At 50.0% G+C, this 57,671-nt stretch carries 44 protein-coding genes and 1 other RNA gene (1 of these 45 running past the window's edge); 28 read left to right on the top strand and 17 right to left on the bottom strand.

The genetic code is table 11. From position 1 onward, the window contains the following. The first annotated feature begins 20 nt into the window (after nt 1-20). From BGL48_RS11420 to BGL48_RS11445, 6 genes are all read left to right on the top strand, one after another. Complete coding sequence (locus BGL48_RS11420) at nt 21-5,186, top strand: Ig-like domain-containing protein (protein ID WP_255377408.1); 5,166 nt, start codon at nt 21-23, stop codon at nt 5,184-5,186. A gap of 63 nt (nt 5,187-5,249) precedes the next feature. Continuing rightward, nucleotides 5,250-7,412 (top strand): type I secretion system permease/ATPase, encoded by a 2,163-nt coding sequence (locus BGL48_RS11425; RefSeq protein WP_069362757.1) that lies wholly within the window; start codon nt 5,250-5,252, stop codon nt 7,410-7,412. Then, nucleotides 7,412-8,806: an HlyD family type I secretion periplasmic adaptor subunit gene (locus BGL48_RS11430; RefSeq protein WP_069362758.1), complete on the top strand. Its 1,395-nt coding sequence runs from the start codon at nt 7,412-7,414 to the stop codon at nt 8,804-8,806. The genes BGL48_RS11425 and BGL48_RS11430 overlap by 1 nt, the downstream gene beginning before the upstream one ends. A gap of 25 nt (nt 8,807-8,831) precedes the next feature. Next, nucleotides 8,832-10,223 (top strand): TolC family outer membrane protein, encoded by a 1,392-nt coding sequence (locus BGL48_RS11435; RefSeq protein WP_241824138.1) that lies wholly within the window; start codon nt 8,832-8,834, stop codon nt 10,221-10,223. Beyond that, a complete protein-coding gene (locus BGL48_RS11440; RefSeq protein ID WP_069362759.1) occupies nt 10,220-10,822 on the top strand; it encodes an OmpA family protein in 603 nt (200 codons plus the stop codon). Before BGL48_RS11435 ends, BGL48_RS11440 begins: the two co-directional genes overlap by 4 nt. Before the next feature lie 37 nt (nt 10,823-10,859). Beyond that, a complete protein-coding gene (locus BGL48_RS11445; RefSeq protein WP_069362760.1) occupies nt 10,860-12,809 on the top strand; it encodes a bifunctional diguanylate cyclase/phosphodiesterase in 1,950 nt (649 codons plus the stop codon). On the opposite strand, the gene rimI is transcribed toward BGL48_RS11445, so the two are convergent. The 3 genes from rimI to BGL48_RS11460 are packed head-to-tail and all read right to left on the bottom strand — an operon-like array spanning nt 12,806 to nt 14,070. After that, nucleotides 12,806-13,267 (bottom strand): ribosomal protein S18-alanine N-acetyltransferase, encoded by a 462-nt coding sequence (gene rimI / locus BGL48_RS11450; RefSeq protein WP_069362761.1) that lies wholly within the window; start codon nt 13,265-13,267, stop codon nt 12,806-12,808. The two genes, BGL48_RS11445 and rimI, sit on opposite strands and share 4 nt — an antisense overlap. Continuing rightward, entirely contained in the window at nt 13,260-13,652 is a 393-nt protein-coding gene (locus BGL48_RS11455) for a DNA polymerase III subunit psi (RefSeq protein WP_069362762.1), read from the bottom strand. The genes rimI and BGL48_RS11455 overlap by 8 nt, the downstream gene beginning before the upstream one ends. 13 nt (nt 13,653-13,665) lie before the next feature. Further along, complete coding sequence (locus BGL48_RS11460) at nt 13,666-14,070, bottom strand: GNAT family N-acetyltransferase (protein WP_069362763.1); 405 nt, start codon at nt 14,068-14,070, stop codon at nt 13,666-13,668. 334 nt (nt 14,071-14,404) lie between these two features. Between BGL48_RS11460 and BGL48_RS11465 the strand changes: the two genes are divergently transcribed. Then, a complete protein-coding gene (locus BGL48_RS11465; protein ID WP_069362764.1) occupies nt 14,405-16,513 on the top strand; it encodes a sensor domain-containing protein in 2,109 nt (702 codons plus the stop codon). Nucleotides 16,514-16,600: 87 nt separating this feature from the next. Here the strand turns inward: BGL48_RS11465 and nlpI are convergent, their stop codons facing one another. Beyond that, a complete protein-coding gene (gene nlpI, locus BGL48_RS11470; RefSeq protein ID WP_069362765.1) occupies nt 16,601-17,479 on the bottom strand; it encodes a lipoprotein NlpI in 879 nt (292 codons plus the stop codon). A gap of 68 nt (nt 17,480-17,547) precedes the next feature. Further along, nucleotides 17,548-19,686: a polyribonucleotide nucleotidyltransferase gene (pnp, locus tag BGL48_RS11475; RefSeq protein ID WP_069362766.1), complete on the bottom strand. Its 2,139-nt coding sequence runs from the start codon at nt 19,684-19,686 to the stop codon at nt 17,548-17,550. A 415-nt stretch (nt 19,687-20,101) separates the two neighbouring features. Between pnp and prfC the strand changes: the two genes are divergently transcribed. The 8 genes from prfC to BGL48_RS11510 all read left to right on the top strand — a co-directional run bounded on the left by prfC (nt 20,102) and on the right by BGL48_RS11510 (nt 28,350). Continuing rightward, nucleotides 20,102-21,691 (top strand): peptide chain release factor 3, encoded by a 1,590-nt coding sequence (gene prfC, locus BGL48_RS11480; protein ID WP_069362767.1) that lies wholly within the window; start codon nt 20,102-20,104, stop codon nt 21,689-21,691. Between the two features lie 147 nt (nt 21,692-21,838). Continuing rightward, the gene (locus tag BGL48_RS16275; RefSeq protein WP_158012883.1) at nt 21,839-21,985 is read left to right on the top strand and encodes a hypothetical protein; all 147 of its coding nucleotides are present in this window, start codon (nt 21,839-21,841) and stop codon (nt 21,983-21,985) included. Continuing rightward, complete coding sequence (locus tag BGL48_RS11485; RefSeq protein WP_069362768.1) at nt 21,978-22,748, top strand: TatD family hydrolase; 771 nt, start codon at nt 21,978-21,980, stop codon at nt 22,746-22,748. The genes BGL48_RS16275 and BGL48_RS11485 overlap by 8 nt, the downstream gene beginning before the upstream one ends. A gap of 210 nt (nt 22,749-22,958) precedes the next feature. Next, on the top strand, nt 22,959-24,245 hold the full coding sequence (locus BGL48_RS11490) for a NupC/NupG family nucleoside CNT transporter (RefSeq protein ID WP_069362769.1): 1,287 nt from the start codon (nt 22,959-22,961) through the stop codon (nt 24,243-24,245). 162 nt (nt 24,246-24,407) lie between these two features. Then, nucleotides 24,408-24,578 carry a XapX domain-containing protein gene (locus BGL48_RS11495; protein ID WP_069362770.1) on the top strand — a complete coding sequence of 57 codons (171 nt, stop codon included), beginning with the start codon at nt 24,408-24,410 and terminating at the stop codon, nt 24,576-24,578. A gap of 366 nt (nt 24,579-24,944) precedes the next feature. Then, on the top strand, nt 24,945-25,721 hold the full coding sequence (gene deoC / locus BGL48_RS11500) for a deoxyribose-phosphate aldolase (protein ID WP_069362771.1): 777 nt from the start codon (nt 24,945-24,947) through the stop codon (nt 25,719-25,721). Between the two features lie 65 nt (nt 25,722-25,786). Continuing rightward, nucleotides 25,787-27,118 carry a thymidine phosphorylase gene (gene deoA / locus BGL48_RS11505; protein WP_069362772.1) on the top strand — a complete coding sequence of 444 codons (1,332 nt, stop codon included), beginning with the start codon at nt 25,787-25,789 and terminating at the stop codon, nt 27,116-27,118. An 11-nt stretch (nt 27,119-27,129) separates the two neighbouring features. Then, nucleotides 27,130-28,350 carry a phosphopentomutase gene (locus BGL48_RS11510; protein ID WP_069362773.1) on the top strand — a complete coding sequence of 407 codons (1,221 nt, stop codon included), beginning with the start codon at nt 27,130-27,132 and terminating at the stop codon, nt 28,348-28,350. A 90-nt stretch (nt 28,351-28,440) separates the two neighbouring features. On the opposite strand, the gene BGL48_RS11515 is transcribed toward BGL48_RS11510, so the two are convergent. Then, nucleotides 28,441-29,025, bottom strand: coding sequence for an AhpA/YtjB family protein (locus BGL48_RS11515; RefSeq protein ID WP_069362774.1), 585 nt, complete (start codon nt 29,023-29,025; stop codon nt 28,441-28,443). A gap of 129 nt (nt 29,026-29,154) precedes the next feature. Here BGL48_RS11515 and serB point away from each other — a divergent pair, with 129 nt between their 5' ends. Then, the gene (gene serB, locus BGL48_RS11520; RefSeq protein ID WP_069362775.1) at nt 29,155-30,126 is read left to right on the top strand and encodes a phosphoserine phosphatase; all 972 of its coding nucleotides are present in this window, start codon (nt 29,155-29,157) and stop codon (nt 30,124-30,126) included. Between the two features lie 105 nt (nt 30,127-30,231). On the opposite strand, the gene BGL48_RS11525 is transcribed toward serB, so the two are convergent. Next, complete coding sequence (locus BGL48_RS11525; protein WP_069362776.1) at nt 30,232-32,589, bottom strand: PilZ domain-containing protein; 2,358 nt, start codon at nt 32,587-32,589, stop codon at nt 30,232-30,234. A 124-nt stretch (nt 32,590-32,713) separates the two neighbouring features. Between BGL48_RS11525 and radA the strand changes: the two genes are divergently transcribed. After that, nucleotides 32,714-34,090 (top strand): DNA repair protein RadA, encoded by a 1,377-nt coding sequence (radA, locus tag BGL48_RS11530; RefSeq protein ID WP_069362777.1) that lies wholly within the window; start codon nt 32,714-32,716, stop codon nt 34,088-34,090. Nucleotides 34,091-34,201: 111 nt separating this feature from the next. Here the strand turns inward: radA and BGL48_RS11535 are convergent, their stop codons facing one another. From BGL48_RS11535 to ettA, 3 genes are all read right to left on the bottom strand, one after another. Next, nucleotides 34,202-35,206: a M23 family metallopeptidase gene (locus tag BGL48_RS11535; RefSeq protein WP_069362778.1), complete on the bottom strand. Its 1,005-nt coding sequence runs from the start codon at nt 35,204-35,206 to the stop codon at nt 34,202-34,204. Between the two features lie 49 nt (nt 35,207-35,255). Further along, complete coding sequence (locus BGL48_RS11540; protein ID WP_069362779.1) at nt 35,256-35,636, bottom strand: PilZ domain-containing protein; 381 nt, start codon at nt 35,634-35,636, stop codon at nt 35,256-35,258. Nucleotides 35,637-35,837: 201 nt separating this feature from the next. Further along, nucleotides 35,838-37,505 carry an energy-dependent translational throttle protein EttA gene (gene ettA / locus BGL48_RS11545; RefSeq protein WP_069362780.1) on the bottom strand — a complete coding sequence of 556 codons (1,668 nt, stop codon included), beginning with the start codon at nt 37,503-37,505 and terminating at the stop codon, nt 35,838-35,840. 225 nt (nt 37,506-37,730) lie between these two features. On the opposite strand from ettA, the gene sltY reads away from it, so the two are divergent. Both sltY and trpR read left to right on the top strand, forming a co-directional pair. Continuing rightward, on the top strand, nt 37,731-39,746 hold the full coding sequence (gene sltY, locus BGL48_RS11550; RefSeq protein WP_069362781.1) for a murein transglycosylase: 2,016 nt from the start codon (nt 37,731-37,733) through the stop codon (nt 39,744-39,746). A 41-nt stretch (nt 39,747-39,787) separates the two neighbouring features. Continuing rightward, entirely contained in the window at nt 39,788-40,108 is a 321-nt protein-coding gene (trpR, locus tag BGL48_RS11555) for a trp operon repressor (RefSeq protein WP_046075150.1), read from the top strand. A gap of 57 nt (nt 40,109-40,165) precedes the next feature. Here the strand turns inward: trpR and yjjX are convergent, their stop codons facing one another. Together yjjX and BGL48_RS11565 are read right to left on the bottom strand one after the other, a co-directional pair. After that, a complete protein-coding gene (gene yjjX / locus BGL48_RS11560) occupies nt 40,166-40,681 on the bottom strand; it encodes an inosine/xanthosine triphosphatase (protein WP_069362782.1) in 516 nt (171 codons plus the stop codon). After that, on the bottom strand, nt 40,644-41,525 hold the full coding sequence (locus BGL48_RS11565; RefSeq protein WP_069362783.1) for a sterol desaturase family protein: 882 nt from the start codon (nt 41,523-41,525) through the stop codon (nt 40,644-40,646). Before BGL48_RS11565 ends, yjjX begins: the two co-directional genes overlap by 38 nt. A gap of 166 nt (nt 41,526-41,691) precedes the next feature. On the opposite strand from BGL48_RS11565, the gene eutB reads away from it, so the two are divergent. From eutB to BGL48_RS11605, 7 genes are all read left to right on the top strand, one after another. Beyond that, nucleotides 41,692-42,672, top strand: a complete 981-nt coding sequence (gene eutB / locus BGL48_RS11570; RefSeq protein ID WP_069362784.1) for a hydroxyectoine utilization dehydratase EutB — start codon at nt 41,692-41,694, stop codon at nt 42,670-42,672. A 37-nt stretch (nt 42,673-42,709) separates the two neighbouring features. Next, on the top strand, nt 42,710-43,678 hold the full coding sequence (locus tag BGL48_RS11575) for a cyclodeaminase (RefSeq protein WP_069362785.1): 969 nt from the start codon (nt 42,710-42,712) through the stop codon (nt 43,676-43,678). A 245-nt stretch (nt 43,679-43,923) separates the two neighbouring features. Next, complete coding sequence (locus BGL48_RS11580; protein ID WP_201264093.1) at nt 43,924-45,831, top strand: S8 family serine peptidase; 1,908 nt, start codon at nt 43,924-43,926, stop codon at nt 45,829-45,831. Nucleotides 45,832-45,844: 13 nt separating this feature from the next. Beyond that, on the top strand, nt 45,845-46,249 hold the full coding sequence (locus tag BGL48_RS11585; RefSeq protein WP_069362786.1) for a hypothetical protein: 405 nt from the start codon (nt 45,845-45,847) through the stop codon (nt 46,247-46,249). 314 nt (nt 46,250-46,563) lie between these two features. After that, nucleotides 46,564-47,808, top strand: coding sequence for a dicarboxylate/amino acid:cation symporter (locus tag BGL48_RS11595; RefSeq protein WP_069362788.1), 1,245 nt, complete (start codon nt 46,564-46,566; stop codon nt 47,806-47,808). Nucleotides 47,809-48,390: 582 nt separating this feature from the next. After that, nucleotides 48,391-49,473 (top strand): type I restriction endonuclease, encoded by a 1,083-nt coding sequence (locus tag BGL48_RS11600; RefSeq protein WP_069362789.1) that lies wholly within the window; start codon nt 48,391-48,393, stop codon nt 49,471-49,473. Nucleotides 49,474-49,874: 401 nt separating this feature from the next. Continuing rightward, entirely contained in the window at nt 49,875-50,426 is a 552-nt protein-coding gene (locus BGL48_RS11605; protein WP_069362790.1) for a recombinase family protein, read from the top strand. Between the two features lie 970 nt (nt 50,427-51,396). Here the strand turns inward: BGL48_RS11605 and BGL48_RS11610 are convergent. The 5 genes from BGL48_RS11610 to smpB form a co-directional block, all read right to left on the bottom strand. Then, on the bottom strand, nt 51,397-52,419 hold the full coding sequence (locus tag BGL48_RS11610; protein ID WP_069362791.1) for a DNA helicase UvrD: 1,023 nt from the start codon (nt 52,417-52,419) through the stop codon (nt 51,397-51,399). Next, nucleotides 52,404-53,969, bottom strand: a complete 1,566-nt coding sequence (locus tag BGL48_RS11615; protein ID WP_069362792.1) for an ATP-dependent nuclease — start codon at nt 53,967-53,969, stop codon at nt 52,404-52,406. Before BGL48_RS11615 ends, BGL48_RS11610 begins: the two co-directional genes overlap by 16 nt. A 408-nt stretch (nt 53,970-54,377) precedes the next feature. Next, on the bottom strand, nt 54,378-56,066 hold the full coding sequence (locus BGL48_RS16040; RefSeq protein ID WP_083238581.1) for a site-specific integrase: 1,689 nt from the start codon (nt 56,064-56,066) through the stop codon (nt 54,378-54,380). A gap of 60 nt (nt 56,067-56,126) precedes the next feature. Beyond that, nucleotides 56,127-56,493: a transfer-messenger RNA gene (gene ssrA / locus BGL48_RS11620) on the bottom strand. Between the two features lie 47 nt (nt 56,494-56,540). Next, a complete protein-coding gene (gene smpB, locus BGL48_RS11625) occupies nt 56,541-57,026 on the bottom strand; it encodes an SsrA-binding protein SmpB (RefSeq protein WP_069362793.1) in 486 nt (161 codons plus the stop codon). A gap of 155 nt (nt 57,027-57,181) precedes the next feature. Between smpB and BGL48_RS11630 the strand changes: the two genes are divergently transcribed. Together BGL48_RS11630 and BGL48_RS11635 are read left to right on the top strand one after the other, a co-directional pair. Continuing rightward, nucleotides 57,182-57,613, top strand: a complete 432-nt coding sequence (locus BGL48_RS11630; protein ID WP_069362794.1) for an SRPBCC family protein — start codon at nt 57,182-57,184, stop codon at nt 57,611-57,613. After that, nucleotides 57,606-57,671: the beginning of an RnfH family protein gene (locus BGL48_RS11635; protein WP_069362795.1), read on the top strand. It continues 285 nt past the right edge of the window; 66 of the gene's 351 nt are visible here — the first part of the coding sequence; the start codon lies at nt 57,606-57,608; the stop codon falls past the right edge of the window. The genes BGL48_RS11630 and BGL48_RS11635 overlap by 8 nt, the downstream gene beginning before the upstream one ends.

Raw genomic sequence — 57,671 nt, forward strand, 5'->3', positions numbered from 1 at the left:
CGGATGCAGGCACGGTCAGCGTGAACGACATCACCAACGATGACGTGATCAACGCGCAAGAAGCGGGCGAGACCATCCCGGTCACCGGCAGCGCGAGCGGCGGCGACATCGCCGCAAACGATCAGGTCACCATGACCATCAACGGCACCGAGTACACCACCACCGTGGATGAAAACGGCGAGTGGAGCGTGGACGTGGCCGGCAGCGACCTGGCGGCGGACACCGAGTTCGAGGTGGTCGTGAGCTCGTCGGATGACGCGGGCAATACGGTTGAAACCACCGCGACCTCGACGCACACGGTTGAAACCAAGATCCAGGCACGCTCAGTCATCACCAACATCACCGATGACTCAGCGGATAGTGATTACAGCGATGTCACTATGCACGGCACGGGTGAGGCTGGTGAGACGATCTCGATTTATTTCGAAGGTGAGACTGGGACACCACTTGCTCAGGCAACTGTGGAGGCAGACGGTTCGTGGACTGTTGCTCTACAAGATATTGCCAGTATTGGCATTAACGAAAATGTTCGTCTAGAGGCGGTGCAAAGTGATGATGCCGGTAATCAGAGCGAACCCTCAGAGTCGGTGCATTACTGGCACGGTAACGGGGCGAATGTTAATACCGAAACTGGGGATGATTATGTCTTAACTGGTGCCGGTAACGATACGGTTAATATCATTACTGATGATGCTAACGATCAACTCGTCATTGACGGCGGTGCAGGAAATGACAAGGCTGTATTTAATACGAGTGTCGATAGCCTATCGTTCAGCAAAGATGACAATGGTTACATCATTGTTGAAAACAGTGACACCGGAGATCGTGTTGAGCTGCGTGATTTTGAATCGATCAATATAGATGGCGATGACAAGAATATCGATGAACTCTTCACGCCAACTGTCGATATTGTCGAAGACGCCAACGATGATGGCGTGATCAGCAGTGACGAGCTTGAAGGCCAGGTCGACGTTGAAGTCGGCTTGCCAGCCGGAGCGGTGGCCGGTGACACCATCCGCGTCAGCGATGGCCCCACCACCAACGAGATCGTGTTGGAGCAGAGCGACATCGACAACGGCAGCGTCGCGAGCTCGTTCGATGCGCCAGCGGAAGGTGAAACCCTCGAGGTGACAGCGGTGCTGGAAGACCAGTTCGGCAACACCTCGGCAGAAGGCAGCGACAGCGCGAGAATAAACTCAGTGCCTGATTCAGACGACGTACCGGCATCGACAGATGAAGATGTCGAATTAACGGGTAATGTGCTAAACGACGGTAATGCAACCGATACCGATGGTGACTCGCTTACCGTCACTTCCTTCACCATTACTGGTCAAACTGAAACTCACCCCGCTGGCGAGTCAGTCGCGATCGCTGATGTCGGTGAAATTACCATTGGCGGGGATGGTGATTATACCTTTACGCCGGTAGAGCATTGGAGTGGTGACGTACCGGTTATCACCTACACCGTTAAAGATGAATATGGCGATACCGCGGAAGCGACACTCGATATTAGTGTGACGCCTGTGGCTGATGCGCCTGAGTTATCACTAGGCGAGCTTGATCTGGACCTTGTGTCCACGAATCTTAATGTCTCAACCTGGAATTCAGTTGACGTTGGCGAGCCAAATGGGGAAGGAAACGGTGTCGATGCTGAAACCCTGTTGAATGCGATGAACAGTGCCGGGGACGCAGATACTACATCGACAACCGAAGACGTTGCCGTTGATACCGACTCAGGTTTAGACGGTGATCAGGCGATGCTGACCTCAGGGCTGATTTACCTAGAGGCAGGTAAAAGCTACAGCTTTGGCGGCTATGCGGATGACAGTGCTGCCATCGTCATTGGTGGCGAAGTGATTGCCGAGGGTCGCTGGGGTAGTCAAGGTACATCCCCAGGCCCAGGAGGCGAAAGCGGATCGAGCTATTTCAATGGCGAATTTACGCCATCAGAAAGTGGCTATTATTCGTTAGATGTTTATACCCACAACCAGAATGGCAAGGGCGGGTTTGACATTAAAGTCGCCGTAGGCGGTGGCGATGCCGTTGACTTAAATACCAGCAACTTTAATCTTGCGCCCAATGTCGATGCGCTAGAAGACGGTGGCTTAAGCGTTAAGAACTACGACGGAGATGACAAAGGCGGCTACTACACCCTCAATAAACCAGGAGAAGAAGGGCATGCTGGCCAGCCGATTAAGTTACCACCAATTAATGCAAGCTTGGTAGATCAAGATAGCTCTGAGACGCTGAGCCTCACGTTAGGTAATATTCCTGAAGGTTCTATACTGTCCGACGGTAATCAGGAAGTGATTGTCGAAAATGGCTCTGTCTCTATCAAAGATTGGGATTTGTCGAACCTTTCGATCTCGGTGCCTGAGCAATTTGCGGGCGAGGTTAATCTTCAAGTCACGGCAACCAGCACGGAGACTGGCAATGATGACACAGCGAGTGTTACGGAAGAGATTCCAATTTCGGTGCTGCCGATCTCGAACGGTTTGTCGGTGTCGGCTTCATTGTCTGAATTACCTGACGGCGCGCATCCAGCGGATGGATTAATTGATTATGCTGAGGAGCATAACGGTGGATCATCTGAGGACTATGCCCAAATCGTTATTGACACTGGCATCGGAGGTGGCTCTGTAACACTCACCGGTGGCGAAGGTAACGACCTGATTGTCGCAGGAACGGCAAATGGCGCTTATTTCTTATATGGATACGCAGGGATCCCTTCATCTAGCGGTGATAACGTCTTTGTGTCGCGCAACCCTAATGCGACAACAGCATATTATGGTGGAGATGGGAATGATGTCGCCTATCTACAAGGTAGGTATGACGATTATCAACTGCTACTGCCGCAAAATGATGCTGTCTTGAGCTTGAAATACCAGGATAATTTAGGCTCGAGTCATAACTTTTATTCCGTGGAAACCATCTACTTTGCCGATGGTAAATATCAAGTAGATAACGGCGAGCTGACCAAAGTCGCGGATATTGTCCAGCTGGATGTTGATGTGACGTTGAACGACAACGATGACTCTGAAGAAATCACATCAGTGATTATATCGGGCATCTCTGAAGGGGGCAGCGTACCAGATGGCGAGCAGCTTGATTCAGGTGACTGGCAAGTGCCGATTGATGCACTGCAGCCTAACCCAGGCTCAGATGCTGGCTTCTCGGTCACGCTTGAGTTGCCAGAGGGAGGTGCCCCTGATTTATCGGTGACCGTTGGTGCCGCTGAGGTCGATAATGGTGCGCCTGTCGATTTGCCTGAGTATGCCACTACCCAGCCGGGTATGACGAGCTTGCCGGCATCCTCTCCGAACGCTGATAACCAAGTGAGTGGTGGCTCTGGCGATGATGTCGTGATGGGAGATACCGGTGGCTTCACCATTGAAACGGTGCCGGGACAAGCTTATAACATTGCGTTGATTATCGACCGCTCAGGGAGTATGGATGAATCGATCACAGGCAGTGGTTACAGCGAGCCGAGCCGCCTTGATGTAGTAAAAGAGTCACTGACGAAATTAGTCGATTTATTAGCGAACCATGATGGTCCGGTCAACGTGAACCTTGTTGCGTTTAACAGTGAGGCGACGGGTAACAGTTTTAATTTAGAACTCGACAGTGTTGATGGATTAAAGGCGCAAATTGCGCAAATGTCGGCTGAGGGTAATACCTATTATGATGAGGGCTTTAAAGAAGCGTCTGGATGGTTTGAAAGTGTCAGCCAGGCTAACACTGAAAACCTCGCCTTCTTCCTGACTGATGGTGAACCCAATAGCAATCCGTCAAACAACGCAGCGGCATTCGAGACACTCGCCAACTTGGCTAGCGTGAATGCTATTGGTATTGGCGATGGGATCTCGACGACAACTTTAGAGCAGTTTGATAATACATTGGCTGAGCCGGAAAAAGTGATATTTGACTTTAGCGATGGTTTAAATGGAACCGCGGCAGGTGATAACCGAGACGAAGTTAAAATATCGGGCGATCGCTTAAATCTGGTCGATGATGATAACTGGGGAGCTAAAGGTAACCCTTACTGGGATAGCAACGATTTTTCGGCAACGCAAAATAGCACTATTACGTTTGATGTTGATATTGATTCATCGCTTTTGGGTGAAGCGAAAGGGTCACTCAGATGGCATATCCTCAATCGTGACACAGGAGAATGGGAACAGTCTGGGGTAGTTAATAGCACCCAAGAGACGGTTAGGATCGATGTAGAACCAGGTGACTACCAACTACGGGTCGAGTATATCGACGGAGATGGGCTGTTCGAGTCCTACGCGACGATTAGCAATGTTGTATTCTCTGGCGTTGATATCGTTCACTCTGGCGACGAATTAGATGTTGCGTTACAAGGTGGAGAAACTATTCGTAATATTGCCGGTATGGGGAGTGACCAAGTCACTGGAAATGAGGGCGATGATGTGCTCTTTGGTGATTCGGTGAATACCGACAACTTACCGTGGGGTATCGACGGAAATCCAGAAAGACCTGCTGACCTACCCGATGGCGCGGGACTTGAGGGGCTGAAAGTCTTCCTTGAAGCGTCCCAGGGTCATGAGCCATCCGATATCGAGCTGTATCAGTACATTAAGGACAACCACGCGTTGTTTAATGTCGAAGGGGATACCCGCGGTGGCGACGATACCCTAGAGGGTGGAGAAGGTAATGACATCCTCTACGGTCAAGGCGGTGATGACACCCTCATTGGTGGGCGAGGTGAAGACACCTTAATCGGAGGCACCGGTAGCGATAAATTCCAGTGGTCGTTGGATGATATGCCATCGTCTGCCGATGGCGATGGGACGGAAACCGATGTCATTGTCGATTTTGACAATCAAGGTGACACGCAAGACACCCTCGCGTTTGTCGAGGATTTAACCCAGCTCATTAAAGATGGGCAGGTATCTATTTCATGGCAAACCACTGACAATGATGAGGCTGAGGGTACCTTGACGATTGGCCTTGATGCCGATGGTGATAGCCAAATGGATCAGCAGATTGACATTGAAAGCTTGAGCGTCGTTACCAACGGTGGTCAGCAAGAAGTGGTGATCAACACCTTGATTGGTGGCCAAGAAGGGGAGCTAAGATTGACTGAAAATGATGATAATGCTGAACTTTCAGTAGGAGATAGCCAAGACCTAGAGATCAAAGTGGATACGGCGGACTGGTAATCGCCATCAGGCAGCGGCTATGATGTCGCTGCCTGCTATTTTTCGGTCAAAAGAGAGACGTAAGTGACTGACCAATCAAATAACAATCAATCCGTGCAATGGAAGATAGCCGCGGGTGAGCAGCCTACCGACGATCCCTTGCTGGATTGTTTGGTATTGCTTACCGAACACTATGGTACACCTTGTTCGGGTGATGCGTTGGTCGCGGGTCTGCCGATGACCAATGCACTACTTACCCCGGATATGTTTCCGCAAGCGGCGGGTCGAGCGGGCCTTGCTGCACGCTTGTCACGCCGTAATTTGGATAATTTAGGGCCGCTATTGCTCCCTTGCGTGATACTGTTAGCGGATCAAAAAGCCTGTGTATTACGTGAGATCGATAATGAAGCCGGTACTGCATTAATTCAGCTTCCAGAAAATGGTGGTGAACAAACCATGCAGCTCGAAGCGCTCGAGTCGATGTATGTGGGCTACTGCTTTTTGATCAAGCGCCAGTACCGCGGCGATCAATCAGTCGACTTACATCTGCATGACAATAAGATCCATTGGTTCTGGCAAACGGTTAAAGACGCGGCACCTATCTATCGTGATGCGTTATTAGCCTCTGTGCTGGTAAATTTATTCGCGCTGGTCTCGCCGCTTTTCGTGATGAACGTCTACGACAAAATCGTCCCTAATTTGGCGTTTGAGTCCTTGTGGGTGTTAGCCAGTGGCGCGACGCTTGCTTATTGCTTTGATTTTTTAATGCGCAAGCTTCGTTCGTATATGATTGATATGGCGGGAAAAAAGGTTGACATTATCGTCTCCTCCCGTCTGTTCGCGCGGCTGATGGGGACACCGCTCGTTAACCGAGGAAACAGTGTCGGTGCAACCGCAAAGCAACTGGGTGAGTTTGACTCGGTACGCGATATGCTGACCTCAGCCACCATCACTACCTTAGTGGACCTACCCTTTGCCGTTTTCTTTGTCGCTATTATCTATTTGGTGGCTGGGGATCTCGCGATCGTCCCGGTTGTGGCTGGTTTATTGATTTTGGGTTATACCATTTCCGTTCAGCCCAAACTGCGTGCCGCTATTGAAGAGAGTAACAAGTACGCCTCCGAACGCCATGGCCACTTGATAGAAAGCCTCTCGGCGTTAGAGGGCGTTAAAGCCAGTGGGGCGGAAGGGATTGTACAGCGTAGCTGGCAACAAATGACCGCGCATACGGCGAATTGGAACTTTAAAGTCAAACAAATCACCAACAATGTTTCTTACATTGCCACCTTCATCACCCAGATGATGGCGATTGCCGTGGTGATCCTGGGGGTATACCGGGTGGCGGATGGCGACATTTCCATGGGTGGGATCATCGCGGCAGTGATGCTCTCTAGTCGCGCGGTGTCACCGATGGCGCAAATGGCCAGCTTACTCAACCGTTGGAATCAAACTAGCACCTCGCTCCGGCAGCTGAATGCGATGATGGAGCAAGAAGACGAATTTGCCGATAAAGGGCACCTTGTCAGTCGCAAGCGCCTTAAAGGTGAACTCAGTGCCGATAACCTAGCCTTTAATTATCCAGAGACGGAAAAGCCTGCGCTGTACCCACTTAACTTTCGGATTCAACCGGGCGAAGTGATTGCTATCTTGGGGAAGAATGGCTCGGGAAAAACCACCTTATTGAAGCTGTTGGCGGGGCTTTTTCAGCCCCACCAAGGTAGCCTGCGGTTTGATGGCGTTGATAGTCGCCAGATACACCCTTCAGACCTGCGTCGCAACGTGGGCTATTTGGCGCAGGATGTGACGCTGTTCCACGGCACTATTCGCGAAAACATCATGTTTGGGACGCGCCAGGTGACTGAGCACCAACTGATGCGTGCGGTTCAGCTGTCAGGCGTGAGCTTGTTTACTGCGCAAGATCATGAAGGCTTAGATAAACAAGTCGGGGAGCGCGGTGAAAGACTGTCTCGTGGCCAACGGCAAGCGGTTTCCTTGGCGCGAGCATTACTTAACGAACCCCCCATGCTGGTGATGGATGAGCCGACGGCTAGCCTAGATGCACACGCCGAAAACCAGTTTATTAAAGCGATGGAGGTCGCAGCCAAATCACGAACACTGGTGATGGTGACACACAATATGGCCCTCCTTAACATGGCGCAGCGTGTGATTGTGATGGATAAAGGTCGCATTGTGATGGATGGCCCGCGCGATAAGGTGTTGAGCAAGCTCAACAAGGGAAGTGTGTAATGGGCAAGCCGGTTAAAAAAACGAGTCAACCCACTGATCTCGACATGGTCGATGATGTTTATGGCGCCATGATGACAGACACGCCACTTAAATACCGAGCGGTGGTTTGGGTGGCCTTGCTCCTTATCGTCAGTTTTATTGTCTGGGCCGCTTTTGCCGAGCTTGATCGTGTCACCCGTGGTAATGGCAAAGTTATTCCTCCCTCCCATGTTCAACTTATCCAGAGCCTGGATGGCGGTATTTTACAGGCGATGTATGTCGATGAGGGTCAGCTGGTTGAAAAAGGCATGCCCTTGGCGCGTATTGATGATACGCGGTTTCGCTCCGATCTGGCTCAGCAAGAGCAAGAGGTCGATAGCCTGCGCGCGTCGGTGACGCGGATGTACCATGAGCTTGACAGTGTCACGCTACAGCCGGCCAGTAAGCCGTGGCAACAACAGATCGATGTCACCATGCGCTCGATGACATTTCCTAACGAATTAACCAGCAGAAAACCGAATTTGGTCGCGCGACAAAAATCGGAATACCGCAGTCGACTAGAGAGTCTCAGCAACCAATTAGAGATCCAAGCGCGTCAAATCGTACAAAAAAGGCAAGCGCTGGAAGAGGTCGCCTCTAAGATAAAAACCTTGACCAACTCGATGTCAATTATGCAGCGTGAGATCAATATCACACGTCCTTTGGTGGAAAAGAAGATTGTCTCAGAAGTGGAACTTCTCAAACTAGAGAGACAGATCAATGATATGGACGGTGAGCTAACCAACTTAAAGCTTTCACGGCCAAAGATAAAAGCCTCATTGGATGAAGCGATATTGAAACGCCGCGAAGCTGCTTTGCAATTTATCAGCGAAACACGCGCTAAACTGAGTGAAACGGAAGCGCGGCTATCTCGATTAACAGAAGCGAAAGTGGGTGCTCAAGACAAGGTGAATAAAGCGGTTATCACCTCTCCGGTTAATGGCACGGTGAAAACAATACATATCAATACCCTCGGTGGGGTTGTTGACCCGGGCGAAGATGTGATTGAAATTGTGCCGACAGAAGATCAGCTGCTCGTCGAAGTAAAAATTTTGCCAAAGGATATTGCGTTCCTGCATCCGGGGTTACCCGCCGTTGTGAAGGTGACCGCCTATGACTTTACCCGTTATGGCGGCCTGGACGGCACCGTCGAGCATATCAGTGCCGATACGACGCAGGATGAAGAAGGCAATAGCTTTTATTTAGTACGGATAAGAACGGAATCATCACACTTAACCAGGGAGGATGGCACACCGATGCCGATTATCCCTGGCATGTTGACGTCGGTGGATATTATAACCGGCAAGCGGACAGTACTGGAATACATACTTAATCCTATCTTACGAGCAAAAGAAAACGCATTACGTGAGCGCTGAGAAATAGACTAATAGGAGCAATAACGTGCTGAATTTCTCGCATGTGGTCAAAAAAAAGCGTGTTGCGACGCTTATCCTGGCAATGAGCTTAAGCTCGCCGGCAGCCATGTCGCAAACCTTAGAGCAAGCGGTAGCGCGCTCTTTGGAATCTCATCCGCAGATCCGTCAAGCGTTTGCAAGGTATAAAGCCAGAGAACAGGCTATCGAGCAAGCCGAAGCCGGCTATTATCCCACACTGGATGCAACGGCAGGCGTGGGCTGGGAGCGCACCGATACCCCCGCGACACGTCGTGACACGACCACTGACGATGAGGTTGACTTGACGCGCCGTGAGCTGGGCGTGTCGTTGCGTCAGGTACTTTTCGATGGTTTCCGTACGCAAAACGAGGTCTCTCGCACCGAGAATGAGGCGACGGCTGAACAGTGGGCACTGATCGCGACGGCTGAAGACAAGGCGTTGGAGGTGGCAAAAGTATACCTAGATGTGCTTGTCGCCGATGAGGTGGTCACACTGGCGGAGAAAAACTTGGAGAACCACCAAGAGATTTATGATGCCATCAAAGAAAGTAACGAAGGTGGGTTTGCCAAAGCCAGTGACTTATCACAGGTCACAGGGCGCTTAGCGCGTGCGAACGCTAATTTAATGTCTGCACGTAATAATTTAGCGGACGCGCGTAGTACGTTTACCAAAATGGTGGGGGCGACGCCGGAGAATCTTCACCTACCAAGGCCTGATGAGGCGATGCTACCATCATCATTGGATACATTGATGGCGCGAGCCCTAGAAAAACATCCAAGGTTGCGCTCTGCACAAGCGGATATTGCGGCGGCGAATGCGGCCCGTGATGGCTCGCGTGCGGCTTACTTACCTGAGTTCAACTTAGAAGTAGACGCCAACTGGAACGACAATGTCGGGGGAGAAGACGGTGCCGGCCCGCCAGATGTTGGCGGTGAGAATAACAATATCCAAGCGATGGTGCGCATGCGCTATAACTTATTTAATGGTGGCGCTGACCGAGCACGTGAACGACAAACGGCTTACCAGACTATCGAAGCGCGTGAAATTAATGAAATGGCGCATCGTGATGTGATTGAAGGCGCGAAACTGGCTTGGAATGCCCGCACCTATCTTGAGCAGCAACGCGATTTTATGCGTCAACATGTCGAGGCGGCGACCGATACGCGTGATGCCTATCGCGAAGAATTTCGCTTGAATGCCCGTACTTTGTTGGATGTGCTTGACTCGCAAAATGAGCTGTTTGAAACACGCCGCGAGTACTTGAGTAAAGAAGCGGACGAACGTTATGCGCAGTATCGTATTTTGAACGCAACAGGAGATCTTTTAGCCTCCTTACGGGTCGATATGCCTGCAAGTTGGGATACAGAGTCTTTGACGGGCCAGGAGCGTGAACAATGAAACAGCTAGCCAGCGTTTTAATCACTGGGCTATTGCTTGGTGGCTGTGCCCCACAAGCTGTTCAACCCATGGAAGACACTGTGACGCAAGGTCGTGATTTAACGGATAGCGATAAAGACGGCGTGATTGCCGCTCGCGATCAATGTGGTGATAGCGTTGAACAAGCCAAGGTGAACAATGAGGGATGCCCAAATGAGCGTATCGAACAAGAGGCGTTTGAACTCAACGTTCAGTTTGCCACTGCGTCTGCCCAGGTTCGTGAAGAGCAGTATGCGGATATTCGCCGCCTTGCGGACTTTATGCGCCGTTACCCCAAAGCCAGGGTGACGATAGAGGGTCATGCGAGTAAAGTGGGCAATGCAGAATACAACATGGCGCTGTCTCAGCGACGGGCGGAAGCCATTGCCAATGTGCTAGTCACACAGTTTTATATTGACAAAAATCGTGTGGATGCCCAAGGGTTTGGGGAAACCCAACCGTTGATTGATGACGAGAGTGACCGAGCGAATGAACAGAATCGCCGTGTGATAGCATTTGTGTCAGGCGAACATGGGGTAACGGAGAAACGATGGACGATATACTCGTCAGAAGAGCAATAGTTCAGCGCGATAACCTAGACATGAAAAGAGGCGTGGAATGACGCTCCATCAACGTGTGCTCTCGTTTGTCATAACCGCTGCCGTGGTCATCCTTTTGGTGACCACGGCAGTGGTCTTTCATTTTGGCGTACAACAGATAGACCGAGAGCAGCAGCAACACTCACGCTTATTAAGCCAGTCACTCGCAGAGGCGTTACCTGTGGTACTTGAACAGGGCGACACGCAAAGGCTCAATAAACTGGTTTCTCACTTTATCACCATGCCTCAGGTGGAGAGGATTGTTGTCAAGCCTATGCTCTCGGGAGATCGTCAAGTGTGGGAGTCCGACTCTCCGGTTCTGGATGCACCGGGGTGGTTTATACAACTGACGGGGCTCACAACCCGTACCCGATCTGTCTCGGTAACCAATGGCTGGACTCAGTTAGCACAATTGACCATCGCCATCGCGCCGCAGCGTCACATTGAAGCCCTATGGAATCGACTTTTACAGCTCGTCTTGGGGTTAATGGCAGTGAGTGTACTGATAAGCTTGGGGGCGTCGGTCATGTTCCTTCGCGTGACGGCTCCACTGGGTGAGCTACGAAAACGGTTGAAAGCATTAGGTCATGGTGATTTCCACCCTGCGCGAGCCAAGACGCGTGTCAATGATTTGGTGGCTTTACAAAGTGCGTTTAACCTTGCCGGTCAGCAAGTTGCCAAAGTGCAGCAATCACAACAAGACGAGTTGGCACGCTTGCGCGATAAATTGATGGTTGATCCTGTCTCAAGATTACCTAACCGAGGCTACTTCCAGCATCAGTTGCAAAGTTACATAAAAGACGGCGTGGGTTGTACGCTCGTGCTCATCGAAGTCTCTTGGTTATCGCGACTGCGCGCACGTTATGGTTACCAATATCGTGATCAGTGTTGGCGCTTGTTAGGAGAAGCGTTAACACAAGGGGAGCTGGCGCAAAGCCATCAATTAGTGGCGCGTCTAAGTCATAACGAGATCGCGATACTGCTGACAATTGACGAAGAGCACTTAGTGCGTCGCTACTTGAGGCAACTGTTGCGCGCGATAAACCAAGAGCTGGAGCATATTGCCTTGCCCGTCAACCAAGGGTTTCATCTTGGTTTAGCGAAAACATGTACAGATGATACGGCCAGCCTGATGGCCAAAGCGGATAATGCCTTACAACAGGCTAAGCGCCAAGGTGACGTCTATTTCTGGCCTTCTGACGAGCAAGCTGACAGTCGTACTCGAGAGCAATGGCGGCAGATATTACTGGATGCGCTGAATAAAAATCCGCTCGCGCTTTATGCCCAGCCGGTTCGCCATCGCGATAATCAACATAATTGGCACCAAGAAGTGTATGCCCACCTTTGGGTGGATGAGAGTTGGCTGGCTGCGGGTCAATTGTTGAACCGTATTTCAATGTACGCATTGGGTGAAGAGTTTGATAAGTATGTGCTGACTAGGATTGATGAATACGCAAAAGCTAACCCTATTACGGATAAGTTAGCGGTCAACCTGACGTTAGAAAGTGTTAAAAGCCAAGCCTTCCATGATTGGTTACAAAACTTTTTGTTAAAAACCTACTTGGCCAATAAGTTGACGTTTGAAGTGAGCGAAATGGCAGTGCACCAAGAGCCTCAGGCATGCCGAGCGTTGTTTGAGATTATTCGAGAGCAAGACTTTGAGGTCGGCGTCGATCACTTTGGGCGTGATATGGATAATGTCGATTATATTAAAAATATAGACCCAGACTACGTGAAGCTCGATATTGGCTTTGGCCAGCCCTCGAGCGATGTTGACGATGTGTTCATTCGCATGTTGGTGAATATTGCCGCGTCTCGAGAGATTAAGGTGATTGCTACGGGCATTGAGCAATCAGAGCAGCATCAGTATTTTCATCAGTTGGGCTGCCACGGGTACCAGGGATATATTCTCCCTCCCATTCGGCTTGATAGTGACCACGCGCACGGTGGTCACGAGCGTCGCGACTAGGGTAGCCGTTTTTCCATTATCCACGCATCTTCATGACAGCCGTCGGCACAACGGTAATACTGTTGCCGGCGGTGAACTACTTGGAAACCATGCTTTTGATAAAGTGCTTTGGCAGGCATGTTACTCTCTCTTACCTCTAGCCAAATACTGTCCGCCCCAGCATGACGTAGTGTCGTTATCATCCCGTTTAAAAGTATCCATCCCCACCCTTGTCCCTGATAATCCGGATCGATAGCAATATTTAACAGCTCGGCTTCACCCGCGATACAGCGTGCATAAAAATAACCGATGATACATGAGGGAGCGGTGGTCAAGCGCAGTACGTAGTGATGGTCAAACTGATGAGACGAAACCGCCAGTTGTGAGGCTGACCATGGAAAGAGGTGGGCGCGCTGCTCAATGGCGGCGATCGCCACAACATCGTCGTGATCAAGTGGGGTAATCTGATAATCACTCATACTGACAAATTTGACGCCAAAGATCGCGCTTAGCCGCAGGGTTATCGTGCATCTGCGCTAAAGGCTGTGAATACAAGCTTTTCACGCCATCGACAATCACCTCAACAGAGCCAATATACCAACACCAGCTAAGGTGATGTTCGCCAAGGGCTGGCAACGCAGCATGGGGAAGTTGGCGAGCCTGTTCGGCATTTAATTTCATGCTTTTTAGGATGTTGCCAAATAGCCAAGCATCTTGATCGCTGAGAGTGTGATCACAGACCAGCAAGAGTTGGCAGTGGTCAGGCAATTGGATCACTTCTTGTTCACGGCCGTAGATTTCTGGGTGTCGCAATTGCCACACATCGAGATCCATGGCTTGTAAACGCTGGATATCCGTTAACATAGTTGGCTGACTCTCACGTTGACGTCGCGGCGGTGAGCTGTTTATACCACCAAATATCGTCCGGGTATAAGGGGGCAAACTCGGCCTGTTCGGCGGCGTCACTGGGGGCAATTTTTAACAGACTATAGCCCAGTTCAAACAAGGTAGACTCAGCCTCGTCTAACAGCGGCATCACCAAGTTTGCATCTGGGCTATGCCATAACGTAATTTCTTGGGTGTTATTGGCGGTTTGAGCGTCGGTGACGGCAATGTGCCCTAATATCTCTCCCATATCATCGGTCGCCAGGAGAGAAAGCGAGATCTGCCCCGTTTCGCGCAGCTGTTGAAGCTGATCGGCTTGCACGGGACGCATGAGCGTCTCTCGCCACCAACCGTCTAACCGAACCAGGTCGGCGGGCGCTTCTGTACGAATCATCATCACAGAGGTCGTGGTTATTAAATGGTGTAGCCAGAATAACGGATTCCCGATCCCGTGCAAGAGGTGACTGCGGTTTGTGTTTGATGATTACGCAGCTAAATGCATAAATAGTCAGCAAATTGTGCAATATGGCGACACAGTCTCCCCTGTTTGCTGATTTTGAGTCCTTTATCTATTTTTACAGTAAAATATGCGGTATATAGTGAGAAAAGCTTGAACCCATGACGCGTGCCTCATAAAGTGCTACTGACAACAAAGTTAAAAGTGTCTAATATATGAGACGTTTGTCTCGCCAATGAGATGGTCGAGAGTGATTTCCAGATGTGAGCTTTTCATGCCAATATCGTCGTTAAATGATTGGTTCTACTGCTTAACCGATAATAGTCCGTTCCTTTTTGCCATTCTCGACAGCAATGATTGCTACCTTTACGCCAACCAACGCTATAGCGAGCTGTCTGGCTTGGCCTTGCCGTCGTTAAAGGGGTTATCCGATATCGATACCCTAGGCGAGGCGTTTTATCAGTCGGTCAAACCACATTATGACAAAGCCCGACGGGGTGAATGCGCCGAGGGAGAGGTGCTTCTTACTGATAACTACCATAGCACTAGCTTTCACTTCAGTGTTGCCCCCTTGCCGAATGTCGCTGATGAAAGTGGCAAGCCCTGCGTGATTTTTCATGCCGCAGATACATCCGAACGCCAAGTATTAGCCAGTGCGCTCGAAGAGGCGGAGGAAAAATACCACCGTCTTAGTCAACTTATCGATGATGGCTGCTGTGTGGTTGAAGATGGCTGTATATTATCAGCGAACCCTGCGGCAGCTGGGTTATTGGGCGTCGGAAGTCTCGATGCGTTGGTGGGTGAGCCTTTATCAGACTATCTCGTGTCGACAGAGAAAGCGTCTAGCACCATTGACAGCCTATCGCGTACGCCGCTTGAGCAAGGTGTGTCGGTAGTGAGTGCAAAAAACAGCGCGCCGCTGACGGTGAGCCAATCACCTATCCATCTTTTGGGCAAAAAAGCGCATATGCTGCGTCTACAACCGACAATGACTGACTCGTCGGTTAAGCGCTTAAAACCCACCGAAAAAGAGGATGCCAGCAAAATCGGTGAGCAACAATCCGCTTATACGGATGCCTTAACCGGCCTGTATAACCGCTATGGCTTCAGCCGAGAGTTGGATAGATTGATCAAAGCTCAAACGCCGTTGGCGATGCTGTATCTTGATGTCGATAATTTTAAAAATATCAATGACTCTCTCGGACACCATGTTGGCGATCGTGTGCTTCAGGATATTGCTCAGCGTTTACGCGCCTTGCTCTCGGCGGATACCATTGTTGGTCACTTAGGCGGTGACGAATTTGCGGTGCTGCTGCCTAAGCCCGCAACGGACGACGCGCCTGATCAACTGGCCGACAAAGTCGTCGGTGCGATTAGCCAGCCTTTTGAGCTGCATTATTTTAGCAAGTATCTGGCGTGTTCAGTGGGAATGGTGCGTTATCCCGATGATGGTAAAGACGCGCGTCAGCTGCTGCAAAATGCCGATACCGCAATGTATGAGGCCAAAGAGCAAGGCCGAAACCGAGTGGTCGCCTATCATGACAGCATGAGTAAAGAAGCACGGATGCGGCTTTGGTTGGAAATCGAGCTACAAAAGGCCTTACAAAACAACGGCCTGGAAGTCTGGTATCAACCTAAGGTCAGTGCCAGTGATTATCGTATCAACGGTGCTGAAGCCTTGGTGCGTTGGAAACATCCGGTTGAGGGTTATATCAGTCCTGGGCGTTTTATTCCGGTCGCAGAGCGCTGCGGACTGATTGAAGCGCTTGGACGCCATGTGATGCGCGAGGTCTTTCAAAACGTGCGTCGCTGGCGTCAACAAGGCATGCTGCCGGGGCGAGTGGCGATTAACTTATCGCCAGAGCAATTTAGCAGCCCCAAGCTGACCGAGCACATGGAAAAGCTGATTAAAGCCACGGGAGCGAAACCAGAAGATATTACTTTTGAGTTAACGGAAAGCGCGGTGATGAAAAACGATGAGCATGCGCTGAATATGCTCAATGCGATTAAGTCACTGGGCTTTGCCCTCTCGATTGATGACTTTGGCACGGGCTACTCATCCTTGTCTTACCTTGCTCGTTTTCCGCTTGATGAGCTTAAAATTGACCGCGCGTTTATTCACGATATGGATGCTTTGAGTAAACAGGTGACGCTGGTGGAAAGCATTATTCATCTCGGCCGAGCCATGGAAATGACCGTGGTGGCAGAGGGGGTCGAAACCCGTCAGCAGGCGTCAGTGCTCACTAACCTGCACTGTGACACCATTCAAGGTTATTATTTCCACTCGCCCATGCCCAAGCATGAGTTTGAAAAGCTATTGCTGAAAAGTAAGCCCAACAAGCAACCTCCACAGGCACTGGCACCCAGTGCGCAGACAAGCTAACCGGATACCTGTTGGTATTACTCAGGATCAAAAATAGAGCAGTGAGCCTGCTCTATTTTTATTTTTGAGGCGCTCAGGAATGAAATACTAGGGCCGACGATAGGCGAGCCGATTGAGCTCAAGTAACGCATAGCGATGTTCGACAAACTCATACACGTTGCCTGACATGGCAAGCTTATACAATGCCACGGCGCGATCCTTGTCGCCTTGGAATTGATAGCGTTTAGCAAGGTAAAAGTAAGCTTCACATAAACGTTCTGCGAGCCGTTCATTGTCTTCACCTTGCGAGGCAAGTTGCTCTAGCAGCTCACGTTCGCTGAGCTCACCGAGGTACATATCGACAAGCTGCCAGCCCCAACCCGCGGTCTCCGCATTCGCTTTCCGCGTTGCTAGCGCTTGTTGCGCTTTGGTTTCCCCTTTCCAATCGCGCTCCACTAAATAAAGCCAAATGAGGCGATAAGGATCGTCGCTATCTTCTTGGTAGTGATGGAGTAAGTCTTGATGGGCCAGGCGATAGCGCCCCCCGTAATAAAGGGCAATGCCTCTGTTACGCGCGGCATAGCTGTGACTGTTATCCAGCTCTAACGTCGAGTCAAAGGCCTCGTAGGCAGCATCATAGTGGCCGTTTTGAGTAAAATAGACCCCAAGAATATTAAACACATCAGGTTGATCAGGCTTGAGTGACAGCGATTGATTAAAATCCAATCGCGCCAAGTCGCGCATCCCTAAGCTATCATGCATGAGTCCACGCTCATAATGCAGCTGGGCGCGTGCATCGTCACTCAAATCATCGCGGGCAAGCAGCTGGTCTATACGTGCCAGATGCACTTCCTGTTGCAGCGTGGGCTGTAAGGGGACGGCCATAGGAGGAAAGGTCCACTGGCTGGTACAGCCGGTCAATAATAACAGCGCCAGAATAGCCAGAGGCTTATAAAATCCCGCCCGTGGCTGAGTAAAAATGGTCATGAAGGCGCATCTCCGTGTAAAAAAAAGGGGGCCTCAGCCCCCTTTATACCATGAATGACGATATGACTTTAAGCGTCAGTGCTTGGTGCTTCTTCTGCTGGTGCAGCATCAGCGGCGGGGGCTTGTTCTGCCGACGCTTCTTTCATGCTCAAGCGGATACGACCTTGACGGTCAACTTCCAGCACTTTCACGTCTACCTCTTGGCCGATTTCGAGATAATCAGACACCTTCTCAACGCGTTGATCAGCGATTTGAGAAATGTGAACCAGACCATCTTTGCCGCCAATCACTGAGACGAAGGCACCGAAGTCAACGATACGCTGAACCTTACCGGTATAGATACGGCCCACTTCGACTTCTGCCGTGAGCGCTTCGATGCGTGAAATGGCATCTTTGGCAGCTTCACCGTCGGTGGCCGCAATTTTCACGGTACCGTTGTCGTCGATTTCGATTGTGGTGCCCGTTTCTTCGGTCAGCTGACGGATCACGGCGCCACCTTTACCAATCACATCACGGATCTTGTCAGGGTTGATGCTCATGGTATGAATACGCGGGGCGAACTCAGAGATGTCGTCGCGTGCTGAGCCGATGGCTTGGTCCATCACATCAAGGATGTGTAAACGTGCGCCTTTGGCTTGGTTCAATGCGATTTGCATGATCTCTTTAGTGATCCCTTCGATTTTGATGTCCATCTGCAAAGCAGTGACACCGTCATCCGTACCGGCCACTTTAAAGTCCATATCACCGAGGTGATCTTCATCACCTAAGATGTCGGAAAGCACAACGAAATCGTCGCCTTCTTTCACCAGACCCATGGCGATACCGGCCACGGATTTTTTCACCGGTACACCGGCATCCATCAGCGCAAGCGATGTGCCGCAGACAGATGCCATTGAGGAAGAGCCGTTGGATTCGGTGATCTCAGAGACTACACGCAGTGTGTACGGGAAGTCGTCCTGGCTTGGCATCACAGCAGCAATACCGCGCTTCGCTAGGCGACCATGGCCGATTTCGCGGCGCTTTGGTGAGCCAACAAAACCGGTTTCACCCACACAATAAGGCGGGAAGTTGTAGTGCAGCATGAAGCCTTCTTGGCGCTCACCCATGATTGAGTCAATGGTTTGCGCGTCACGCTGAGTACCCAATGTCGCGGTGACTAGCGCTTGCGTTTCACCACGGGTAAACAAGGCGCTGCCGTGTGTACGTGGTAATACGCCTGTACGCACGTCGAGGGCGCGAACCATGTCTTTCTCACGGCCATCAATACGTGGTTCACCGGCAATGATGCGGCTGCGTACGACTTTCTTTTCCAAGTCGCCGAGCATGCCTAGGATTTCACGCTCATCCAAGGTCTCGTCTTCGCCGAGTAGTGCAGCCACTACTTCCTGTTTCACCTGACCAATCTGCTCGTAACGAGCCATTTTTTCAGTGATTTGGTATGCCTGAGCCAATGGGCCTTGTGCCATTTCAGCCACACGGGTTTGTAGCGCGGCGTTCACTTCTGGCGCTTGCCAATCCCAAGTAGGCGTTCCCACTTCGGCGGCAAATTCTTTGATTGCGTTGATCGCGGTTTGCTGTTGCTCATGACCAAACATTACCGCTTGTAGCATTTGCTCTTCGCTTAGGCGATCCGCTTCAGACTCTACCATCAGCACCGCACCTTCAGTACCGGCGACCACAAGGTCAAGCTTGCTGTCGTCTAGCTCTGCTGGGCTTGGGTTAAGCACGAGTTCATCATTGATGTAACCGACGCGCGCCGAGCCGATAGGGCCGTTGAATGGGATGCCTGAGATAGCGAGTGCTGCCGAGGTACCCAGCATGGCAACAATGTCAGGGCTCACCGCTGGGTTAACAGATACGACAGTTGCAATCACTTGGACTTCGTTTTTGAACGAATCCGGGAATAGCGGACGGATAGGGCGGTCAATCAGACGTGCGGTCAGAGTTTCTGACTCAGAAGGGCGACCTTCGCGCTTGAAAAAACCACCTGGGATTTTACCTGCCGCGTAGGTACGCTCTTGGTAGTTAACCGTCAATGGGAAGAAGCTTTGGCCTTCAGCCGCTTCTTTTTTACCGACCACAGAAACGAATACCGAGGTATCGTCCATGCTAACCATAACAGCACCATTGGCTTGACGTGCCATCACGCCCGTTTCCAATGTCACTGTATGATTGCCGTACTGGAATGTTTTTACGATTGGATTCACAGATTATTTCCTTGTTGCTGAGGGATAAACCCGTTGGTTTATCTCACTAAGTGTCGGCTTTCAGCTGCTCACCATCGCGACTAATGACAGCAGGCTGCGCGGGTGTTTGGCCTGCTTGGGCAGTGTGCTGTCAATAGTCGCGACCTTATGGTCGACGTTGTTGACTGTGTGACAGCTGAAAGTGGCGCTAATTATACACGTGCTTGGCCGATAACGACACCACGAGGCGGTCAAATGGCAACATTTGTGATGGGTTTGGCAAGCAATATTGACCCTAACGGATGCAGATAACACGGCGAAGTCAGATTTGTGAATTGAAGCTGACTACAAGATCAGCGAAAATACGCCACCTTTGTGAATGACCCTCTCAGCTGGCGCCTGATTGCCGCCTGAAGCCAACAAGAAGATAACCTCTATGTCAAATACACTGCTGCAACAGGAAGTTGATAAACGCCGCACGTTTGCGATTATCTCGCACCCAGATGCGGGTAAAACCACCATCACCGAGAAGGTGCTGTTATTCGGACGTGCCATTCAAACGGCGGGAACCGTGAAAGGGCGTGGCTCTAACCAACATGCCAAGTCTGATTGGATGGACATGGAAAAAGAGCGTGGTATCTCTGTCACCACCTCGGTGATGCAATTTCCTTACAACGACTGCTTAGTGAACCTGCTTGATACGCCAGGGCACGAGGATTTCTCGGAAGATACGTACCGGACACTGACCGCGGTCGATTCGTGCTTAATGGTGATTGATGCGGCGAAAGGTGTCGAGGATCGTACCCGTAAGCTGATGGAAGTCACCCGTTTACGTGATACTCCGATCATTACCTTTATGAACAAACTGGACCGTGATATTCGCGACCCAATGGAGCTGCTTGATGAAGTAGAAAGTGAGCTCAATATTGCGTGTGCGCCGGTATCGTGGCCGATTGGTTGCGGGAAAGGCTTCCAAGGTGTGTACCATATTCATCGTGACGAAAGCATTCTGTATCAATCAGGCCAAGGCCATACCATCCAGGATGCGCGTATCATTAAAGGCTTGAATAATCCTGAGTTGGATGAGGCGATTGGTGCAGACATTGCGCAAGATTTGCGTGACGAGTTGGAACTGGTGATGGGCGCGTCTCATGCGTTTGACCATGAACTGTTTTTAAGCGGTGAACTCACGCCTGTTTTCTTCGGTACCGCACTGGGTAACTTTGGTGTGGACCACATGTTGGATGGTCTGACCGAGTGGGCACCCAAGCCTATGGCGCGTCCAACCCATGATCGTGAAGTCAAGGCTGACGAAGAGAAGTTCTCCGGCTTTGTATTTAAAATTCAAGCCAATATGGATCCACGCCACCGTGACCGGATTGCCTTTATGCGTATTGTCTCTGGGAAATACCAGCAAGGGATGAAACTGCGTCATGTGCGCCTCGGTAAACAAATCAATATTTCCGATGCGGTGACCTTTATGGCAGGAGATCGGTCACGGGCTGAAGATGCGTTTGCGGGTGATATTATTGGCTTGCACAACCATGGCACCATTCAAATTGGCGATACCTTTACTCAAGGAGAAGATCTGAAATTTGCGGGGATCCCGAATTTTGCCCCAGAGCTTTTCCGTCGGATCCGTCTCAAAGATCCATTGCGCCAAAAGCAGCTGCTTAAAGGTTTGATTCAGCTGTCTGAGGAAGGAGCCGTACAGGTGTTCCGTCCGTTGCAATCAAACGACTTAATCGTCGGTGCGGTCGGTGTCCTCCAGTTCGATATGGTAGTGGCACGCTTGAAAGCCGAATACAACGTGGATGCCTTGTATGAGCCGATTAATGTCGCCACCGCGCGTTGGGTAGAGTGTGATGACGAGAAGAAGTTGGACGAATTTCAGCGTAAAAACCAAGCGAACTTGGCTTTGGATGGCGGTGACAACTTGACGTACATTGCGCCGACCATGGTGAATCTAAACCTCACGCAAGAGCGCTTCCCGGATATTGATCTCAGAGCGACCCGCGAACACTAAGCGGGGGAGAGGGTGGGATCGCCCGGTGTGGTTACAAACGTGCACCGGATAGCGATGACGCTCTCCTCTTTCACGCCATGCTATACTGCCGTCTGTAACTAGACGGCTTTTTAATGGCATAAAGTTGACAAAGCAAGGATGCCAACAATGATGATTGCGCGTATTAAACGTTGGGTGGCAGGTTACGATGCCTGGTGTCAGCGAATGGGGCTTGGCGAGGATAACCGCCGAAGCTGTGTGCCTATCAAGCGTTCAGAAAAAACATCATCGACACCAACGTCTCAGCATGATTGATACCCATTGCCATTTTGATTTTTCTCCGTTTCGTGAGGCACCAGAGTCGTACTGGCAGGCGGCACGCGAAAAAGGCGTGACGCGGATGGTGGTCCCTAGTGTTAGCGAGGATAACTGGTCGGCGGTGCTGTCGCTGACTGAACGCCTGCATGGTTTATATGCAGGATTGGGGCTACACCCATGTTTTCTCGATGCTCACACGGACACCAGCCTGGATAAACTGGAACGGGCATTGAACGCGCGCCCTACGCGTTGTGTCGCCGTCGGGGAAGCCGGGCTCGACTTTGTTGTCGCGAACCAAAATACCGCTCCGCAGAGCCAGCACGCGCTATTGGAGGGGCAGCTCTGGCTCGCACGCCACTATGATCTCCCCATCATTCTGCACAGCCGCAAAGCGCATAACCCATTATTACGCGCGGTTAAAGCCTATCCAGGGATACGCGGGGTGTTACATGCGTTCAGTGGCAGTGAACAGCAGGGTAAACAGTTTATTGATGCGGGCTTGATGCTCGGGGTGGGCGGCACGGTGACCTATTCTCGCGCGCAAAAGACCCGCCGCGCCATTGCTCAGCTACCTTTGGATCACCTCGTCCTTGAAACCGATGCCCCCGACATGCCTTTGGCCGGATTTCAAGGAAAACCGAACACACCCTCTCAGATATCAAGGGTTGCTGATGTGGTTGCTGAGTTAAAAGGCTGTGATAAAGATCATCTCATGACCGAAACATCAGACAACGCTGAAAGATTGTTTGGCTTTGATTGAGCGGGAACGGGCAAAAGACAAACGTTTGCGGTTGCATAAGCTCACAAAACTAGATCAAAGTCATACTTATTGATGCATTACAAAATAGTTTTACAGCGAACTGTGATTGGAATATTACTTTAATGTGACTGCGATGCGTATAATCCCTCCCCGGAAGCCAAATTCCACTTTGTCGAGACGCCAACTTTTTACTTTGAGGATGCCAATATTATGAGCCTGCTGATGAGCGTGATTGGGATGGTTGTGCTGCTAGGGATAGCAGTTCTTCTTTCCGATAACCGCAAAGCCATTAACCTCCGTACCGTGGGTGGCGCATTTGCTATCCAACTCTTTTTCGGTGCTTTCGTACTCTATGTCGATGTCGGACGCGACATTCTGTACGGCGCATCACAATACGTTGCTAACGTCATCGCATACGGTGACGAAGGGATCAGCTTCATCTTTGGTGGGCTGGTTTCTGACAAAATGTTTGAACTGTTCGGCGGTGGCGGTTTCGTCTTCGCACTGAAAGTTCTTCCTGTCATTGTCTTCTTCTCCTCACTGATCAGCGTGCTTTACTACCTGGGTATTATGCAGGTTGTGATCAACGTGCTCGGTGGTGGTCTGCAAAAAGCACTGGGTACCTCACGTGCCGAGTCTATGTCAGCAACCGCTAACATCTTTGTCGGACAAACTGAAGCGCCCTTGGTGATCCGTCCATTCGTCCCTCGCATGACGCAGTCAGAGCTGTTCGCGGTCATGTGTGGTGGTTTGGCCTCGGTTGCCGGTGGCGTACTGGCCGGTTATGCCTCTATGGGTGTTCCGCTTGAGTACTTGATTGCGGCATCATTCATGGCCGCACCAGGTGGTCTACTGTTTGCGAAAATCATCAAACCTGAAACCGACGAGCCGGTCGAGCAGATGGCTGACGCGACCGCTGAAGGCGCAGAGAAGCCAGCGAACGTGATTGATGCAGCCGCAGGCGGCGCTTCATCAGGTATGCAACTGGCGCTTAACGTTGGTGCGATGCTACTTGCGTTCATTGGTTTGATTGCCCTGATTAACGGCATGCTAGGCGGTATCGGCGGCTGGTTCGGTTACCCAGACATCACGCTGGAGCTGATCTTGGGTTACCTGTTCGCCCCGTTTGCATTCCTTATCGGTGTGCCATGGGAAGAAGCGGTGGTCGCAGGCTCTTTCATCGGTCAGAAGATCGTGGTTAACGAATTCGTGGCTTACCTGAACTTCACGCAATACCTTGGTGACGGTGCGCAAGTTGTTGCAGCAACAGGTATGGAAATGACAGAGAAAACCAAAGCGATTATCTCCTTTGCTCTGTGTGGTTTCGCTAACTTGTCGTCTGTGGCTATCTTGCTGGGTGGCTTGGGTGGCCTCGCGCCAAACCGTCGCCCAGAAATTGCACGCTTCGGTGTAAAAGCGGTGATCGCCGGTACCTTGTCTAACTTGATGGCAGCGACCATTGCGGGTCTATTTGTCACCTTGACGCTGGCTGGCTAATCGTCTTATCGCGATAGCACACCGTGTTAAGCAAAACGCCACACAGACTGCCTGTGTGGCGTTTTTTTATTGGGCTTACGTTATGAGTATGCTTCAACCACCCGTCCTTGCTGAGGGGTGTATACTCATCAATAGAGGCTTGTGACAACATAAGGTAAAACCATGCAGGAAATTCTTCTCGCCCTCGTGGCCGGCTTTTTAGTGGGCGTATTGTTTAGTGCGATCAAACTCCCCATCCCCGCACCGCCTGTCTTATCCGGGGTAATGGGCATTGTCGGGGTGTATTTGGGCGGCGTCGGCTATCAGTGGATTGTGGCGCGTTTTTTCAGTTAGAAAGATTGGTTCCACCGCGCAACAGTGTATTTTTCAACATAAACGGTAAAATCTAGTTTTGCTGAAACGGCGTTGGTAAAATAAGTGAACGCCGTCAAAGTTTGCTGGCGCCACAATCCTTATTTTCCTCTCATGGTTAGCAACAAGGTGTGGCTAGCCCAATCAGAAACGTCCAACGGCGAAACCGCAAATACCCAGGTATTTGCACGCGGCAACAAGGATGGTTGGTTGAAGGCGGCGCGATGTCCAGCCTCAAACTTCATGGAGCCAAGTCCGCTGAGCAATGACCGGAAAACAAAACCGGTTGTTAATACAGTGGCCAACCCGATACCTGTTTGGCAAAAGAATGAGGACTGGAGATAACTAATGAACGAATTACAAACCGCGGCCCTACGCGCACTAAAACTGATGGATCTGACCACACTGAACGATGATGATACCGATGAAAAGGTGATCAGCCTGTGTCAGAACGCGAAAACCGCCGTTGGCAACACAGCAGCCATTTGCATCTATCCGCGCTTTATTCCTATCGCCAAGAAAACACTGCGCGAACAAGGTACGCCAGAGGTGCGCATCGCTACCGTGACCAATTTCCCACACGGCAATGATGATATTGATATTGCGGTGGCAGAAACCAAAGCCGCGGTGGCATATGGCGCCGATGAAGTCGATGTGGTGTTCCCGTATCGCGCGCTGATTGCGGGTGACGAACAAGTGGTTGCTGAGCTGGTCAAACAGTGTAAAGCCGCATGTGGCAGCGACGTATTACTTAAAGTGATCATTGAAACCGGTGAGCTGAAAAGCGAGGCACTGATCAAGCGCGCGTCTGAGATTGCTATTGATGCAGGCGCTGACTTTATTAAAACCTCTACGGGGAAAGTGGTGGTGAATGCCACCCCTGAAGCGGCGGAGATCATGCTCAACGTGATCAACGATAAAGGCGTGGCTGATACGGTTGGCTTTAAACCTGCGGGTGGCGTGCGCACGGCGGAAGACGCGCAACAATACCTCGCGATGGCAGATCGCATTCTCGGCGAGCAATGGGCTGACAGCCGTCATTACCGCTTTGGTGCATCGAGCCTTTTGGCAAATCTGTTGCACACCTTAGGCGAAGGTGAAAAAGCAGCAGAAGGCGGTTATTAACCGCTGATTGTCACTCGACACCATGGGCAAGGTGAGCCTTGCCCATTGGCCGGTAAGGAGGATGTATGATCTTACCTCAAGAGATTATCCGTAAGAAGCGCGACAACCTCGCGTTAAGCAAAGAAGAAATTTATTCGTTCATCCAGGGTGTGGCGAACGATTCGGTGTCGGAAAGTCAAATTGCTGCGTTTGCGATGGCGATTTACTTCAATGATATGACCATGGATGAGCGTGTGGCATTGACCTGTGCGATGCGCGACTCTGGCATGACCTTAGATTGGTCCCACATGCAGTTTGATGGTCCTGTGGTTGATAAACATTCAACCGGTGGGGTCGGTGATGTGACCTCGTTGATGTTGGGTCCCATGGTGGCGGCGTGTGGTGGCTATGTGCCGATGATCTCAGGTCGCGGCTTGGGCCACACTGGGGGCACCCTGGATAAGCTGGAGTCGATTCCTGGCTATAACATCATGCCAAGCAACCAAGTGTTTGGGGAGGTGACCCGTGACGCCGGTGTCGCCATCATAGGGCAAACCGGCTCGTTAGCGCCTGCGGATAAACGCGTGTATGCCACCCGTGACGTCACGGCCACGGTAGATAATATTTCTTTGATCACCGCGTCGATTTTGTCGAAAAAACTGGCCGCAGGCCTGGATGCCTTGGTCATGGACGTCAAGGTGGGATCGGGCGCGTTCATGCCAACGTATGAAGATTCAGAGGCGTTGGCCAAATCGATTGTGGGAGTGGCCAACGGTGCTGGCACTAAAACCAGTGCCTTGCTGACGGACATGAACCAAGTGTTAGCATCGTCGGCAGGCAACGCTTTAGAAGTGAAAGAAGCCGTTGATTTTCTCACCGGGCGCTACCGTAATCCACGTTTGTACAATGTGACCATGGCGCTATGCGCCGACATGTTGGTGGTCAGTGGGCTGGCAACCGATGTGAATCAAGCAAAACAAAAATTGGATCAGGCACTGGACAGCGGTCGCGCTGCCGAGTGTTTTGCCAAAATGATTGCAGGGCTAGGCGGGCCGGCTGACTTTGTTGAGTCGCCGGATCAATATCTGGCGACTGCATCTGTGATCAAACCTGTCTATGCCGAGCAATCGGGCATTGCCAATGCCATGGATACACGGGCATTGGGCATGGCTATTATAGAAATAGGTGGTGGCCGTCGGGTTGCCAGCGATAAAATTGATTATGCCGTTGGGTTGAACGAAATGATTCGTCTGGGGCAACAAGTGGATGAGCACACCCCGCTCGCCATGCTCCACGCTCAGACTGAAGAGCAATGGCAACAAGCGGCGAATGCGGTGCGAGCCGCAGTGAAAGTCGCTGATGAGGCGCCGAGTGCAACACCAGACGTTTATCGTCGCATCAGCTTACAAGACGTCTAATGGAGGCGATCATGAAACGCGCAATTGTATTAGTTTTAGACTCATTTGGTATTGGCGCCACTGAAGACGCCGTCAAATTCGGTGACCAAGGTGCAAACACCTTGGGCCACATTGCTCAAGCGTGTGCGAAGGGCGAAGCGGATAATGCGGATCGTCAAGGCCCCTTGTCTTTGCCTAACATGACCAAGTTGGGCTTGGGTAAAGCGTGTGAAGAGTCGTCAGGTTACTTCCCAGAAGGCTTAGACTCACATGCAGAGATTATCGGTGCCTACGCGCACGCCAAAGAGCTATCTTCTGGTAAAGACACCCCATCTGGCCACTGGGAAATTGCTGGTGTGCCTGTGTTGTTTGACTGGGGCTACTTCTCAGACTTAACCAACAGCTTCCCGCAAGATCTGCTTGATCGCATTGTTGAGCGAGCGGGTGTACCTGGCTATCTCGGTAACTGCCATGCGTCGGGTACTCAAGTGCTGGACGATCTGGGCGAAGAGCATATGAAAACTGGGAAGCCGATTTTCTACACCTCAGCGGACTCGGTGTTCCAAATTGCGTGCCATGAGGAAACCTACGGGCTCGATAAGCTGTATGAGTTGTGCCAGATCGTACGCGAAGAGCTGGAAGACTATAACATTGGTCGCGTGATCGCTCGTCCTTTCATCGGGCCAGCGAAAGGCCAGTTTGAGCGCACCGGCAACCGCCGTGACTTGTCTGTCGAGCCACCTTCTCCTACCGTGCTCCAAAAGCTGGTGGACGAAAAAGGAGGTGATGTGATCTCGATTGGTAAGATTGCGGACATTTACGCGCACTGCGGTATCACCAAGAAAATCAAAGCCACAGGCTTAGAAGCGCTGTTTGATGCAACCAAAGACGCCATCAAAGAAGCAGGCAACAACAGCTTGGTGTTTACCAACTTTGTCGACTTTGACTCGGCGTACGGCCATCGCCGCAACGTAGCTGGCTATGCCGCGGCGTTGGAATACTTTGACCGTCGCCTACCTGAAATCATGGACATGCTTGAAGAAGACGATGTGTTATTGCTAACAGCTGATCATGGTTGCGATCCAACCTGGCCTGGCACCGATCACACCCGTGAGCATATCCCTGCATTGGTTTACGGCAAAAAAGTGCCTGCGGGTTCGCTCGGTCGCCGCGAAACGTTCGCCGATATTGGTCAGTCCTTGGCGGAATACTTTGATGTGTCGCCAATGGATTACGGCAAGTCGTTCCTATAACGCGTTGACCCTCCTAGATAAAAAGAGATGGCGAACAGCCATCTCTTTTTTTATCTCGGTTTCTCGCTCTGGTCGCCGTATTTTGCCGTTTTACCAAGATAAACGCGCAGAACGACGAGTGAGCATGGTCATCAATAATGCCCCCAACAACAGAGCGAGGCCAATGAGGAGCCGGAATTCGGTCATATTCGATTGCAGCTGTTTTTTGGCTTCATTGATAACCGAGTGATGCTCAACGGTGAGACGGAGAAACCCGACAATATCGCCACCACGGCTTATCGGCGTCATCAGCTGCTGTCGTCCTTGGCTTTCTAGCCCCAGTGGGGTGGTTAATCCGACGGCGGTTTCCAGTGGTAAAGCATTCGTTGAGCGCACCACAGGACTGCCGTTGAGCTGATAGAAGCTGGCATCACGGATCAGCGGCTCGGTTGCCAGTTCATTGGCCATGGTTTGCAGAGGCTGATAGTTCTTATCAACCAAGGCATCATAGGCTTGCACCCCCACCTGGCGGGTCATCAGCTGGGCTAATTGATCGGTTTGCTGATACAGCGCTTGATACTGGCGCTGGCTGAGTGTGGTGCTGTAAAGCATTAAGGCGGCAATAGCACCGATGGTGGTGAGCAACATTCCCCACCAGGTCACCCGCCGTAGTGTTTTGCGCGAAATTGAAAACATACCTTCCTCAAGCCAGATAAACAGGATCAATTAGCACTGGAGCTTACTACGGTTTTTATGGTATCACAGCCTCATTGTGATTGATTCATTGACCAAGCTTGCTTGGAAATCGAAAGGAAAATATTGACCATGGATAAGGCCAACCCCTTGGCAATTCACCGTTCACCGCAACTTTACCGCCGTTTCCCAACGATGACGACGTCTGCTTTCTCGCGCCGCCGGCAAGGGGGATGGATTGTGTTTGGTGAGGTCATCGACCCCCGTCAGCTCGACGATATCCGTTTTTTTACCGGTGATGACGTTGAGGTCGTCGACGGCTGGCGTGTTGGGCCGTATGAGGTGTTATTGATCCGCGGTGAACTGACGGATGAACATCGTACCGTGATTGAGGCACTCGCGCTTGACTGCGCCGATTTACAGGCCCTGCCGGATTTAAGCAGACCTGGTTTGGCGGTGTTTGACATGGACTCCACCGCAATAGAGATAGAGTGTATTGATGAGATTGCGGCACTCGCTGGAGTTGGAGAGGCGGTGTCTGCGGTTACCGAGCGTGCCATGTTGGGCGAACTTGATTTTGAGGCGAGCTTACGTCAACGCGTGGCGGCCTTGAAAGGCTCTGACGCGGCGATACTTGAGACAGTGAAAGCGCAGTTGCCGTTGATGCCAGAAATGGCGGATCTCGTGGCCAGTCTAAAAGCCTGCGGCTGGTATGTGGCGATTGCCTCTGGCGGTTTCACCCATTTTTCTGATCACCTACAGCAGCAATTAGGCTTGGACCATGCGGCGTCAAACCAGCTTGGGGTCAAAAATGGTCAATTGACCGGCGAGGTAGACGGGGCAGTGGTGGATGCACAACGAAAAGCGGATGTGTTGACCATGTTGGCGCAAAAGTACGATATTGCGCCAGAGAACACCTTAGCCGTTGGCGATGGCGCCAATGATCTGGCGATGATGGAGGCCGCTGGCCTTGGTATTGCCTATCATGCGAAGCCCAAAGTCAATGCGAAAGCGCAAGCGGCGGTCAAACATGCGTGGTTGGGCGGTGTGTTGTGTGTGCTCTCTGCCAGTATTCGTGATCGGATTAGCTGGCAGCCACGCTAATAAGCGCAACCTTGTGGCACCCTCTCGGTGCGGCACTTACTGGATGCCGCTCTCTCTTTGCTATTGACGCGGTCGATATCGTGCTGAAGAGTGCGTCGCCTGCGGCTATCGCCCCAGTCGCATTAGCACTTCATCGGTCACATCGACCAACTCACCGTAGGCACACAAGGCAACAAATTCGTCTTCCAGTTGGCGTGCTTTGTGGGTATCGCGTTTGAGCAAGCTGGATAACTGGGTGGCATCAATATCTTGTTCAGCATGGGCCAGCGGTGTCATCCGGTTGCGTAGCACGGCAAACGCCCCGCCTTTTTGCGCCAACTGGATGAACTTGCGTCTCGCGTCGTCAGATTCAAACTCACTATCGGCAAAGGTATGCACCGCACGCACCTTATCATCTTTCATGTCTATCCAGACAAAGTACTCGCGTACCAGCTCTTTCAGAGGCTGCGAAGGGCGTGTGACTTCATGGGTACGGGTGAGAATCTTATCCCCGAACACCGGGTAAAAAGACAGTTGGCGACCGCCGCCTGCGCGCTCGAGAAAGCGGTGCAAACGGCTGGGAGGCAGGTTGATACCCACTGCAGGCACCGAGAGTACACCGTTATCACGTCGAACAAAATAAGGCTGCACGGTTAGGCGCGTGAGCAGCAATTGGTGCATGGCCCAAATCAAGGGAGGGTCGGGCAAACGTTCATCCAGCACGGTCAATTTGTCGAGGTTGTGCTCAATCAAGCGGCGAAGATACTGGCGACGACGGGTGTTGGGCGCTTCAGTGGTGAGCTTGAGTTGAATATTATCGCGTTTGGGGCTCACTCGAATCACCTGATACGGCATGTCGACTAACGGTGCGCGCGGGTCAATATTGACAAACGCATCGAGTGATACAGACACCAAGTCATCTTTCGCCCCTTGAAAAGGCTGCGCCAGTTTCAGGTTCAAGCCCCCCGAGGAAAAATCGACCAGTCTTCCCTTCAGCGCCCCCTGTTCTGGATGCACCAATGATACCTCAGAGCGATAGGCATAACGTGGTTCACGACGTTGGGGCTGCCTATCAGATGAGATTAACTGTGCCGCGCACACTGGATTACGTTGGTGTAAAAAGCGTCGCAAGGCTTGACTGGATAACGACGGTTTGGGGTGGGATAAATAACTATCCTTGCTTTCGGTATGAGTCACATCTTGCACCAACGCGACGTGTGTGAGGGTTTTTAATGTATTGAGCCAGTCCGGAGATACATCTTGCAAACGCTCAAGGTCACCCGCATTAATGGCTGACATGGTCACCTTCAACACCCGCCATGAAGGACGCTTGGCACCCAGTTGCCAGAACAGGTGGCGCTCATCTTCGCTCATTTCGCTGGGCGAGGCAGAATAGAAGAAACGCTGCTTGTCTTTCTCTACATAAAAGCAATATAACAATAGCTGGCTGGTTGACGCTCCTTCCACTTGCAGTAACGCCAAACGCTTTGCATCAAAAATATGATTAATGACGGGTTGATTGCGGCTGTCGTGCCAGTAATCCCATAGCTCCCGATTTTGCCGCGTTTGTAATACGTACTCTAATTTGTCTTGCGCAAAGTAAAGCGGTAGCACACTGGTATGGTGCAAAAAGGATTGTTCATAGCTTTGCAGCTTGAGTGTGAGTAGCTTGTCCTCACCATCTTGTTTGCCACGAAAATCGGGTGAGGCCATTTCTGTATCGAGCGCTTGCTTAATCGCGTCACTGCTGGTGTCAAGCCGCAGCCGTAACCACACGCTACTGGTGGACTCTTTGTTTTGATCAACGCCAATAATACGATAACTCAACCCTTGCTCAAGATCGGGATCTTGATACTTTTGCCCCAGCGCGGTGAACTGCACTAATACTTCAGCGCTAGGCGGATAATCGAATGCTGCAGGGACACGCACTCGGCACCCTGAATTAGACAAGTCGCTGGTGACCCCATGTACCTCATACCCAGTATTCAGTGTTATTAATACTTGGGTAGCAAAATGGATGCGGCTTTCACTACGCGCTAAATAACGGCCAAAGGTGAGTTTCTCGGGTAACAATGCCGCTTGGGCCGTATCACTGACTGGGCCTTTTCCTTGTTGCTGAGTGTGTTTCTCTTGTTCGTGTTTGACGCGAAAGTTATTAGGGGTGTTGTGCAAATCTTCCCACAAGCCTTGGGTCATTTGCCCGTTGTATAAAGGCAAGCGCTCGTAATAGTGGTTAATTGCCACATCATCCAGCCAATGTGTTTGGCCGTTTAACTCGTATTGATGACATTCACCATCGACTTTGCCACGCAGATCGATGGCACGATTGCATGGCGTCATTAAACGTCTGATCTCCATTTTGATCAGCAGTTTGGCAGAGCTTGGCTCGTTAGCGGTAAGCTTATCGAGCAGCACCTCAAATTTGGGGGTTTGGGACATCGGAAGCAGCTGCTCAATCAGTCCCTGGTAATCATCCTGCTTCATGGCAAAGTTTGGTAAAGTATTGTCCTTAATATAATAACGGCACCGATTCGAAAAAGTGTCGGAATAATTAATAAGATAGCAATCATTTTGTGAATTAGCTGACATCATACGTCTTGGAGAGCGAATGGCAAAAACAAAACGAGCCTACGTATGTAACGACTGTGGCGCGGATTTTCCCCGTTGGCAAGGGCAGTGCTCAGCCTGTGGCGCGTGGAACACCATTACAGAGGTGAGGCTAGCGGCGTCGCCTCAGGTCGCGCGCAATGAAAAGTATGCCGGGTATACAGGCAGCGCCGAGGGGCAAGTCCAAACCCTGCAGGATATCGACCTACAAGAAGTGCCACGCCTGAGCAGTGGTTTTAAAGAGCTGGATCGTGTGCTCGGCGGGGGGATCGTCCCAGGGGCCGCTATTTTGATTGGTGGTAACCCGGGCGCAGGGAAAAGTACCTTGCTGTTGCAAACCATGGTGGGGCTCGCGCACCATTTGCCGACCTTGTACATCACAGGGGAAGAGTCATTACAGCAAGTGGCGATGCGCGCTGATCGGTTGGGGCTTGCCAAAGACCGCTTGAAGCTGTTGTCAGAAACGGGCGTAGAAACCATCTGCCAGGTGGCCAAAAAAGAACAACCGAAAATCATGGTGATTGACTCGATACAGGTGATGCATGTCGCGGATGTGCAATCCGCGCCCGGTAGCGTGTCGCAGGTGCGGGAGTCTGCCGCAGCCTTGACCCGTTATGCCAAACAACACAATGTGGCGATTTTCATGGTGGGGCATGTGACGAAAGATGGCACACTGGCTGGCCCCAAGGTGCTGGAGCACTGTATTGATTGTTCGATTTTGCTCGATGGCTCCAGTGATAGCCGTTTTCGTACGCTGCGCAGCCATAAAAACCGCTTTGGTGCGGTCAACGAACTTGGCGTGTTCGCGATGACTGGGCAGGGTTTAAAAGAGGTCAGTAACCCCTCCGCTATTTTCCTTTCACGTGGTGAGGAGCAAACCTCCGGTAGCTCGGTAATGGTGGTGTGGGAAGGCACTCGCCCTCTATTGGTAGAGTTACAAGCCTTGGTCGACTATTCACAATTGGCCAATCCACGCCGGGTGGCGGTGGGGCTAGAGCAAAACCGTCTTGCCTTACTTCTGGCCGTTTTACACAAACACGGCGGGCTGCAAATGTCTGACCAAGATGTGTTTGTTAATGTGGTTGGTGGGGTTAAAGTCACCGAAACCAGTGCCGATCTTGCCCTGTTGTTAGCGCTGATATCGAGCTTTAGGGATCGCCCGCTGCCGAGAGAGCTGGTGGTCTTTGGTGAAGTCGGCTTGGCGGGAGAAATTCGCCCAGTGCCAAGTGGGCAAGAGCGCTTGATGGAAGCGGCAAAACATGGCTTTAAAAAAGCAGTCGTGCCCAAAGCCAACTTGCCGAAACAGCGTATTGAAGGGATGACGGTTTATGGCGTTAGCAAACTCTCCGACGCCCTGGATGTGCTAGAAGACTTGTAGTCGTGCGCAAGTACCAATAGCGAAGTGGTGGGCGATGATACGGCCCGTTGATCGAACAAAGGCGCTCGGTTTTATCATCGCTCTACTACCTCTACGGCTCTATTACCTCTACTACATTGAGGCTTTTGTCGGTGTGGTTTGCACATCGGCTTCGCGCTGCTGCGCGGTGCTCAGTGGCGGCTCAGCGTCGGGCATATTGGCGACTTGTACCTGAGTTTCGACCAAGTTTTCCACTACCGCGACTAAATGTCCCCAACTGACGCGCTTCTCGTTTTCGAGCAAGGTATCAAACTGCTCAGCACTCCACTTAATAAACCGGCGCGGATTCAGCGCTCGTCCTAAAAAGCGGACTTCGTAGTGCAAATGAGGGCCAGTGGATAAACCCGTGTTACCCGACCAGGCAATCAAGTCGCCTTTCTTTACAAACTGCCCACTTCGCACATTAAACTTATCAAGATGGGCGTAGAGGGTCATAAAGCCAAAGGCATGGTCTATTTTTACAAAATTACCATAGCCTTTGCGGCGACTGGGTCTGACATACTCCACCACGCCATCGGCCGGGGCATACACCGGAGTGCCGATGTCTGCGGTTAAGTCTAACCCCATGTGGAATTTTTCTTTGCCCGTTACTGGGTGCGTGCGTGAACCATACCCAGATGAACGGCGATAACTTTGAATCGGTTTACCATTAGGAATGAGCTGAAGCATGGTGTAGCGCACTGCGGAGTTAATCGCCGCCACATCAAGCCGATGGGTCAGTGAGGCGTCTTTGGCCACCGATTGCAGCCCCAGCATATCTTCCACTGTCACCACGCGCTGCGTCAGTGCAGTCAGCTCGACATCTTTGTTCTCGATGGTTTGTGACAGCTCATCGCGTTTTTGTTGCAACATGGCCACTTCGTTATTCAATGCAGCACGCTCTTCACGTAACCGGTTAACCGCAGCTTCGGCTTCAGTGGAACGCTCGGAGAGTAAATAGAGGCTGGCAAAGGTCACGGTGAGAACGGCCAGCACTACTAACGCCAAAGTTTGCACTACCTTTTTACGGGTAGGGCAAAGCGTATAATGCTTCACACCATTTGGGTGTGAGATGGCGATATGAATATGATCTGTCATGACTGGTTACTGCTGGCCTGCGTTTGATACCGCCCATGACGATGTGGCGTTACGATTCTGACTCTGCCATTGGGTCGGTCAACTGCGCTAGCTCACGATGAAGGAGTTCATCGTTGCCAACGTTGAGTTCAACAAGCCTTTTTAAATGACTGGCACTATCAATGTCAATGTGATCAATATAAAGATGGAGGTAATTCTCGCAGTTATTGACCAGAATGCAGTCCATGTCTAATTCTACGTCAGAGTCATGCAGGTAAAAGACCAACGAGAATGCTGTGTGTTGCGGGTCTGCTTGCCAGTTCTCAGGACGGCTGAGCAACACACCCTTGAGAGACAAGTCGAGAACCTGCGCGTGCCACGCCTGTTCATCTTGCTTGAGTATCGCGGGGGCACGATACATCACGCGGGAAAACTTTCTACGCTCTGGCATGATCGCATCTCCTCAATCCTTTGAACTAAGTGTAGGCGATGCATGGCGGGCGACCTAATTATCTGCGTGGACGTATCGATTCTGAAACATTTTTTGGTGTTCTTGCGTAAGAAAGCGGATGGAGTGCGGTTTGTTGCGAGCCGCTTTACCTGCTAGGAGACCATAAAAAGGGCAGCGTTGGCTGCCCTCATTAGTGCGGCGTTACTTGGTAACGCGCTTGTATTTGATGCGGTGCGGCTCAGCCGCTTGTGCGCCCAGCGTTTTCTTCAACCAATCGGTGTATTCAGCAAAGTTACCTTCAAAGAAATTCACTTGGCCTTCATCACGATAGTCAAGGATGTGGGTGGCGATACGGTCAAGGAACCAGCGGTCGTGTGAAATCACCATGGCACAGCCTGGGAACTCGAGCAGGGCTTCTTCCAAGGCGCGTAGGGTTTCAACGTCCAGATCGTTGGTTGGCTCATCAAGCAGCAGGACGTTGCCGCCTGCTTTCAATAGCTTAGCCAGGTGGACGCGGTTGCGTTCACCGCCGGACAAATCGCCGATACGTTTCTGTTGATCGCTCCCTTTGAAGTTAAAGCGAGAGACATAAGCACGCGCAGGTAACTCAAAGTTATTGATGCGAATAATATCGGCACCTTCCGAGATCTCATCGTAAACGGTTTTGTTGTCGTCCATGCTATCACGGAACTGATCCACCGAGGCCAATTGTACGGTGTCACCGACCTCTACGGTGCCTGCGTCCGGTGTTTCGGTACCACTGAGCATTTTGAACAGTGTGGATTTACCGGCACCATTGGGACCAACGATACCGACGATAGCGCCTTTCGGGACGCTAAAAGACAGATCGTCAATCAATACGCGATCACCAAATGACTTAGTGAGGTTGTTAACTTCAATGACTTTATCACCCAGGCGTGGGCCGGGTGGAATAAACAGCTCATTGGTCTCGTTACGGCGCTGGTAATCGGAGGTGTTAAGCTCTTCAAAGCGTGCCATACGCGCTTTTGATTTGGCTTGACGGCCTTTCGGGTTTTGACGTACCCACTCAAGCTCTTTCTCAATGGTTTTCTGGCGCGCTTTTTCCTGGGAGGCTTCTTGCTTCAAGCGCACGTCTTTTTGCTCAAGCCACGATGAATAGTTGCCTTCCCAAGGGATGCCTTCACCACGGTCTAGTTCAAGGATCCAACCAGCGGCGTTATCAAGGAAGTAGCGATCGTGCGTAATCGCCACAACCGTGCCGGTATAGTCGACCAAGAAGCGTTCTAGCCATGCCACTGATTCGGCGTCCAAGTGGTTGGTTGGCTCGTCGAGTAGCAGCATATCGGGCTTCTCGAGTAGCAAACGGCAAATCGCCACACGGCGGCGCTCACCCCCAGACAGGTTTTTGATTTGCGCATCCCACTCCGGCAGACGCAGGGCGTCGGCGGCACGCTCTAGCGCGTTATCAAGATTATGACCATCTTTGGCTTGGATCAGTGCTTCCAGTTCACCTTGCTCTTGCGCCAAGGCATCGAAGTCGGCGTCAGGATCGGCATAGGCCGCGTAGACAGCGTCGAGACGCGTCAATGCATCTTTCACATCCGAGACCGCCTCTTCAACGGTTTCACGCACGGTTTTGTCTTCGTCTAGCGCTGGCTCTTGCGGAAGGTAGCCAATTTTAATGCCTGGTTGCACACGGGCTTCACCCTCAATTTCGGTATCGATACCGGCCATGATGCGCAATAGACTCGATTTACCGGCCCCGTTGAGGCCTAGCACCCCAATTTTGGCGCCTGGGAAGAAACACAAAGAAATATCTTTAAGAATTTGGCGCTTAGGTGGCACGATCTTGCTCACCCGCGACATGGTATATACGTACTCAGCCATTTCTGCTCACGCTACTCGTTGTGGTGTAAAAGACACTATTCTAACGTTAACTTTGCCAAGTTTAACAGTGATTGTCATATTCGGTGGGTAATATAACCCATGGGCAGCAAACCATTTGCCAAAGCGCGAGGGAATTTGCTGATGCGATTGTTGTCTATTCGTTGTCACACATGCTGAATGTGACACATTCGTCACGGTGTTAATTGATTAGGAGCGACCTTTGACATGGAACGATTCATCGCTTTGTCCGGGCCTTTACGCAATGCATCTCACGCGGTGCGTCGTGGTGTCCGTGCCTTCTCCCGTTCACTGCGACCCGGACTTATTTTATGGGTTCTAGGGGCCGCTTTTTCTCCTTCTCTTGCTCTGGCGTCGGCGAGTCCAGACAGTGGGCAAATGACGCCTGCGCAGCGTCAATATGAGGCTGCTATTGATGCGATTGAGCGTGGTGAATTACGCCAATTTCGCCGCCTCAAAGCCAAATTGCGTGATTATCCCCTTTATCCCTATTTAGATTACCGTGATTTTACTCGCAACCTTTCAGAAAAGTCGCCCACCTCGGTCACCAACTTTATTCAGCGTTACACCACCATGCCGTTTGCCAATAGTCTGCGTGCTGACTACCTGACACTACTGGCGAATCGAAAAGATTGGGCAACCTTGGTCGCTTTCCAGCCCGATGTACCAAGAGGGGAGCGTTATCAATGCCAGTATTATTACGCTCACAGCCAGGCTGGCAATCGTGCATTAGCGCGCAGTGGCGCGAAATCACTCTACTTGTCTGGCCAATCAGTCGACAGTGCATGCGATCCCTTATTTGATTACCTCTCCGAGCAAAAGCAACTCACTGGTGATTTAATCTTGCGGCGGATGTTGCTGACCTTTGAGGGGCGCAATCGCAGCTTAATGCATTACCTACAAGATCAACTTCCCAACACTCACCAAGCGGTGGGAAAGCAAGTTATTGATCTTTATGACAAGCCTGAACAAGTTGCTGACTTTTCCAAGCGAAGCAAAGTGACACCCTTTAACCAAAAGCTGACTCGTCTTGCGTTTGAGAGACTGGCGCGTAAAGACGAAGCGCAAGCCATTCGCCATTTTCGTCGCACGGTAGAAGGGCAGCATTACGACAAAGGTGAACGACAAGCCATCGCTGATTATCTTATTGGCCAACTGATGAATGACGATGAACCGGCGCTTGCGGGGTGGCGTGATCGTATGCTGAGACAAAGCGACGATGATGGTCTGCTCGAGCGACGGTTTCGCTTGGCGTTGGTGGAAGGTGATTGGCACGTATTGAATCAATGGCTTTCACTGCTCAGTGATGAGGCGAAACAATCACTAAAATGGCGATATTGGCAAGCGCGGATTCAGTTAGAGCTTGGCGACAGTCACGCGGCGAATAAGGCGTTTGAAACCCTGTTGGGTGAGCGCAATTTTTACAGTGTGGCTGCCGCTCAGCACCTAGAAAAGCCGATCCATATCCCTTCGCGTACTGCGGTGTTGAAAGAGGCGGGTCTGATGCCTGTCAATGATGTGCTGGCGCGAGTCGATGAGCTGATTGCGCTTGATAAAATCTACGCGGCGAAGCGCGAGTGGTATTATGTGTTACAGCGCGCCAGTGATGAGCAAATTGCGCTCCTGGCCGCTTATGCCAATAAACAGCACTGGTATCATCTCGCAGTACAAGCCACCATTGCCGGAAAAATGTGGGACCACTTATCGTTGCGTTTTCCGCTGGCTCATCAGTGGTGGTTTGAGTTTTTCAGTCGCGAACGTGGGGTAGATAAAACCACATTGATGGCGCTGTCACGCCAAGAAAGTGCTTTCTTTACCCGTGCGGTCTCTCACGTAGGCGCGAGAGGCTTGATGCAATTGATGCCGCGTACGGCACGTGAAACCTCGCGTCGGTTAGGGTTTGATTATCAAGGGCCGGCCAGTCTTAGCGATCCGGGCGTGAATATCCGCTTGGGCAGTGGTTATTTGAAAATGATGCTCGATCGCTTCGATAGCAACCGCGTTCTCGCTTTCGCGGCATACAATGCTGGACCACATCGAGTGAGCCGCTGGCTGGCACGTTCGAAAGGGCACATGGATGCCATTGCTTTCATCGAGTCGATCCCGTTTTATGAAACGCGCCATTATGTGCAGAACGTGTTGATGTTCGATATTTACTATCGCCAACTTTTAGGTGAGCCCGTGCAGTTTTTAAGAGCACACGAGTTGGCACAGCGTTATTAATGTTATAATCGCGACCATCACGTAAAGAGCGAGAGGAATCCATGTCGCAATCGCCTGCATTTTCTGGTTGGCAAGATGTTATCGCGCTAGTGCGCCGTGCTGGACAAGATGATAATGATGATGCCTTGTTGACGGCCTTATTGACCCCCGACGAGCGAGACACCTTGGTGGCTCGGATTAATATTTTGCATGAGTTGTTAGAAGGGAGAATGAGTCAGCGCCAGTTGAGTCAATTATTGGGCGTGGGGATCGCGACCGTCACACGCGGCTCGAATGAGTTAAAGCGGATGGATGACGAGACCAAAAATTGGCTGGCTGATTTATTGAAACGAGAAGCTGAACAGTCCACCTCATCGACCTAATCAACAAAGCCTTAAATAGACAAACAACGGCGCCACAGGGCGCCGTTGTTTATGGCGTTAACGGTATAAGTGCGGGCGCATAAACGGAATCAGCGCCATGATTAGCGCTTGATGGTATACACTTGAGCGCGTTAATCGATGCCCGGTGAGCATGCCAATGGCGCCCCCTTTTTGTTTTACATTTTCAGTGGCAAACATTCTGTCCATCACATCGCCAAGCTCTTCGCCTTGGTGCAGAGCGTCCAACGCCTCTGGAGGGAGAGGCAGTGAGGCTGAGCGTGCCTCGCCTTGCGTTGTCCCATCATCTATCATCATCCATGCAAAGGTATGTTGACCATCTAAGCCTGCTTCTACCCCGACGTAAAAGTCTCCTTCGTATTCCGCTTTGGCGTGGCGAACGCGGTTACACGCGCCGGCATAGGTCTCTTGCTCTGTCATTGGTTGCTCTGCCACGCCACTGGCGACGGAAACGCCCGTAAAGGTGAAAAGTGTGTCGGGAAAAGCGTCATAAAACGCGGCCTCAACCGCAGCGATTTTAGCGGGGTTTTTGGACGTGACGATCACCTGTTTCATGCGCCCAGCTCTCCTTTTTGTGTTGGTAGGCGCGTTGCAGTATACGCCAACGGAGGGGTAAACGCAGCATTCCAAAAACATGAATGGCATCAGTCGGTTGGCCGACTTCGCTTAAGCCAATTCGCATTTTTTGGTGCCCTTTGCGTGGCTGTGGTACATAGGTATTAAACCAGCGATCCCAGCATGAAAGGTTGAACCCGTAATTGGCGTTGCATTCATGAAAACGGGTGGAGTGATGCACCCGGTGCATATCTGGTGTGACGATAAAGCGGCGCAGCCAAGCGTCTAGGTGCTTGGGGAGACGAACATTGCTGTGATTAAACATTGCCATCCCGCTGAGTAGCGTTTCAAACACGATCACGGCGACAATAGGTGCGCCAAGTAGCGCGACTAACACGCACTTAATGGCCATCGACAGCCAAATTTCCACCGTGTGAAAACGCGCGCCTGTGGTGACATCAATGTCCATATCGGCATGATGCACTAGATGCAGCCGCCACAGCCATGGTACCTGGTGGAAGAGTTTGTGTTGGTACCAAATCGCCATATCCATCACAACTAATGTGGCCAGAACCGCGACCCATTCAGGAAGCGAAAGCTGATTAAAAAAACCAAAACCCGAGGCGGCGGCAAAACTGGCCGCACCCACTGCAGAAATCGGTGCCAGTACTCGCAACGTGAGGGTATTAAATACAGTCAATAAGATATTCCCTGACCAACGCTCTCGCCGCGTGCGAGTGAGCTTGCGCTTCGGCCACCGCCATTCGGCGACGAGCATTACCAACAGTACCAAGGCAAACAGGCTGAGCCTAAACCCGGCTTCGTGCGCTTCAATCCAATTCATAACCACTCCTCATTTATAGAGAGTTTACGCGATAAACCCTGCCAACGTTTAGCGCAAATGGTGAAAATAGAAGGTTGGATCCTGGGTGTCAGGCAACTAATCTGTTTACTAACAGTGCTGTATTTCTCCGTGCTGACTGACCACGTAACGTGAAGGGGGAGGGAGCGTGTCAACGAGCTTGCATGATGTATACCTGGCCCGCCAAGCGATAAAGCCAGTGGCGGCGCGCACACCGCTTGTTTATTCACCGACGCTTTCTAAGCGTTACCAAGCACAAATTTGGCTGAAGCTCGAAACGAGCCAGCCGACGGGCGCGTTTAAATTACGCGGTGCCACCTACGCATTGAGTCGGTTGCCCAAGGCGCTGCGTGAGCGTGGTGTGATCACCTGCTCGACAGGCAACCATGGCCGTGCGCTTGCTTACGCGGCCAAGCAGCTTGGGATCCCGGCGACCGTATGTCTCTCTTCGTTAGTACCTGACAACAAAGTGGACGCTGTTAAAGCAATGGGCGCGCAAGTGTGGGTCGTGGGGCGTTCGCAGGATGAAGCTGAACAAGCCGCGCTTGAGGCCGTTTCGCGTGATGGGTTGTGTTATATCCCTCCCTTTGATCATCCCGATATTATTGCCGGACAAGGGACCATTGGGCTTGAGATCCTTGAAGATGCGCCAGATGTTGATGTAATTGCAGCCGGCTTATCGGGAGGCGGCTTGGTGGGAGGACTTGGCTTAGCGGCGCGTACCATCGCCCCACATATCGACCTAATTGGCGTCTCAATTCGCGATGGGGCTGCGATGCATGAAAGCATCATAGCGGGTAAGCCAGTGGCTGTGCCTGAATCTGAATCGTTGGCAGATAGCCTGGGTGGAGGCATTGGCCTTAATAATCAATACACCTTTTCTTTGGTGCCTAAAGTGATGACGCAACATTATCAAGTGGATGAAGCGTTTATCGCCCGTGCGATGATCGATATGTGGCAGTGCGAAAATAGGTGGGTAGAAGGTGCCGCCGTGGTGGGATTGGCCGCGGCATGTCAGCACCAGTTAGAGTGGCAGGACAAGAAAGTGGTGATTGTGGTCAGTGGAAATAATGTATCAACCGATACCCTGACAGCGGTCATGGCATTAAGTGAGCAGGCTCGCTCTTAGCTTGTGGTTGAATTTGGTGAGTGTCAAAGGAGCCCGTATGCAGCTATATCATCGTCAGCAAATCGAATCTGTTGCGACGTTTAACCCGCACAGTCTCAGTGTGATTGAAAATGCGTTCAGTGCCTTGGGGCGTGGCGAGGTAACCATGCCTCCTGTGTTAAGCATGGCCATTCACGAGCACAACGGCGAAGTCGATGTGAAAACCGCTCACATCAAAGGCGCTGAGCGATTTGCGATTAAAGTCAGTCCTGGCTTTTTTGATAATCCGTCGATAGGTCTGCCGAGCCTTAATGGTTTGATGGTGGTTTTCTCTGCATCAACCGGTTTGGTGGAGGCCGTGCTGTTTGATGAAGGATACCTGACTGATTTACGTACGGCTCTAGCCGGCGCGTTAAGTGCCAAGTATTGCGCGCGTGATGATGCCAACATTGTCACTGTGTTGGGGGCGGGCACGCAAGCAAGGTTACAAGTGTCTGCGCTCAAACTGGTTAGAGAAATAGACACGGTGCATGTTTGGGCACGAGACAATGCACAAGCAAGGCAGTATAAAGCAGAGGTTGAGGCCGAACTGGGAGTGCGAGTGATCCCTCACCAAGATGTGGCACAGGCTTGTCAACAGGCCGATATTATTGTCACCACGACACCGGCTAAGCAGCCGATTTTGCATTGGCAAGACATTCCCAAGGGCGCCCATGTCACGGCGATGGGCTCGGATAGTGCAGAGAAGCGCGAGCTTGATCCTCATATTTTGCACAATGCCGACTGGGTGCTGGTGGATAGACGTGCTCAGTCTGAGGTGTTGGGTGAGCTAAAAGGGCTGGCATTGTCACGATGTGTGGAAGAGTTAGGCAAAACGGTGGCGTCGGGGCGTCCCATCGCGCGAAGTGATGAGGCGGTCACCGTGTGTGATTTAACGGGAACAGGCGTGCAAGACACTGCCATAGCAAACTACGTGGTCAGTGCATTGCACCATGCTCATGGCTCGGGCGATGCTGGGGCATTATAATAAAAATCAAAAAGCATAACTTATTACATTATAAGTGTTTTTAACGTCACAGTTATTGCACAGTCATGTAACACAAAAGTTAAAACTTGCAGGTTTTGTTCAATTAATTAGATTACATGCTTTGATAATTAGGCATAAGATCACGTTTCTTGTAATAGCCTGTTTCTATTGAGGTTGTTTCTTTTTACTAATGATGGGTCTCTCAGAATTGAGACACGTCTAGTTAGTGTAAAAAGGAATGATAAATGCACAAACACAGCTCTCTTGCGCTGATTATCGGCGCACTTTTTCACAGCTCCGGGGTGTGGGCGATGGCCCAAGTGCCAGATCCTGTCGACCCTCCCACCGATCCAGAGCCACAAGCGTGTGTATCACTGGTTGGAGCGAGCGGCATGGATGGCAGTCGTACCAGCGATGAGCGTTGCTTGCCCGGTGATGATCCCTTTACGGCCGAACAGTGGCATTTGCTCAACCGTGGTCAAAATGCCTTTGCCCGAGAGGGTGGCCAACCAGGCAATGATCTCAACGTATGGTTAGCCCATCGCCAAGATGTGCTGGGACAAAACGTTAACGTTGCCGTCGTCGACGATGGGTTAGAAATTGCCCATCCCGATCTGGCCGCTAACGTCCGTGCTGGAAAGTCCTATGACTTTGTGGAACGTGATGATGACCCGACACCGGAGGGCTGGAGCAGTCGTAATACCGCCCATGGTACCTCGGTCGCGGGGATCATAGCGGCGGTTCGTGATAATGGTATTGGTGGGATGGGGGTCGCACCGCTTGCCAACTTGCAAGGCTATAACTATCTCGAATACCAAAGCCAAAATGCGTGGGAGATCAGCCATGGCCGCGAAGGCTACTCGGATGATGTCCGCATATTCAACCAAAGCTATGGTGGCTCAGGCATCCGCAGTTATCCCTATAGCGATGACCCAATGAGCTATGCTGGTCGCCAGAACGCCCAATACAAAAAAATGAGCACGGATGCCTTTGGCGGGCTTGGCGCAGTCTTTATCAAATCAGCGGGTAATGGCTATAAGCGTACCTCGTTTAACCGTCAGCGCTTCGGTCCTGTAGATGAGAACCATGGTCTACCGTGGCAAAACAGTAACCAATCATCCAGTAATGCCAATTACTGGAACGTGACGGTGAGTGCGTTGAATGCGGATGGTGAGCGCTCATCTTATTCCTCCGTGGGTAGCAGCGTCTTCTTAACCGCGCCAGGTGGCGAGTATGGCACCAATAAACCGGCACATATCACCACAGATTTGACAGGCTGTACCATGGGCTATAACCGCGACGATCGTATTCCTTATGATTCACACGATTTACACGGTGGGACAGAGATAGACAACACCTGTGATTTCAACAGCGTGATGAACGGGACGTCTTCGGCCGCGCCAAATACTTCAGGGGCATTTGCGTTGATGATGTCAGCTTATCCAAATCTGTCTCAGCGCGATATTCGCCACCTATTAGCGACGACGGCGACACGCGTGGATGCAGACGATGCCGATGTGCTTTTAACCTATCAAACGGCATTTGGTGGTGAGCGTACGGTGACTGGCCTAGAAGGTTGGAAGCAAAATGCCGCGGGGCGCTGGTATAGCCCAACCTATGGCTTTGGTTTGATTGATGTTAATGCAGCACTCGAAGCCGCGAAGACCTATCAGTCTCTCCCTGCACAAGTATTCACGGATTGGACGTGGTCTTATCACAACCAAGAGGGTGAAACTGGGTTAACGATTGCGGATGCCGGGTCGGTTGCGACAGCAGACAGTGTGCAAGTAGCTGACAACCTCACCATCGAGGCGGTACAAGTGCGGACTTCGATCGAGCATAGCCGTATGTCAGATCTGCTGATTGAACTCGAGTCCCCTTCTGGTACCCGTAGCGTGCTGATGTCTCCACGCAATAGCATGCTATCGAACACCCTAGATAGCACCTACCCAGAAGGCTTTACTGACCACCTGATGCTTAGCCATAAGTTCAATGGTGAAGCATCGCAAGGTCAATGGACACTCTACGTCACAGATACGGACGGCAAGACGCGTCAATACAGCTTAGGGGGTGAGGTGAAGTCGATGGCGAATAACAGCGTCGATGGTAAATTGACGCAATGGTCACTGCGTGTCATTGGTCACCGCGGTTAATAGGAGACGAAGTATGAAAAAATTAATGATAGCCCTAGCAGTCATGGGTATCAGCCTTGGTGTCAGCGCAGGCACGGTGCAGCTAAATGGCAAAGACTATGTCGTCGTCGAAACCGACAGCAATGCGCGTAATATGAGTGGCGAGCAAATGGGCGTCATGGTTGGCGATAAAGTCGCCGTCTCGGCACAAAGCGCGCCATTAACGGTCACAGGCTCGATTTTGGTCAAAGCCAGTGAGGCGAACGCCAGCCAGCTAGCTCAAAAATATGGTCTCGACCTAGTCAGCTATCTCGATGGCGTGGCGTTGCTGGAAGCGACACCCGGTACCAATGTTGCTGAGCTAGAAAAGGCGTTAAATCAAGAGTTGGATACGCCTGTCAATCTTGAGCTGAATCTACAAAATCAGCGTCCACAATAAGTAAAATGAGCGCTTATTAATAAGAGCCCGCCTTTTTAGGCGGGCTTTTTTGTCATTCTCTCCCCCCATTCTTGTAGAGAAAACTGTGGCCCAATTTCCCCACCAACTTTTTTGTCATTCTCTCCCCCCATTCTTGTAGAGAAAACTGTGGCCCAATTTCCCCACCAACTATTTTGTTACTAGTTATTCCAGATTGTTCATAACTTTTACATGAGCCCCGTCTAACAGCTTGGTATGCTTTATCGCTTCTTAGCGCCAAAAAAATAGACAAATCATCATTATGCAGCTGTGACGCTGTGATTAGGGAAAAGACAATGTGGAAAACCATTAGACATTCTTTGCCATTGCAAATTGCAGTGGCTGCCGCACTAGCTTGGCTGGTGGGCACGGTATTCGGCCCCATTGAAAACGCAGAGCAGACCACTTGGTATCCACTGCTTATGCTCGCCAAGGTCAGTTATATCGGTCTACTCAAAGCCGTGGTCGGTGTGATGGTATTGCTCTCGCTACTGGAAGGGATCAGTAATATTGGCAATGTGGTTCGCCTTAAGCGCCTTGGTGGTGCAACACTTTTGTTTTACGGTTTTACCACCACCATCGCGATCACCATTGGTCTTGGCGCAGCGCTGATGATGCCCGAGTGGCAACCGCTCACCAATGCACCGCCTGTGGATGAGAGCATTAGCTTTATCAACCAAGAGGCTGCGGGAGCCGGAGCCATTGCCACCAAACTTATCAATATGGCGTTGGTGAATCCATTTGCCGCGGTGACTCAGGGTAACCTTTTGGCGATTGTGGTGTTCACCATTTTGTTCGGCATTTCGCTGATTGTCGCACTGCCAGAGTCGCACCCATTATTCGAGACCATTCGTGGGCTGAATAAAGGCATTAACACCATGGTGGCAGGGATTATCAAGCTGGCGCCGTTTGCGGTGTTTGCGATTGTTTTCCAGTTCTCCCATCAAGGCGATAACGATCTATTTGGCCAGCTATTTAGCTTCGCCGCCTTGGTGTTTGGACTCACGATGGTCCACGCAGTGATTGTATTGCCACTTATTGCACGCGTCGCTGGTGGTATTGGCTTTGTGAGCCTATTTCGTGCCATTTCCGCGCCACTGGCGATGGCCTTTGCCACTTCTTCCAGTGCTGCGACACTGCCCGTCTCGATGCAGGCAGCCAAAGAAGAACTCAAGGTCACCCCGTCGACCGCAAGCATGGTCTTGCCGTTGGGCGCGGTGATGAATATGGATGGCACCGCATTATTTGAAGGGATTGCGGCGGTGTTCTTGGCACAACTGTTCGGGATTGATCTGTCGACGACTGGCATTGTGATGATCTTCATTATGGCGATGGTTTCGTCGGTAGGCGCGCCGGGCATGCCGTCAGGCTCGATGTCGGGTATGCAGTTGGTGCTGCTGGCAGCGGGGATCCCCCTGGAAGCCATTGCTATTTTGCTGATCATTGAGCGCCCGCTCGACACCTTCCGTACCGCGGTCAATGTGCAAGGCGATTTGATTGGTGCCACGGTAATAGATAAGTGGCAAAAGCGTGTGGGTTAATCCGCGGATTGATCAGTGAGGTGCGACATTCTCGTCTGCAGCTTTAACCTATAATCAGTAGGTACTCTTTATCTTCTGGCGTTGCTGCTTTTATCTTCTTATCCGTAAGCTTAGCTATGATTTTAGCCATAATGGGTACACCTCTCAGCCTCCATCTTCATCAGTGTACACCTCGGTGTACCTAAAAATCAAAGCGTTTGGTGGACATCTATGGACCTTAGTGAACGCTAAGTTATTGATTTTGTTTGTTTTTTGGCAATAAAAAAGACGTCCGTGGACGTCTTTGAATATAAAATTGGTGGAGCTGGCGGGAGGCTATTTCCCAGCCCAGCACGCTGCACATAACCTTTTGATTTAAAGGCTTTATTTCTTGTGTCTTTCGAGCGTGTGATACCGAATTTCCCTAAATTGTAGCTCAGCTATGTAGGTGAGTAAATAGTTAAGCTGATTGGTTGTCTTGTAATGAGTACAGATGGGCTTTCAATCACAGCATGCTTGCTATGTTGATGGTCTAATAAAAAAGCAAATGTATTAAAGCTGTTGCATCTGCAAGCACACTTAAGCAGATATAAGGAGAGTGAAATGGACTTCATAGAGCGATTACAAGCTTTGTCCAAAAAGGTGGGACAGCTATCTGACTCGATAGAAACAGAAGAGGCGACAAAGACTGCTTTGGTGATGCCATTTCTTCACAATGTGCTTGGATACGATATCTTCGACCCCAGCGAGGTTATCCCTGAGTTCACTGCTGATACAGGCACGAAGAAGGGAGAGAAGGTTGATTATGCTCTGATGAAAGATGGGGATGTTCAGATCTTAATCGAGTGTAAAAAAGTGAATGAAGCGCTCTCACCAAAACACTCTAGCCAACTATACCGATATTTTTCAGTGACCAATGCCCGTATAGCTGTATTGACTAACGGTTGTGAGTATCAGTTTTTCACTGACCTCGATGCGCCAAATAAAATGGATGACAAACCGTTCTTGATTCTAGATATGTCCGAGGTCGACGAGCATGTAGTCCCAGAGCTGAAAAAACTGACGAAGACTTCTTTCGATGTCGATTCCGTGGTCGATGCGGCTGGTGAATTGAAGTATCTCAATCAAATAAAAAAGGTGTTAGCAGAGCAGTTCCAAGATCCAGAGGAAGACTTTGTAAAGCTTTTGACTGCTAGGGTCTACGATGGGATGCAAACAGCCAAGGTCAAAGCACAGTTTACTGAAATAACGAAAAAAGCTTTGAAGCAATTCCTCAACGACAGCATAAACGCTCGTTTGAAGTATGCCATAGGCAGTGAAGAGCGTGAGGCGAGAGGAGCCAACGAACAACCAGAGCAGGATGAAAGCTCTTCCGAAGCTGATGGTAGCAACCCTAAGATAGTCACCACAGAGGAAGAGCTCGACGGTTATAATGTTGTCAAAGCTATTCTGAGAGAAAGAGTCGATGTATCGCGAGTCGCTCATCGAGACACACAAAGCTACTTTGGGATTCTACTTGATGATAATAATCGTAAGCCATTGTGTAGGTTGCACTTTAATGGCCGACAGAAGTATGTAGGAATCTTTGACTCAAACAAAAAAGAGACTAAAACTCCCATCGACAGTGTTGATGACATTTTCCAGCTGGCTGGGGAGTTAAAGGCATCGGTAGACCTTTACGAGTAAAACTCGTTAGTAGCCCTAGGTAGCCGCAATTAGCTACCTAGTGGTATCTGATGGCGTTAAGTTAACTAGCTACGGGTCTTTCTTCGTCTTTTCTGCTTTGTTTTTACGTAAAAAATTTTCTCTCGCATTTAATAATACATAGTGTTTTAAATTTCCCCCCGCGCACCCTATAAGAAATTTAACTATCTGGATTGGTGGTGTGGAAAATATTTTTATGAGTGCTAACGCCCCCCCAATGAGAACCTTTGGTTGTTTATTATTCACCTTAGTAGGTCTCTTAATGTTGCCTTTTGAACCTACCTCAAACAGCTACGGCAGGGTGGTCTATAAGTCCTATTTGACAGTTTTAGACCTATATGAAATTATGAGCCCATCTTATAGACCAAGATAAAGAGTAAGAAATGGCTGTTATCGCGTATTACCGTGTTTCAACTGACGACCAAACAATCGAGAACCAACGAAGAGAGCTCAATAAGACATATCGTATAGACAAGGAGTTCGCTGATTGTGGAGTGAGCGGGACAGTTAGCGCTGAGAAGAGGCCAGAGTTTAAGAAGCTACTCGACTATGTGCGCGAAGGAGACACACTTGTGACGGTCGATCTTGATAGATTGGGGAGAGACAGCATTGACGTGCAAAACACCGTGAGAGAGCTTCTGAGAGGCGGTGTGAACGTCATTGTGACAAGGTTAGGGGTAGACCTCAGCACAGACGCAGGAGAGCTTCTGGTGACTATTCTGTCCAAGGTGGCAGAGATGGAAAGAAGGAAGATGCTAGAGCGCTCAAACGCAGGCAGAGAGCGTGCAAAGGCAGAAGGTAAGCATATGGGTCGCCCTCACACTATAAGCAAAGAGCAGGTGCGTGAGCTTCGCTCGAAGGGGTACTCTATTAATGCCACAGCTGAGGCTTTGGGCTGCTCTGTGTCGTCGGTGAAGAGGTTACAAAAGTCATAGATGAAATATCAACCGAACAATACATCGCTGACTTCAGGTATTAATGTTGTGCTGGCAGCTTGATTTACAACGTCTAATTGAAGACCCCTAGGGAAAACTCTTAGATATACATTGAGAGAGGTTAGCCATTGATAGCCTCAACGATAGAGCCTTGTTGTCGAGTCTTCACGCCCTCACTAAGACATTTACAACGTCTAATTGAAGAGCCCAAGGAAAACTTTTAGATATACACTAAGAGTCAGTCTCACTGCCTCCCCCTCTCAGGCTCTTTCTCATCAGAAGTCTCTGTCTAATCGAGCCATTTACAACGTCTAATTGAAGAGCCCAAGGAAAAACTCTTAGATATACATTAAGAGCCCTCTGTGACATCACACCAATGCTGCTGTAGTCGTAGCAGATAATAAATAGACCACCAGCACAACACTATCGCACCTTTGCTTGCATGGATGAGTAGCTAAGTAGAGCGACTCTGCGTTGACTGTTATTTCACTTGATAGAAGGAGTTATCATTGTGAGCAGCAGTCGACTAGAGTGTGTCTGAGTTGTATGGTCTGTAGGTGCTAGTGGAATATTGTATAGGCACAACCAAGAGGGAAACTTTAGGTCTCTTAATATCTCTGGTCTGAATACCGTTATCTGCTCTAGTAAGCTAGGCGGTGATAGCTGGAGCAACACTGACGCTACACGGGTACACCTGAGCTTTAAGTTTCTCCTCGAGGACTACGTTAAGAGAGTGGTCTAGGTATCATAATGATTCAGTTGAGCGTTTGAGAGACTATGTTGACGCTCTCATAGAAGTGGCTTGGCTATATGCCTTAGTGTGCTGACTTACACACAATCTGACACCTATGGTGGCGAAGCGTGACCTAGTCGTGCAGACTGTCCCTTATGCTATCAGAGTCGCTTTTGGACATAACTAAGTTAGGTACAAAACACTAATTCAGCCTTTAGGTTAAAAGACAACGCTGGTTTAACATTTGTACTTGGCCAACAAATTCTGTGAAACAAAGTACACACTACCTTTAGCTCTTGTACAAGCTACGTATAGCTTATTTAATGTTGATGGTGCCAAAGTAGACAATTGCTCTTTTTTATAGGCTTTGAATGTGGTTTGGTTTAGAACTATGCAGATGTCAGAGAAATCATCCAAGCCTTTTGTATTCCCCCAATTTTCAGTCCATCCAATGTACTTGTAGCTTTCTTTAAAAAACAATTTAACGATGGAGTCATCCGAGAATAACCTCTCAACATGCGCAATATCATCAATTAGGGCAATATCCACCTCATCTTGTCGATGGGAGCTTATTGTGATACCAAGTTTCTCGGTAACAAATCTGCACACTGTCGGGCTACATCTATGACTGTGGGAAAGTGTGTTTAAGTCGATTGTGTATCCTGCGCATTCTAACTTGTAAAGGTAGGATCCATAGTTGTTATGTAGGTTTTTTAGAGTTTTGCCGTCTCGGCTAGTATCAAAAGTGTGTTGGAAAAAGTCACCAACGCATAATACCTCTATATCTATTGTCGAAAACTCACAAAGCAAGTTGAAGTCATTAGCTGCGAAATCTTGAACTTCATCTACGCAGAAAAAGTCAAAGTACTTTTCAATACGTCTGATAATGTCAGGTACGTGACCACTATCAATCATCATCTTCGCAATACGGTTATGATAAAGTCGGTGTCCTTGACTAACGTAATGCTCAGGAGTGTAGCGTTTCGCAAACCTAGGTGGTTCACTATAGCTCACTCCCTTTATCTTCATGTCGCTACCAATTATTGGTCGCACGCAAAACGATAAGAGGAATGAGAAATAGGTATAAACACGTACACCTTTAGGCATGACCCCAAATTTTCTCAAAATTCGTTTCTTAAGATTGATAGTATTGTTAACTGTATAAGTAACAATCAGGGTACGGCTGTTGATGTCTAGCTTGTCAATAATATGTTGTGTTTTACCCGATCCTGCGACTGCTAGTACTACTCGCTTATCCATTCAATAGCCTCTCTAATGTAAGTAGGTGCCGTTATTTCACTCTTCTTCTCGTCAAGCAACCTAAACGCTGAGGTGGTTTTGTTCTTCAGCATATAATCTTGTGGCTCTAACTGAATATTCCCTCCTGAGAACAGGTCGTCGCAGATTTCTTTATTATCTTGGTACATACATATTTCAAAAGTTGTTCTGTTGTTATCTTCGTCAGCGTATACAGCTATACAATCTGCCAGATGGTCATGATAATTATTTGTACAGTTTTTCTGATGGTCGCCGTCATTATCACGGATTACCACTGTCTTAATGCTTAGCAGCTTAGAAACCTCCATATATCGTTTGAAGCTAGTGCCACCAACTGAAATGATATGGATGCCATCCTCGCTTGGTGGGTGACCTTTAGTACGCTCGTATAAGCATTCCATTAGAATATATTCAGCATCACCCTCAACAAGAATGACTTTTTCAGAAAGGACATGCTCTAGGATGTTATGATTAGGGGCTTTAGCAAAAAACTTAGCAGTGTTCCTAGTGAGGTCTGTAAGGTAAGCAGGTTTGGTTGCTGCACTGTTCAGTAAAATCGACTTTCTTAAGTCTAACCTTGAGCTGATTAGGCTGCTATGAGTAGCAATTATGACCTGATTATCATGAGCCTTCTCTACCTGGCCAATTAGCTTATACATGCTGGTGTGGCTTAGGTGGTTTTCAGGTTCTTCTAGCAATAAGACATCTATTGTCTTGCCTTCGTCACGCTCTCTCAATGCAAATGCGGTCTTAATGAAGCATTGTTTTCCCTTGCCACGGTTTTCAATAGGTATATCATCTTCTGTGAGAGTTAGGTCAGTTTCCAAATTAAACTTTGAACCAGAGCGGATAGCAAAATCGTACTCTTCTAAATCATCATTAATCACATTTAGTTGGGTGTCTTTGAAGGTGTTTTTTTGCTGTCTGTATTCATTCATTAGACGGTAACGGATACGTTGTTCCGTGGTCGCTTCATACATGGATTTTACATATTGGCGGTTCGCATACTCGTTGTTTATTTGAGTGCTGTCAATCGACAAAAAACGCAAAAACTTTCGATAACTGGAGTATGCCTCCCCACTGAATGTAATAAACTTGGTGACGTAAAACTCGAATGGAAAGTTATCACCTTCAGCCTCCAAAACTTGCCGTATCTCCGTACTTAGCTCTTCGTTCGGTTCACAGATCAACTGAAGCCCGTCAGCATAAGTTCCATCACTGTTATTTTTACCGTTGAGGTCTGGGTTACCTGTATCGTTTAGAAACAATTCAATATGAAGCCTAGGTAGACTATCTATATTTTTCTCATCTTCTAGAAATGCTGAAACAGCTCTGGTGTTAAGTAAAGCTTCAATCCCCAAGTTTTCTACCTTGCTTCTACTGCCACTTAATACAAGCTCAATAGCTGTCAATATGGTGCTCTTCCCTGCTTCATTATCCCCAACCAGAATGTTTCTTTTTGGATCGAAATAGATTTCATAATCTAGAAATTTCTTAAAGTTTTTGATTTTTGCCTTCAAAATATGTGTCACTGTCGTACTCACTTACCGATGGAAATGGCTAACTAGAGTAGTGTATAGGTTTAATAGTGATAAGAATGCAATAGCAATCACGAGTTACAAATTTGAAAGGGACAAATATGAGCTAGAGTAATCTGTTAGATCTGATTACATCGCTGTTAGATAGCTGGCAGACTACGTCCTGACTAACACAGTCTTAGCCATCAAAGAGAACAAACGACAAACCGACACAAGGGCTTTAGCCTCAAACGGCTTCCACCTATGCATTGTGGTTTGTTTGGTCTATCGCTTAAAGGAAATGGTTAGAGAAATCATGGGGCACTGCCACTCACCCCCGCAATAGAGACCTAAAGCTACCATCAATCGAACAATAGTGTTTCCACTTAGCTGTTATAGGCTTCCTGAGAGGTCATAGAGAAGCTATTCTGCCATATGGAGTCGAGTATCAACTGCCTCTTGCTCGTCGATGGGGTAATCTATAGTCTCTATATACTTCTTCAGGTTGGCAATTGTCAGCCCTGAACCATAGTTACCGCTTACTGAGCCGTCTGCCCAACCACCTAGCTGTTTATAGGCTACTTCAGGGATGCCCGCATTTAACGCTAAGTCCTTAAAGTTGTGCCTTAAGCTGTGAAAAGTAACACGGTCGGCTCTTAGGTCATGGGTCTTTGTGAAGTACCTGAACTTCTTGCTGTAGATATCAGAGCGATATCCTCCACCCTTGGGCTTTTTGATATTGAAAATGGTCTCCGTCGAGACAGAGCGTACAAATTCAATAAACCCAAGCTTAAGCAATACGTCCGGTATGGGAACTGATCTGGCAGAGGTGTGTGTCTTCAGCGCTTTGCCGCCCTCATCATTGACGGAGATATACCAGATTCCTTCTTGTTGCCGAATGTCTGATGGTCGTAGCTGAACAATTTCGTTCATACGTAGACCACAACATAAAGCAACACGCACAATCCAATAGTGTACAGTTCCTTTTGTTAGCTGGAGCAGCCTGCTGAGCATTTCAGGTGGGTATGGCAAGCGAGCATCTTTATCTGCAATTGCTTTCTTGAGCCTGACGCTCTCTGCTGGATTAAAGCTTGCGTAACGCTCTTGTACTGCGAACTTGAACATTGCAGAGACAGCTTCTAGACGCTGATTGATACTGGTTACGGATAGGCTCTTTAAGTGCTGTAACTGCCCATTCTTAACTGCGGCAATAAGCTCAGGTGTTGTTAAAGCTTTTGTCTCCTTCAGCTTAGCTGAGTTGCATGGAGTACTTATCAATACGTCACGCAGTTCCCGAATATCTGTTGTAGATACATCTCTGACAGGCGTGTCACCACCTAATAGACCGATTAAGCAATCAAAAGAGACCTGATAGCGTTGCTCCAGTTTGCTGCTCATAGGCTTGCCAGAAGCTGCCATTTCTGTCTTTTTATTTTCAAGAAATTCAGCTGCAACGAGCTCGATTGTAGGGGCTTTCTCAATTTTTGGAATAGGTTTTACAACACTTGTAATGCTTGGTGTCGTCCCAGATATCAAAGCGTAAAGCCCTTGAGTTTGAGCTCTCAATTGCTTAGCGAATTCGATGAACACTCTTGCTTTTTGTTGTGGCTCCAGGTCGCTATATATGTCGAATGCTCTATCAGGCAAGACTCCTTCAAAAACACGCTTCACACGGAGGTTACTGTCAAACGTTGCTTCATGGTACAGCATACCCTCTGCGTGCTCTTGAATGCTGGACAGGCTTTCATCTAGACCATGATGCAGAGATTCATAAGAGACACCACTAGCAAACATATGGTCTTTCTTATGTGTAATCCAGTGATTAGCCGCTTCAATTGCAAGGTTTTGTAGATCGACTAGCTCAACTTTCCGCTCGGGCAAGGAGTGACCGTCAAGCTTTGCGAATTCTTCAGTTAGACGACCAGCCTCTATTGCAGCTAGTTGTTTGGCTTGTGTCTTGTTCGAGGTCTTCAAAGAGAAGCGAATAAGGCGCTTGCCATAGTGCTCGACTAGGTGGCTAGGAACTCGCTTTTGGAAATAGTAAACGCTGCTGTTTTTACGTTTGTATATGTGCAAATCGTCGCCCGTGTAGCTCAGCTGCGTATCACACATATGCTTTTTAACTGCTTGAAACAAAAGAACTTTTAATAAAAACAACAACTTAAAGGAAAGTGGTGGAGCTGGCGGGAGTTGAACCCGCGTCCAGAATCAGTCTAACCAATGGCGCTACATGCTTAGTTTGTCTTTTATCTCGTCAGTGTGCTGCGGACAAACACGCCACACAAAGACATACCCAAATTAGTTTTAACGCTTCAGCTCTTGGGTCAAAGCATCCACGCGATCCTGTTTGGTTTTGACTATCCTGAATCCCCGTCCTACAGGCGGAGGCTAGGGAGGATAGGCACTCAACAGGTTATTAAGCTGCTAGTGCGTAGTTTTCGTCGTTTGCGACTATTTGTTTGCGGCTTTTTACGAGGCCAACCGCCCCTCGGCATGCTCCACGGGCCTTCTCAATCCTGTCGAATCCTGAATCAGCCCCAGAGTGTGAGCGGCAGAGTCTAACACATTGATCTACCGCGTCAACGATTAACGCGCTGCGTTTTTCATGATCCTGGACTTTTGTCGCTGCCAGTCTCGGTCTTTCGCTGTATCGCGCTTATCGTGTAATTTTTTACCTTTCGCTAAGCCTATTTTGAGTTTAGCAAAAGATTTTTTCCAGTATAAAGACAGTGCCACCACCGTGAAACCGTCTCGATTTACCTTGCCGAGCAAGGTATCAAGCTCACGCCGTTTAAGCAATAGCTTACGGGTGCGCTGCGGATCGGCCACCACGTGCGTGGAGGCGACATTAAGCGGGGTAATGGTTGCCCCGAACAAAAAGGCTTCCCCGTCTTTTAGCAACACGTAGCTTTCACTGATATTGGCCTTACCTGCTCGGAGTGCTTTCACCTCCCAGCCTTGCAGCTCTAGCCCCGCCTCAAAGTCATCTTCAATGAAGTACTCAAAGCGTGCCTTTTTATTCAGCGCGATAGTGTTACTACTTGCTTTGTTCTTTGCGTTTTTCTTAGCCATAGTGGCCGCATTATAAAGGGGATATATCGAAGAATGAAAGGATTATCGCACTCAGTGGGAGAAAGAGTCTGACTTTATCCGCGATGTGGGTTGTGAGCATTGGTCTCAATCAGTCTCGATGGTATTATTTCGCGGTTAACTTGCAAGGAGTCCCTATGCCGCAAATCATCCGCTCGGCTTTAGTGCCGTACAGTGCTGAGCAAATGTTTGCCTTGGTGAACGATGTTGAGTCCTATCCTGCTTTCTTGCCCGGGTGTGTGAGCACCCGCCTTATTGAACATACAGACACCACCATGGTCGCGTCTTTAGATGTGGCGAAAGCAGGGATTAAGAAAACATTTACCACCAAAAATTATTTGGTGGATAGCAGCCGTATTGATATGACACTGGTGGACGGGCCATTTAAACGCTTAAGTGGTGGCTGGAAATTTACGCCGTTATCAAGTGACGCATGCAAGATAGAACTCGACCTCGAGTTTGAGTTCACGAACCGCTTGGTCGAAGCGGCCTTTGGCCGTATCTTCAGCGAGTTAACCAGTAGTATGGTGAAGGCGTTTACAGAGCGAGCGAAAGAGATTTATGAGTGAAGAGACATTGCTGCATGTTGAAGTGGTTTACCCGTTGCCTAATGAGCAGCGCATCTTC

This window comes from Salinivibrio sp. SS3 (assembly GCF_001722105.1).
GTDB classification, from domain to species: domain Bacteria; phylum Pseudomonadota; class Gammaproteobacteria; order Enterobacterales; family Vibrionaceae; genus Salinivibrio; species Salinivibrio kushneri.

Excerpts from the sequence above, each read along its gene's own strand:
- BGL48_RS11495 (WP_069362770.1), top strand. The coding sequence starts at position 24,408 with ATGCAGGAAATTCTTCTCGCCCTCGTGGCCGGCTTTTTAGTGGGCGTA.
- BGL48_RS11455 (WP_069362762.1), bottom strand. The coding sequence starts at position 13,652 with ATGTTAACGGATATCCAGCGTTTACAAGCCATGGATCTCGATGTGTGG.
- deoC (WP_069362771.1), top strand. The coding sequence starts at position 24,945 with ATGAACGAATTACAAACCGCGGCCCTACGCGCACTAAAACTGATGGAT.
- rimI (WP_069362761.1), bottom strand. The coding sequence starts at position 13,267 with ATGAGTGATTATCAGATTACCCCACTTGATCACGACGATGTTGTGGCG.
- BGL48_RS11460 (WP_069362763.1), bottom strand. The coding sequence starts at position 14,070 with ATGATGATTCGTACAGAAGCGCCCGCCGACCTGGTTCGGTTAGACGGT.
- serB (WP_069362775.1), top strand. The coding sequence starts at position 29,155 with ATGGATAAGGCCAACCCCTTGGCAATTCACCGTTCACCGCAACTTTAC.
- BGL48_RS11630 (WP_069362794.1), top strand. The coding sequence starts at position 57,182 with ATGCCGCAAATCATCCGCTCGGCTTTAGTGCCGTACAGTGCTGAGCAA.
- sltY (WP_069362781.1), top strand. The coding sequence starts at position 37,731 with ATGGAACGATTCATCGCTTTGTCCGGGCCTTTACGCAATGCATCTCAC.
- BGL48_RS16040 (WP_083238581.1), bottom strand. The coding sequence starts at position 56,066 with ATGTGTGATACGCAGCTGAGCTACACGGGCGACGATTTGCACATATAC.
- BGL48_RS11585 (WP_069362786.1), top strand. The coding sequence starts at position 45,845 with ATGAAAAAATTAATGATAGCCCTAGCAGTCATGGGTATCAGCCTTGGT.
- BGL48_RS11510 (WP_069362773.1), top strand. The coding sequence starts at position 27,130 with ATGAAACGCGCAATTGTATTAGTTTTAGACTCATTTGGTATTGGCGCC.
- BGL48_RS11490 (WP_069362769.1), top strand. The coding sequence starts at position 22,959 with ATGAGCCTGCTGATGAGCGTGATTGGGATGGTTGTGCTGCTAGGGATA.
- BGL48_RS11565 (WP_069362783.1), bottom strand. The coding sequence starts at position 41,525 with ATGAATTGGATTGAAGCGCACGAAGCCGGGTTTAGGCTCAGCCTGTTT.
- prfC (WP_069362767.1), top strand. The coding sequence starts at position 20,102 with ATGTCAAATACACTGCTGCAACAGGAAGTTGATAAACGCCGCACGTTT.
- BGL48_RS11430 (WP_069362758.1), top strand. The coding sequence starts at position 7,412 with ATGGGCAAGCCGGTTAAAAAAACGAGTCAACCCACTGATCTCGACATG.
- BGL48_RS11525 (WP_069362776.1), bottom strand. The coding sequence starts at position 32,589 with ATGAAGCAGGATGATTACCAGGGACTGATTGAGCAGCTGCTTCCGATG.
- BGL48_RS11595 (WP_069362788.1), top strand. The coding sequence starts at position 46,564 with ATGTGGAAAACCATTAGACATTCTTTGCCATTGCAAATTGCAGTGGCT.
- radA (WP_069362777.1), top strand. The coding sequence starts at position 32,714 with ATGGCAAAAACAAAACGAGCCTACGTATGTAACGACTGTGGCGCGGAT.
- deoA (WP_069362772.1), top strand. The coding sequence starts at position 25,787 with ATGATCTTACCTCAAGAGATTATCCGTAAGAAGCGCGACAACCTCGCG.
- BGL48_RS11515 (WP_069362774.1), bottom strand. The coding sequence starts at position 29,025 with ATGTTTTCAATTTCGCGCAAAACACTACGGCGGGTGACCTGGTGGGGA.
- BGL48_RS11610 (WP_069362791.1), bottom strand. The coding sequence starts at position 52,419 with ATGGATAAGCGAGTAGTACTAGCAGTCGCAGGATCGGGTAAAACACAA.
- yjjX (WP_069362782.1), bottom strand. The coding sequence starts at position 40,681 with ATGAAACAGGTGATCGTCACGTCCAAAAACCCCGCTAAAATCGCTGCG.
- ettA (WP_069362780.1), bottom strand. The coding sequence starts at position 37,505 with ATGGCTGAGTACGTATATACCATGTCGCGGGTGAGCAAGATCGTGCCA.
- BGL48_RS11440 (WP_069362759.1), top strand. The coding sequence starts at position 10,220 with ATGAAACAGCTAGCCAGCGTTTTAATCACTGGGCTATTGCTTGGTGGC.
- BGL48_RS11600 (WP_069362789.1), top strand. The coding sequence starts at position 48,391 with ATGGACTTCATAGAGCGATTACAAGCTTTGTCCAAAAAGGTGGGACAG.
- BGL48_RS11540 (WP_069362779.1), bottom strand. The coding sequence starts at position 35,636 with ATGCCAGAGCGTAGAAAGTTTTCCCGCGTGATGTATCGTGCCCCCGCG.
- BGL48_RS11485 (WP_069362768.1), top strand. The coding sequence starts at position 21,978 with ATGATTGATACCCATTGCCATTTTGATTTTTCTCCGTTTCGTGAGGCA.
- BGL48_RS16275 (WP_158012883.1), top strand. The coding sequence starts at position 21,839 with ATGATGATTGCGCGTATTAAACGTTGGGTGGCAGGTTACGATGCCTGG.
- BGL48_RS11535 (WP_069362778.1), bottom strand. The coding sequence starts at position 35,206 with ATGACAGATCATATTCATATCGCCATCTCACACCCAAATGGTGTGAAG.
- smpB (WP_069362793.1), bottom strand. The coding sequence starts at position 57,026 with ATGGCTAAGAAAAACGCAAAGAACAAAGCAAGTAGTAACACTATCGCG.
- BGL48_RS11580 (WP_201264093.1), top strand. The coding sequence starts at position 43,924 with ATGCACAAACACAGCTCTCTTGCGCTGATTATCGGCGCACTTTTTCAC.
- trpR (WP_046075150.1), top strand. The coding sequence starts at position 39,788 with ATGTCGCAATCGCCTGCATTTTCTGGTTGGCAAGATGTTATCGCGCTA.
- BGL48_RS11445 (WP_069362760.1), top strand. The coding sequence starts at position 10,860 with ATGACGCTCCATCAACGTGTGCTCTCGTTTGTCATAACCGCTGCCGTG.
- BGL48_RS11605 (WP_069362790.1), top strand. The coding sequence starts at position 49,875 with ATGGCTGTTATCGCGTATTACCGTGTTTCAACTGACGACCAAACAATC.
- BGL48_RS11575 (WP_069362785.1), top strand. The coding sequence starts at position 42,710 with ATGCAGCTATATCATCGTCAGCAAATCGAATCTGTTGCGACGTTTAAC.
- BGL48_RS11465 (WP_069362764.1), top strand. The coding sequence starts at position 14,405 with ATGCCAATATCGTCGTTAAATGATTGGTTCTACTGCTTAACCGATAAT.
- nlpI (WP_069362765.1), bottom strand. The coding sequence starts at position 17,479 with ATGACCATTTTTACTCAGCCACGGGCGGGATTTTATAAGCCTCTGGCT.